The sequence below is a fragment of the Stutzerimonas stutzeri KOS6 genome (genome assembly GCF_000307775.2).
GTDB lineage: Bacteria > Pseudomonadota > Gammaproteobacteria > Pseudomonadales > Pseudomonadaceae > Stutzerimonas > Stutzerimonas stutzeri_B.
Genome location: NZ_KK020676.1, coordinates 1,048,401 through 1,106,071 on the forward strand (window position 1 = coordinate 1,048,401; position 57,671 = coordinate 1,106,071).

Sequence of the window (57,671 nt, forward strand, 5' to 3'; positions counted from 1 at the left end):
TCCGGCAGCATGCCCTGCTGCGCCCAGTGCAGGATCTGCGTCGCCGAATGCCCGATCAGCAGCCAGCCGCTGTCGTTGCTCAGTTGGACGCCGCTGGGTGTTTCCAACTGCGCGGCCTGCAGCGCCCGGCGATTGACCAGCAGCGCCAGCCCGGCGGCGAGCTGATCGCTCAGGTCGGGCAGTGCCGGCAGTACGCTGTAGCCTACCTCCAGGGCGCCGATCACCGAGCCGGCCTGGTTGTCCAGGCTGCGCAGCGGAATGATGGCGCGACTGCTGGCGCCGAGTGCGTCGACCTCCAGCCCGGTTTGCATCGTGCCGTCACGCAGTGCCCGCTGCAGCATCGGCCGTTGCGTCGCCTGCCCGTCGCCGAAGCGTTCGGGCTGCTGCATGCGCAGCAGGGCAACCCCGGCCTCGCCCCAGAACAACTGCAGTTGCATGGCCTGGTGCCGCTGCATGGAGTCCCACGCGGGGGTCAGCGTCGAGCGCAGGCGCTGCCGCAGTCGTTCGACACGTGGATCATCGAGCGTCAGGCCGCGGCGCAGCGCCCTGTCGATCTGGCGCACCTGGCGCAGCACTTCCGCGTTGCCGGCCAGCGCGGTGGCGACCATGTCGGCCTGCCGTCGCTGGCTGAGTTGCGCGCTTTGCAGCGCCAGGCTCTGCAGCTCGCCATGCGTCTCGACTTCGACATGCCAGGCCGTGTCGCGCGCGCGGTAGTCGTTGAATGCCAGGCCGCCGAACAGCACGAGCAGCAACAGGCTGCCCAGAGCGAAGATCCAGCGGGGCGCGGAAATACCCGTGTTCATTGGCAGGCCGGCCGGGGGCATGAGGTGCTGCGCTCGACATACGACGTTTGCATGAGCCGCAACTTTCCAGGGAAAAAAGCCATGATAGCTCTGCGCCAGTAGGGCCGAAACAGCAGTCGTCCTGGCGGACGGCGGATCGACACGGCGCAGCACGTGAAGCGTAGCGCTTGCCGTGCTATTGGGCTAAGCAAAGCAGGTGGATATTAGACAGTCGGTCAGGTTCTTTCCTGTATTCACGGCGGGGTAGTGATAGCCTGCGAACAGGCGTACGCGGACGAAAGTCTCGTCGGCGCGCCGTTCTCCATGAGGCACCCCGTTACCATGTGGCACACCGGTTTACTCGACCTGTCGGTCTGGCAACTCATCGCGACCACGCTGCTGCTGACACACGTCACCATCGTCAGCGTCACGGTCTATCTGCATCGCTATTCGGCGCATCGCGCGCTGGAGCTGCATCCGGCGCTCAAGCACTTCTTCCGTTTCTGGCTGTGGCTGACCACGGCGATGAACACCCGCGAGTGGACGGCGATCCATCGCAAGCACCATGCCAAGTGCGAAACCCCCGACGACCCGCACAGCCCGCGGCACAAGGGCCTGGCCACCGTGCTGCGCAAGGGCGCCGAGCTGTATATGGCCGAAGCGAAGAACGCCGAGACGCTGCGCATCTACGGCAAGAACTGCCCGGACGACTGGATCGAGCGCAACCTCTACTCGCGTTTCCCCAACGCCGGCATCGTATCGATGCTGCTGATCGATCTGGCGCTGTTCGGTGCCCTCGGCCTGAGCGTCTGGGCGCTGCAGATGATCTGGATTCCGTTCTGGGCGGCTGGCGTGGTGAATGGCCTGGGGCACGCCGTCGGCTACCGCAACTTCGAATGCCGCGATGCGGCGACCAACCTGGTGCCCTGGGGCATCGTCATTGGGGGCGAGGAACTGCATAACAACCACCACACTTATCCCAACTCGGCCAAGCTTTCGGTACGTAAATGGGAATTCGACATGGGTTGGGCCTGGATTCGCCTGTTCAGTCTGTTCGGTCTGGCCAAGGTAAACCGCACCGCGCCCATCGCCCATCGTATCGAGGGCAAGCAGCAGCTGGACATGGACAGCGCCATGGCGATCCTCAACAACCGCTTCCAGATCATGGCGCAGTACCGCAAGCTGGTGATCGTGCCGCTGGTGCGCCAGGAGCTGGGCCGCGCCGATGCCTCGCCGCGCCTGGCCAGGCGGTTGCTGGCCCGCGAGCCGAGCTTGCTGCAACAGGAACAGCAGGCGCATATCGACGTCATGCTGGCGCAGAGTCAGGCGCTCAAAGTGATCTACGAGAAGCGTCTGGCCCTGCAGCAGATCTGGACGCGAACCAGCTCCAATGGCCATGACATGCTGGTGGCGATCAAGCAGTGGGTCCAGGAGGCCGAGCTCAGCGGTATCCAGTCCCTGCGCGAATTCGCCGAGCATCTGCGAACCTATTCCCTGCGTCCCTGCGCCGTCCCCGCATGACCTTCGATCGGCTCAAGCACCGGGCGTAGCGCCGCCCGGAACTTTGCTGGCGGCCATCTCTCTGAACTGCATTCTTAATCCATGCACCGCCGCGGTTGGCGGTCGTTTCGGGAACGAGGCCATGCAGCTGGCGAGCAACCAGGGTGATGCGGGGGGAACGGGCATGTTGCCGGGCGGTGATCCCCAGACCGTGCTGGCGCTGATGCACGCGCGGGCGGAGGTGGCCCGCCTGGGCGAACGCGAGCAGCTTTTCAGCACCTTGCTGGGCGGCGTCAATGCGGTGCTCTGGGCTTTCGACTGGCAGGCTCAGCGGATGATTTATGTCAGCCCGGCCTACGAGCGCATCTTCGGCCGCTCGCCCGCGCTGCTGCTGGCCGACTACGGCGAGTGGCGCAACGCGATCTATCCGGACGACCTGGAATACGCACAGAAGAGCATGCTCGCGGTGCTCGACGAGGGCGCCGTGGAAACCCGTGAGTACCGCATCATTCGTGGCGATGGGCAGCTGCGCTGGCTAAGCGACAAATGCTTCCTCGGGCGTCGGGCCGAGCATGGCCACGGGCCGATCATCGTTGGCATTGCCGAGGACATCACCGAGAAGAAGCAGCTCGAAGGTGAACTGCAACGTCTGGCCACCACCGACGTGTTGACCCAGAGCAGCAACCGCCGGCATTTCTTCGAATGCGCTCGCGCCGAATTCGAGCGGGCCAGGCAGTTCGCCTCGCCGCTGGCGTTCCTGTTGCTGGATATCGACGATTTCAAGCGTATCAACGACACCCACGGCCACCAGATGGGCGATCAGGTATTGCAGCGGGTGGCCCGTTGCGGCGCCTCGGTCCTGCGCCAGAGCGACCTCTTCGGGCGTATCGGCGGCGAGGAGTTCGCTGCCGTGCTGCCGGGCTGCCAGCCAGACCTTGCCGAGCAGATCGCCGAGCGCTTGCAACGCGAGATCGAGCGGGTGGTGTTCACAGCGGACAACGCTGAGCGCTTCCGCGTCACCGCCAGCCTGGGCCTGACCTATCTCAAGGCCAGTGACTCAGACCTGAGTACGGTGTTCGCCCGGGCGGATACGGCCATGTATACCGCCAAACGGCTGGGCAAGAATCAGGTGATCGTCGGCTGAAACAGGCCTCCGTCCGGTCGGGCCTGGCCGGCGCCATCTTCGCGTGGCGGCCGTCGTCTGACCCGCAGCGTCGAGCTTCAGGTTTGTCAGCCTTCCGCTGCCTGACGCAGCAGGCACCGGACTCGTCGTGGCCGCGCGCTCAACGTGGCCGCGGCGCTGGCTGCTGCTGCGTGATGCAGTGGATGTTGCCGCCGCCAAGCAGAATCTCGCGACCCGCTACCATGACCACTTCATGCTCGGGGAACAGCTGAACGAGGATGCGCTCGGCCTCGGCGTCCAGCGGGTCGCCGAAGGCCGGTGCGATGATGCCGCCGTTGACGATCAGGAAGTTCACGTAGCTGCCGGCCAGGCGGATCGACGGGTCGCGCGGTTGGCTGCCGTCCAGCGGCAGCACCCCAGCGCATTCCTGTTCGGTGGCATGCAGTGGGCCGGGAATCGGCATCCTGTGTACGGTCAATGCGCGACCCCGGGCATCGCGAGCCGTCTGCAGCACGGCCATGGCCGCCTGGCAGCGCTCGAAGTTGGGATCGTTCGCATCGTCGGTCCAGGCCAGCAGGACTTCGCCCGGGCGCACGAAGCAGCAGAAGTTGTCGACGTGACCGTCGGTCTCGTCGTTGAACAAACCATGGGGTAGCCAGATGATAGTATCGACCGCCAGATGGTCGCGCAGTACCGTTTCGATCTCTTCGCGGGACAGGTGCGGGTTGCGGTTGCGGTTGAGCAGGCATTCCTCGGTGGTGATCAGGGTGCCTTCACCGTCGACGTGGATCGAACCGCCTTCGAGCACGAAACCTTCGGTGCGGTAGCGGTCGCAGTGTTCGACCTCGAGGATCTTGCGTGCCACTTCATCGTCGCGCTGCCAGTCGCTGTAGAGCCCGCCGTCATCGCCGCCCCAGGCGTTGAAGGTCCAGTCCACGCCGCGCAGGCCGCCGTGGTCGTCGATGACGAAGGTCGGCCCGGTATCGCGCACCCAGGCATCGTCGGTGCTCATCTCGACCACGCGGATGCGCGGATCATCGAGTGCCGCGCGGGCGGCCAGGTATTGCTCGGCGCTGGCGCAGACGGTAACCGGCTCGAAACGGGCGATCGCCTTGGCGACGGCGGTGAAGGCTGCCTGCGCCGGTGTCGCGTTGTCCCGCCAGTTGTCAGGCCGTTGCGGCCAGACCATCCAGGTCTGGCTGTGCGGCGCCCATTCGGCGGGCATGTAGTAACCATCTTGGCGGGGCGTGGAGCTGAGGGTGGTCATGGCTGAGGTCCTGGTAGGGTGGAAAACGGCCGCAGACCTTTTCCACCACGTGGTGTCCCTGGTGGAAAACGCTGCGCGGTTTTCCACCCTACGTTCATTCCGACGGCAGCTCACCGTCCAGGGTCCTGATCGGGCCGTACAGGTTCGGTCGGCGATCACGGAATACGCCCCAGGCGCTGCGGACGTGTTCGAGCTGATCCAGATCGAAGCTGTGTACCAGCACGCCCTCGCTGGTTTCGTCCATTTCCTCGACCTTTGCACCGAACTGGTCGGCGATGAACGACGAGCCGTAGAAGGTGATGTCGTAGCCGTCCTGTTCCTCTCGGCCGATGCGGTTGCTGGCGATCAGCGGCATCAGGTTGGCGCCCGCATGGCCCTGCTGCACGCGCTGCCAGTGGTCGCGCGAGGTGATGTTCGGATCGTGCGGCTCGCTGCCGATGGCAGTCGGGTAGAACAGCAGCTCGGCGCCCATCAGCGCCATGCTGCGCGCGGTCTCGGGGAACCACTGGTCCCAGCAGATGGCTACGCCGATCTTCGCGTAGCGGGTGTTCCACACCTTGAAGCCGGTGTCGCCCGGGTTGAAGTAGTACTTCTCGTGATAGCCGGGGCCGTCCGGAATGTGGCTCTTGCGGTAGATGCCGAGCAGCTTGCCGTCGGCATCGATGATGGCGATGGAATTGAAGCGTGCGCGCCCGGCCAGTTCGAAAAAGCTGATCGGCAGCACGACCTGCAGCTCGGCGGCAACCTTCTGGAAGTGCTGGATGGCCGGATTATCCTCGATCGGCGTGGCCAGCTGCAGGTATTCGGCGTTGGGCTTCTGGCAGAAGTAGGGCGTCTCGAACAGCTCCTGGATGAGGATGATCTGCGCGCCCTTGGCGGCGGCCTCACGCACCAGCTTGTCGGCATTGGCGATATTGGCCTGGCGATCCCAGGAACAGGCCATCTGGGTGGCGGCAACGGTAACGACTCGGGACATGGAAACCTCGCAGCGGCGGTTGGATGGGCGACGGCTTTCGAAGGTTGCAAATCTATTCGATATTTATCCGGATTGATAGCGCATATGTCGCATCACTTCGCCGAAGTAAATATCTTTAATCGATAACTATCGATCAATCCCGGCGAGCTCCCGCTTTGGCAGGCAGGGCGGCAGGTACAGGCCGAGGTAGGCATCGAAGACCCGCATGCCTTCTTCGGCCATGCGAGGCGTAAGGCTGCCGAACAGCTGTATGGAACGAGCATAGACGCGGTCGCCCAGTTCGAGGGCCAGTGCGAACACATCGATGTCCTGCGGAAGGGGTGGCAGGGTGAAGTGGCGTTCGAATACCGCCTGCATCGCCTGGCCGAGCTCCAGATCGAGTTGCTGGTCGGTCTGGGTGACCTCGCCGAGGCCGTGTTGCACGAGGATCAGCTGGCGGGCGGCGCTGTCCTGCTGGTAGATCGCCAGCATGCGCTGTTCGATCAACCGCGACAGGTCGCGCCACGAGGCCAGGCTCTGGTGGTCGACGGGCTGCTCGAGGCTGGCTCTGAATGCGGCGTGCACATCCGCCGTCAGCGCGGCCAGCAATGCCGGGACGCCGGAGAAGAAATGATAGACCGACGAGGGCGGAATGCCGGCGCGTTCTGCCACGGCATACACCGACAGCGTCGCGGCGCCCTGCTCGGCGAGCAGTTCGCGGGCGCTGGCGAGAATCTGGCGGATGCGCGTCTGGCTGCTGGCGCGTGGGCGGCGGCTGGGCGTCGCTGGGCTGGGCTTGGTCATCGGCCTATTTGAAGCCAGCACGGCGGCGGATGCAAACCGCCGTGCGTTGCGCTCTTGTGCCGGGCTAGACGGTATGCAGATACCAGTTGTATTCCAGGTCCGAGATGGAATGCTCGAACTCGGCCAGCTCGCTCTCCTTGCAGGCGACGAAGATGTCGATGTAATCGGGGCTGATGTAGCGTGCCATGATCTCGCTGTCGTCCAGCTCGCGCAGGGCATCACGCAGGTTGGTCGGCAGGCTCTGCTCGACCTGCTCGTAGGAGTTGCCTTCGATCGGCTCGTCCGGCTCGATCTTGTTGGTCAGGCCGTGATGCACCCCGGCGAGGATGCCGGCGAGCAGCAGGTAGGGGTTGGCGTCGGCACCGGCGACCCGGTGCTCGATGCGCACGGCATCGGGGCTGTCGGTCGGCACGCGCAGCGCCACGGTGCGGTTGTCCATGCCCCAGCAGGGCGCATTCGGCACATAGAACTGGGCGCCGAAGCGGCGGTAGGAGTTGACGTTGGGGCAGAGGAAGGCCATCGAGGCTGGCATGGTCTGCTGCAGGCCACCGATGGCGTGGCGCAGCGGCTCGCTTTCCAGCGGAGTTTCGGTGGCGAATATGTTGTTGCCATTCTTGTCGAGCAGCGAGATGTGCACGTGCAGCCCGTTCCCGGCCTGGCCCGGGTAGGGCTTGGCCATGAAGGTAGTGTCCATTTCGTGGTCGTAGGCGATGTTCTTGATCAAGCGCTTGAGCAGCACGGCGTAGTCGCATGCCTTGATCGGGTCGGCGACGTGATGCAGGTTGACCTCGAACTGTGCCGGGGCGCTTTCCTTGACGATCGCGTCGGCGGGGATGCCCTGCTCCTTGGCGCCTTCGAGGATGTCCTGCAGGCAGTCGACGTATTCGTCGAGATCGTCGATCAGATACACCTGGGTCGAATGCGGGCGCTTGCCGGAGATTGGCGAGCGCGGTGGCTGCGGCCGGCCGTTGATGTTCTCCTGGTCGATCAGATAGAACTCGAGTTCGAAAGCGGCGCAGATGGTCAGGCCCAGTTCGTCGAACTTGCTCACCACCTGGCGCAGCACCTCGCGCGGGTCGGCGAAGAAGGGGTCGCCATCACGCTCGTGCATGGTCATCAGCAGCTGCGCGGTGGGGCGCTTCTGCCAAGGCTCCTTGCACAGGGTATTGGGAATCGGGAAGCAGGTACGGTCGGAATCGCCGATATCCATACCCAGCCCGGTGCTTTCCACGGTGATGCCATTGATGTCCAGGGCAAACAGCGAGGCGGGAAGGTTGATGCCCTTCTCGTAGACCTTGTGCAGGCTGGCGCGCTCGATCCGCTTGCCGCGCACGACTCCATTCATGTCGGTGATCAGCAGGTCGACGTACTGCACCTCCGGGTGTTCCTTGAGAAATGCGTTAGCTTCGTTGAGCTGAACGGCACGCGGCGGGGCCATGATGAATTACCTTAATTGTTAAAAATTTCAATCATCAGATGCTTGTCGGGGAGTCAATCGAAAAGCCTGTTCACTGTCAATAGTAGCCTGCAAGCGCCCCATCAGCGCCCACCACGGGCCCTTTTTGGGGCATCTCGGCGGCGTTGACGCAATCGCGCATTGGGCTAGGGTTCGAGCTATTGTCTATAAAAATGAACAAGACTACTCTCCGGTATGCCTCTTTCGAACGACGAGTATCCCATGTCGCGCAAGCCCCTGATCGGCGTTTCTGCCTGTACCAAGCAGATCGGACACCACAGTTTCCACATCGCCGGTGACAAATACCTGCGTGCCGCGGCGATTGCCGGGGTGCCGCTGGTGATGCCGGCGCTGGATGAGCTGATCGATCCGGCGACGCTTCTGGAAACCTTTGACGGGTTGCTGTTCACCGGCTCGCCCTCCAACGTCGAGCCACTGCATTATGGTGGTCCGGCAAGCGAGGCGGGCACCCATCACGACCCGTCGCGCGACCGCCTGACCCTGCCGCTCATCCGCGCGGCGGTCGAAGCCGGCATTCCGGTGTTCGGCATTTGCCGGGGTTTCCAGGAAATGAACGTGGCTTTTGGCGGCAGCCTGCATCAGAAGGTGCATGAGGCCGGTCCCTATCAGGACCACCGCGAGCGTCCCGATGATCCGCTGGAGGTGCAGTACGGCCTCAGCCATGCGCTACATGTACAGCCGGGTGGTCTGCTGGAGCGGCTTGGCCTGCCGGCGCGGATCGAGGTCAATTCGGTGCATGGCCAGGGTGTCGAGCGTCTCGGCGACGGCCTGCGCATAGAGGCGCTGGCGCCCGACGGGCTGATCGAGGCGTTTTCCGTCGAGCACGCGCGCAGCTTCGCCTTGGGCGTGCAATGGCATCCGGAATGGCAGGTTCACGAACATCCGTATTATCTGGCGCTGTTCCGCGGCTTCGCCGAAGCCTGCCAGGCGCGCGCCCGACAACGCTGACGGCCGACCCAGGCGGCCCTCCCCAGCAACCCCCGAGGTCAACATGAGTACTCAGCTCGACCAGCTCACCGGCTGGCTCAAAGAACGCAAGATCACCGAAGTGGAATGCCTGATCAGCGACCTGACCGGGATCGCCCGCGGCAAGATTTCACCGACCAACAAATTCCTCGGCGAGAAGGGCATGCGGCTGCCGGAAAGCGTGCTGCTGCAGACCGTGACCGGTGATTACGTCGAGGACGATATCTACTACGAGCTGCTCGATCCGGCCGACATCGACATGTTCTGCCGGCCCGACCCCAATGCCGTGTTCCTCGTTCCCTGGGCCATCGAGCCCACGGCCCAGGTGATCCACGACACCTACGACAAGATGGGCAACCCCATCGAACTGTCGCCGCGCAATATCCTCAAGCGCGTGCTGAAAATGTACGCCGACCGCGGCTGGCAACCCATCGTCGCGCCGGAGATGGAGTTCTACCTGACCAAGCGCTGCGAGGACCCGGATCTGCCGTTCCAGCCTCCGGTCGGCCGCTCCGGTCGCCAGGAGACCGGTCGCCAGTCGTTCTCCATCGATGCGGCCAACGAATTCGACCCGCTGTTCGAGGACATGTACGACTGGTGCGAGGCCCAGGGCCTGGATCTGGACACCCTGATCCACGAAGAAGGCACCGCGCAGATGGAAATCAACTTCCGTCACGGCGAGGCGCTGCACCTGGCCGACCAGATCCTGGTGTTCAAGCGCACCATGCGCGAGGCGGCGCTCAAGCACAACGTCGCCGCCACCTTCATGGCCAAGCCGATGACCGGCGAGCCCGGCAGTGCGATGCATCTGCACCAGAGCGTCGTCGACCTGCAGACCGGGCGCAACATCTTCTCCAACGAAGACGGCTCCATGAGCCAGCTGTTCCTGCATCACGTCGGCGGCCTGCAGAAATACATTCCCGAGCTGCTGCCGATGTTCGCCCCCAACGTCAATTCGTTCCGTCGCTTCCTGCCGGACACCTCGGCACCGGTGAACGTCGAGTGGGGCGAGGAAAACCGCACCGTGGGGTTGCGCGTGCCGGACTCCGATCCGCAGAACCGCCGCGTCGAGAACCGCCTGGCAGGCGCCGACGCCAACCCGTATCTGGCCATCGCCGCCAGCCTGCTGTGCGGCTACATCGGCATGGTCGAGCAGCTGCCGCCGAGTCAGCCGGTCAAGGGCCGCGGCTACGAGCGGCGCAACCTGCGCCTGCCGCTGACCCTGGAAGCGGCGCTGGAGCGGATGGAAACCTGCCGCGAGCTGGCGAAGTACCTGAGCCCCAAGTTCATTACCGGCTATGTCGCGGTCAAGCGCGCCGAGCAGGAGAACTACCACCGCGTGATCAGCTCCTGGGAGCGGGAATTCCTGATGCTGTCGGTGTAGGGCTACGCCGCAGCCGGTCGTAAGGTGGATGGCGCTTTTCTCATTCACCGAACATGCACGAACTTTTATCGAGAGGTGACTGATGAGCGATTCGCAAACCCTGCATTGGCAAGCCCTGAGCCGCGACCATCATCTGCCGCCGTTCACCGACTACAAGGCGCTGAACGCCAAGGGTACGCGCATCATCACCAGGGCTTCGGGCGTCTATCTCTGGGACAGCGAGGGGCACAAGATCCTCGACGCCATGGCCGGGCTATGGTGCGTCAACATCGGCTATGGCCGGGAAGAGCTGGTCGAGGCGGCGGCCAGGCAGATGCGCGAACTGCCGTACTACAACCTGTTCTTCCAGACCGCGCATCCACCGGCCGTGGCCCTGGCCAAGGCCATCGCCGACATCGCGCCGGCCGGCATGAGCCATGTGTTCTTCACCGGCTCCGGTTCCGAAGCCAACGACACCGTGCTGCGCATGGTGCGCCATTATTGGGCAACCAAGGGCAAGCCTGCGAAGAAGGTGGTCATCGGGCGCTGGAACGGCTATCACGGTTCCACCGTCGCCGGTGCCAGCCTGGGCGGCATGAAGGCCATGCACGAGCAGGGTGACGGTCCGATCCCCGGCATCGAGCACATCGACCAGCCCTACTGGTACGGCGAAGGTGGCGACATGGACCCGGAGGAGTTCGGCGTACGCATCGCCGACCAGCTGGAACAGAAGATCCTCGAGGTCGGCGAGGACAGGGTCGCGGCCTTCATCGCCGAGCCGATCCAGGGCGCCGGCGGTGTGATCATCCCGCCAGACAGCTACTGGCCGCGGGTCAAGGAAATCCTCGCGCGCTACGACATCCTCTTCATCGCCGACGAAGTGATCTGCGGCTTTGGTCGCACCGGCGAATGGTTCGGCAGTGACCATTACGGCCTCGAACCGGACCTGATGCCGATTGCCAAGGGCCTGACGTCCGGCTACATCCCCATGGGTGGCGTGGTAGTACGCGACGAAGTGGTGCAGACGCTCAACGAGGGCGGCGAGTTCTATCACGGCTTCACGTATTCGGGGCACCCGGTGGCCGCTGCAGTGGCGCTGGAGAACATCCGAATCCTGCGCGAGGAAGGCATTGTCGAGCGGGTCAAGAACAAGACGGCACCCTATTTGCAGTCCCGCTGGCAGGAGCTGATCGAGCACCCGCTGGTGGGCGAGGCGCGTGGCGTCGGCCTGCTCGGCGCGCTCGAGCTGGTCAGGAACAAGAAGACCCGCGAGCGCTTCGCCGGGACGGGCGTAGGCATGCTCTGTCGTGAGCATTGCTTCCGTAACGGCCTGGTGATGCGTGCGGTTGGCGACACCATGATCATTTCGCCACCGCTGGTGATCAGCGAAGAGCAGATCGACGAGCTGATCGGCAAGGTGCGGCTGTGCCTGGATGCGACGGCCAGGGATGTGCTGACTTGAGCCTGCGGCCGCTGAGCTCGGACGGCCATTTGCACGGCCGTTTGCGTTCGGCTTGTTGAAAAAAAGGTCCTGACCTTGCCAGACTGCGCGCGTGCTGGAGACCAGATCTGCCGAGGGGGCGAGTGTCGGTTCCGGCACACCTCCAGGTCGCCACGCTGTTCATGGCCTGTTCCACTGCCCCGACTTTAATGATGACAACAGGAGCTGCACGGATGAATTCTTTCGCCAAGACCCTACTTGCCATGACGCTGGCCGGCACCGTTGCCGGGGCTGCGCAGGCCCAGGAAAAGGTACTGCACGTCTACAACTGGTCCGACTACATCGCCGAGGACACCCTGGAGAATTTCACCAAGGAAACCGGCATCAAGGTGGTCTACGACGTCTTCGACAGCAACGAGGTGCTGGAAGCCAAGCTGCTGGCCGGTAGCTCCGGTTATGACGTGGTGGTGCCGTCCAACCCGTTCCTGGCCAAGCAGATCAAGGCCGGCGTGTTCCAGAAGCTGGACAAGTCCAAGCTGCCGAACTGGGAAAACCTCGACAAGGACCTGCTCAAGGCGCTGGAGCCGAGCGATCCGGGCAACCAGTACTCGATCCCCTACATGTGGGGCACCATCGGCATCGGCTACAACGTCGAAAAGGTCAAGGCGGTGCTCGGCGACAATGCACCGGTGAGTTCCTGGGACCTGGTGTTCAAGCCGGAGAACATCGAGAAGCTGAAGTCCTGCGGCGTGTCCTTCCTCGACTCGCCGACCGAGATCCTGCCTGCGGCCCTGCATTACCTGGGCTATGCGCCTGACAGCGGCAAGAGCGGCGAGCTGAAGAAGGCCGAAGAGCTGTTCATGCAGATCCGTCCGCACGTGGCCTACTTCCATTCGTCCAAGTACATCTCCGACCTGGCCAACGGCAACATCTGCGTCGCCATCGGTTACTCCGGCGATATCTATCAGGCCAAGGCGCGTGCCGAGGAAGCGGCCAACGGTGTCAACGTCGGCTACAAGATTCCCAAGGAAGGTGCCGGCAGCTTCTTCGACATGCTGGCCGTCCCGGCGGATGCCAAGAACGTTGACAGCGCCCATGCCTTCATCAACTACCTGATGAAGCCGGAAGTCATGGCGTCGATCACCGACTACGTGCAGTTCCCCAACGGTAATGCTGCCGCCACCCCGCTGGTGGACGAGGCGATCCGTACCGACGAGGGTATCTATCCGAGCCAGGCGGTGCTGCAGAAGCTCTACACCTTCCCCGATCTGGATCCGAAGACCCAGCGTGCGATGACCCGCAGCTGGACCAAGATCAAGTCCGGGCGTTGATATAACCGCTCCGGTGCCGGGCCGCATCAAGCGTGCGTGCCCGGCCATGGCGGCCGGTCAGGCGAATGCTGTCCGGGGAGGCGGCTTGCGAGGAACAACGATGCGAACACATCACCCCGCGGCAGCGCCCTCGCCCACTCATCCATTACCTCGCATTGCACCGACAGTTGCACCGAAACTATTGATTTCCAGAGGTTTTTCCAATAAACAGCCGGCCTTTCCCTCCGGGATTCCGCGCGGCCTGTAACAAGAGGACTCATCCCATGCGCTCGACCCTCAAGTCGCTGATCGTCGCCGCCGCCGTTGCCGGTGCGAGCACTGCCCAGGCCGCCTCCGTGCACATCTACAACTGGTCGGATTACATCGGCGAAACGACGCTGGAAGAGTTCGAGAGAGAGACCGGTATCAAGCCTGTCTACGATGTCTTCGACTCCAACGAAACCCTGGAAGGCAAGCTGCTCGCCGGTCGCAGTGGCTACGACGTGGTGGTGCCTTCCAACCATTTTCTTGGTAAGCAGATCCGTGCCGGCGCGTTCCAGGCGCTGGACAAGGGCAAGCTACCGAACTGGGAAAATCTCGATCCTGCCCTGCTCAGGCAACTGCAGAAGAACGATCCAGGCAATGCCCATGCGGCACCCTATCTGTGGGGCACCAACGGCATCGGCTACAACGTCGAGAAGGTCAAGGCGGCGCTTGGCGTCGACAAGATCGATTCCTGGGCGGTGATCTTCGAGCCGGAAAACGCCGCGAAGCTGGCCAGCTGCGGTATCGCCTTCCTCGATTCGGCCGACGAGATGATCCCGGCCATGCTCAACTACCTGGGACTGGATCCCAACAGCGAGAACGCCGCCGACTATCGCAAGGCCGAGGAAAAGCTCCTGGCCGTGCGCCCTCATGTGCGTTATTTCCACTCGTCCAAGTACATTTCCGATCTCGCCAATGGCAATATCTGCGTCGCCGCCGGATTCTCCGGCGATGTGTTCCAGGCCGCTGCCCGCGCCGAGGAAGCCGGCAAGGGCGTCGAGATCGCCTACGCCATTCCCAAGGAGGGTGGCAACCTCTGGTTCGACATGCTCGCCATCCCTGCCGATGCCAGCAACGTCGACGAAGCCCACGCGTTCATCAACTACCTGCTGCGTCCCGAGGTGATTGCCGCGGTGAGTGACTATGTCGGCTATGCCAACCCCAATCTGAAGGCGAGCGAGCTGATGGACCAGGAGGTGCGGCAGGACGCATCGGTGTATCCGCCACAGGAGGTACTCGATCGGCTTTACGTCTCGGCCGAGCTGCCGCCCAAGATTCAGCGGCTGATGACCCGCACCTGGACCAAGGTGAAGTCCGGCATGTAAACCGCGGAGCCGTCTGCGGCTCTGCCTGGGACGAAGGGGGCGTCAGGAGACGCGCCCGCTGCAGCGACCATTAGATTTCCGGCCCAGGCCGGGCCAACCTTTTTCATTTCGGGAGTTCGCGCATGGCCGTTGCATCCAGCGCCTACAAGAAGGCCCTCAGTGGCGAAAGCCAGCACAAGCAGGTGCTGCTGAAGATCGATCGCGTCACCAAGAAGTTCGACGAAACGGTGGCGGTCGATGATGTCTCGCTGAGCATTCACCAGGGCGAGATCTTCGCTCTGCTCGGCGGCTCGGGTTCGGGCAAGTCGACCCTGCTGCGTATGCTGGCCGGCTTCGAGCGGCCTACCGAGGGCCGCATCTTCCTCGATGGCCAGGACATCACCGACATGCCGCCTTACGAGCGGCCGATCAACATGATGTTCCAGTCCTACGCGCTGTTCCCGCACATGACCGTGGAGCAGAACATCGCCTTCGGCCTCAAGCAGGACGGCCTGCCGAAGGAGGAAGTCCAGGCGCGTGTGGACGAAATGCTGGGCCTGGTACAGATGACCCAGTACGCCAAGCGCAAGCCGCATCAACTGTCCGGTGGCCAGCGCCAGCGAGTCGCCCTGGCGCGCTCGCTGGCGAAAAGGCCCAAGCTGCTGCTGCTCGACGAACCCATGGGCGCGCTGGACAAGAAGCTGCGTTCGCAGATGCAGCTGGAGCTGGTGCAGATCATCGAGCGCGTCGGCGTGACCTGCGTGATGGTCACCCACGACCAGGAAGAGGCCATGACCATGGCTGAACGCATCGCCATCATGCACCTGGGCTGGATCGCTCAGGTCGGCAGCCCGATGGATATCTACGAGACGCCGGCGAGCCGCCTGGTCTGCGAGTTCATCGGTAACGTCAACCTGTTCGACGGCGAGTTGATCGAGGACGTAGAAGACCACGCGGTGATCGCTTCGCCCGGCCTGGAGAATCCGATCTACGTCGGTCACGGCATCAGTACCCGGGCCCAGGACAAGCACATCACCTACGCTCTGCGTCCGGAAAAGCTGCTGATCGGAACCGAACTGCCCGAACTGGAGCGGCCTGGCTACAACTGGGCCAAGGGCGTCGTGCACGATATCGCCTACCTCGGCGGGCACTCGGTGTACTACATCAAGCTGCCGTCCGGCGGCGTGCTGCAGGCGTTCATGGCCAACGCCGAACGTCACGTGAAGCTGCCGACCTGGGAGGAAGAGGTGTACGTCTACTGGTGGGATGACAGCGGCGTGGTGTTGCAGGCATGAAGCGCTCACCGCTGAATACCGGGCGCCGACTGGTCATTGGCGTGCCCTTCGTGTGGCTGATGCTGTTCTTCCTGCTGCCGTTCGCCATCGTGCTGAAGATCAGCTTTGCCGAGGCGGACGTGGCGATTCCGCCGTATACCGACATCTTCGCCTACGCCGACCAGCAGTTGCAGGTGCTGGTCAATCTCGGCAACTACATCTTCCTCAGCGAAGACGAGCTGTATCTGGCCGCTTACCTGGGCTCGCTGAAGATCGCCTTCTTCAGCACGCTGTTGTGCCTCGTTATCGGCTATCCGATGGCCTATGCCATCGCTCGGGCGCGCAAGGACCTGCAAACGGTGCTGCTGCTGCTGATCATGATGCCGACCTGGACCGCCATCCTGATTCGCGTCTACGCCTGGATGGGCATCCTCAGCAGCAACGGCATCCTCAACGGACTGTTGCAGGGCCTCGGTCTTATCGACGCGCCGTTGCAGATCCTCAATACCGATACGGCGGTGTACATCGGCGTGGTCTATTCCTACCTGCCGTTCATGATCCTGCCACTCTACGCCAACCTGGTGAAGCACGACCCGAGTCTGCTGGAGGCCGCCTCCGACCTCGGTGCGCGCAACCTCACCAGCTTCTGGAAGATCACCGTGCCGCTGTCGAAGAACGGCATCATCGCCGGCTGCATGCTGGTGTTCATTCCGGTGGTGGGCGAGTTCGTCATCCCCGAACTGCTCGGCGGCCCGGAGACACTGATGATCGGCAAGGTGCTGTGGCAAGAGTTCTTCAACAACCGTGACTGGCCGGTGGCCTCGGCGCTGGCGGTGGTGATGCTGGCGATCCTGCTGGTGCCGATCATCCTGTTCAACAGGAATCAGGCGAAAGAGCTGGAGGGCAAGCTATGAAGCGCTGGAGCTTTTCCAACCTGATCCTGGTGCTCGGGCTGCTGTTCATCTACCTGCCGATGGTGATCCTGGTCATCTACTCGTTCAATGCCTCGCGGCTGGTGACGGTGTGGGGCGGCTGGTCGCTTAAGTGGTATGCCGGCCTGCTGGACAACTCCCAGCTGATGGGCGCGGTGATGCGCTCGCTGGAGGTCGCGACCTACACCGCGATTGCCGCGGTAGCGCTGGGCACCATGGCCGCCTTCGTACTCACCCGCATTCCGGTGTTCCGTGGCCGCACGCTGTTTGGTGGCCTGGTGACCGCGCCGCTGGTGATGCCCGAAGTGATCACCGGTCTGTCGCTGCTGCTGCTGTTCGTCGCCATGGCGCAACTGATCGGCTGGCCGGCCCAGCGCGGCTTGATGACCATCTGGATCGCGCACACCACCTTCTGCTCGGCCTACGTCGCGGTGGTGGTGATGGCGCGCCTGCGCGAGCTGGACCTGTCCATCGAAGAGGCCGCGATGGACCTCGGTGCGCGGCCCTGGAAGGTCTTCTTCCTGATCACCATGCCGATGATCGCCCCCTCGCTGGCGGCCGGTGGGATGCTCTCCTTTGCCTTGTCGCTGGACGATCTGGTGCTCGCCAGCTTCGTTTCCGGTCCCGGATCGACCACGTTGCCGATGGAGATCTTCTCCGCCGTGCGCCTGGGCGTGAAGCCTGAGATCAACGCGGTAGCGAGCCTGATCCTGCTCAGCGTGTCGCTGGCGACCTTCCTTGCATGGTACATGACGCGCCGTGCCGAGAAGCGCCGCATCCGCGCGATGCAGCAGGCGATGGATGAAACCAGCGGCAATCCTACCTGGCGCCAGGTGATCGACAGCCGCAAGCTACCTGCATCGTCTTCGGCACCTGGCTGAGCGTAACGGCAGTCCGCTGGCGGGCAGGAGCCCGCCCCTCGGTCGAAGGCGTTAGCGTTGCCAGTCGCAGAAGCAGGCCACTGCCAGCGAATGGGTGGCGCGCACCTTGCGCCCGGCGAGCAGCGCATCGAGGATCGGTTCGACGAAGCTGTTGTCCGAGCTGCACACCGCGCCTTCGCTGTAAGGCCCGATATAGACCAGCTCGCCGCTCTGGTCCCAGATTCCCACGGCAGGGCTGGCTGGCAGCTGTTCGGCGCCAGGGAGCGCATCCAGCGTTTTCAGCGCTGCCAGCGGCTGTGGCAGGCGACCCCTGCTGCCCGCTTTGCGCACTTCGTAGAACTCGACGGGCTGCCCGTCGAAGCGCTCCAGCAGCTCTTGCAGATGCTGCTGATTGCCGACATTGCAGGGGCATCCCGGGTCCCAGAAGTGCACGAAGCGTACCGGCCCCGGACCCTGCAGCTCGGCGGGCAGGCGCAGCGTGTCGCCGGAGAACAGCTCGGCACGCTCGCCTTCGAAGGTACGCAGGTAGCGCGCCTCGAACCACCAGAACGCGGCCAGCATGGCACCAGCCCAGAGCAGGGCGATCAGCGTGGCGATCAGATACTTGCGGCGGCTAGTCATGGCGGACCTTCCGAATCGGTGCGCAAGCTTGCCATGGAGCGGCACAGAGCTGAATATCCCGGGTCAACCCAATCGAAGAAACTCCATGCCCTCGCGTATCCAGCCAGAGCGCCTGCGCAACAGCCTGCCGACCCTGTCCGAGGCAGTCGCCGCACACGCCGAAGCCCTCCATTACCAGGCCTATTACGGCCTCGACCTGCCCCATCGGCGGCATGTCCAGCGCCGCCTGGGGCGTTTTCGCGTGCATGACTACGACGTGGTCGCCCAGGCCTGGTGGCCCGAGCAACCGCGTGCCAGCCTGCTGATCCTGCATGGCTACTACGACCATATGGGGTTGTATCGGCATGTGGTCGACTGGGGACTGCAGATGGGTTTCGCCGTGCTCGCCTGCGATCTGCCAGGCCATGGGCTGTCGAGCGGCCCGCGCGCCAGCATCAACGAGTTCGATGAATACCAGGCGGTGCTCGGCGGATTGTTCGAGCAGGCGCGCCAGCTCGATCTGCCGCGCCCCTGGCATCTACTCGGCCAGAGCACCGGCGGCGCCATCGCGCTGGATCACCTGCTGCATCAGGCGGACGGCCCGGAGCTGGGGCGTACCATCCTGCTGGCGCCGCTGGTACGCCCGCGGGCCTGGCTGCGCTCGCGCATCAGTTACGAGCTGCTGCGGCGCTTCGTGCAGCAGATTCCGCGGACTTTCAGCGACAACTCCGGCGATCCGGCCTTTCTCGAGTTCATCCGGACCCACGATCCGCTGCAGCCCGACATCCTGCCCACGGCCTGGGTCGGCGCGCTGTCGCGCTGGATTCCGCGTATCGAGGCTGCGCCGGCCAGCGCACATTCGCCATTGGTCGTCCAGGGCGAGGCGGACATGACCGTGGACTGGCGATACAACCTGCCGATTCTCGAAAGCAAGTTCGCCGCGGCGGAGATCCTGCGCCTGACCGATGCACGTCATCATCTGGTGAACGAGCGCGAAGAGGTTCGCCGCGCCTACTTCGACTTCTTGCGCGAGCGCCTCAGGTAGCATCCGCTGTGCGGTCGGTCAGGTACCCTGCTGCGGCTCCAGATCGGTGCCGCTCATGCCCACCGCCAGGCCGGCACGCAGGGCCTGCAGCGCCGCCTGGTAGTAGGCTTGGCCGGCTTGCGAGCGGGCGAACTGCAGGTATTCCTCGAGCTCGGCATCGGACAGCTCGCGGTAGACATAGAGCAGGGTGTTGTCGAGGTTGGCCTCGATCTGCTCCATCATGCGCTGACGCTGGCTGCCTAGCAGGCTCTGGGCCTGGCTGCCACCGAGCAGGCCGGGGATCATCTGGCTGAGGCTGTCGGCGGCGACACCGGCCAGCGCCAGGCTGACTTCGGCGCCCGCTTCGCTGGCCGGTAGTGCCTGGGCCAGGTGACGAATCAGCAGTTGCCGATTGCTGCCGGCTTCGATCTGCGGCAGGCCATTGGCATGCCGTGCCAGCTGTTCGCGGCGGGCGGCGAGCACTTCGGCCGAGACGATCTTGCGGCCCAGCGTCGACTGGAAGAACTCCAGCGCTGGCTGCGGCTCGGGCAGGTGCGTGCGCAGCGCCTGCTGCGCGCGCTGATCGATGGCGTCGGAGGCGAAGCGGCGGTTGCTGTTGGTCACCAGGGCCTGGAACACCGCTGGCGGCAGGGTGTCCTTGTAACGCTGCTGAGCGGCGGTCAGCGCATCGGCGAAATTGGCCCGCTGTTCGGTCCAGCCGGCGGTTTCGTAGAGCTCTTCGTAAGTATCGGCGAGGCTGGTGAGGCTGAAGGTCAGCAGTACACAGGTCAAGAGGGCGCGCATGGAAGCTCCTGTCTGGCGGGCGGTTCATTTTCCGTGCCCCGACGCATGCTTGTCGAGGCGTGGGCTGCTGCCATTTGGCGCAGCGGGGCAGCTTGTGGCGGAGTCTCGGCGACCCTAGACTCGCTCGGTATCCCATCGGAGTCACTTCCTTGCAGTTCTCTTCTATCATCGACGGCCTGGCCGAGCGCGGCTGGTCGCTGCAGAGTTCTTTCCTTCCCAGTGATGTGACCCACAAGCTGGCCGACGAGTGCCGCAGACGCGAGGCCGTGGGGGAGCTGGCGCCGGCCGGAGTCGGCCGCGGCGAGGCGCAGGCGGTGCGCGAAGGCATTCGCAGCGACCATATCCAGTGGCTGGAGCCGGGCCAGTCGGCGGTCTGTGATCAGTATCTGGAGCTGATGGATGCGCTGCGCCAGGCGCTCAACCGCGAGCTTTTCCTGGGCCTGGAGGAGTTCGAATGCCATTTCGCCTTCTACCCGCCCGGCGCCTTCTACCAGACCCATCTGGATCGCTTTCGCGATGACGACAGCCGCTCGGTCACCGCGGTGCTGTACCTGAATCCGGACTGGCAGCCTGCCCATGCCGGTGAGCTGCGCATGTACCTGTCCGACGGCTCGCAGCTGGACGTACCGCCGCTGGCCGGCAACCTGGTGGTGTTTCTCTCCGGCGATTTCCCCCATGAGGTGCTGGTCACCCAGGCCGACCGCCTGTCGCTGACCGGCTGGTTCCGGCGGCGGCCGGCGGATGTGCTGGCGCTCTGACTGCTCTTGCCGAGCTTTCGACAGGCGAAAAAAAGCCCGGCATGAGCCGGGCCAAAGATAAGCAGGCAGTTGGGCTACATGCCCAGCAAGTTCGGCAGTGCCAGGGAAATCGACGGCACGTAGGTGATCACCACCAGGAAGCTCAGCATCAACGCCAGCCATGGCAGGACTGCGCGGATTACCTGGGTCACCGGCATGCCCGTCACCGCCGAGGCGACGAACAGGTTCAACCCCACCGGCGGCGTTATCAATCCGATCTCCATGTTCACCACCATGATGATGCCCAGGTGGATCGGGTCGATGCCCAGCTGGATGGCGATCGGGAACAGGATCGGCGCCAGGATCAGGATGATCGCCGACGGCTCCATGAAGGCACCGGCCACCAGCAGCACGATGTTCACCACCAGCAGGAACATCCACGGCTGCAGGCCCGCTTCGATCACCCAGGCGGTGATGGCCTGTGGGATCTGCTCGGTGGTCAGCACATGAGCGAAGAGCATGGCGTTGGCGATGATGAACATCAGCATGATGCTCAGCTTGCCGGACTCCAGCAGCACCTTCGGGCATTCACGCCAGGTCAGGTCCTTGTAGACGAACAGGGCAACGAAGGCCGAATACACCGCTGCGACGGCTGCCGCTTCGGTTGGGGTGAACATCCCGGAGTAGATGCCGCCGAGGATGATCACCATCAGCAGCAGACCCCAGATCGCCTTGCGTGCGGACGACAGCCATTCGCGGAAGGTGGCGCGCGGCAGTGCCGGCAGGTTCTTTTTCACCGCAATGATGTAGATCGCCACCATCAGCGCCAGGCCCAGCAGGATGCCAGGCACGACACCGGCCATGAACAGCTTGCCCACCGAGGTCTCGGTCGCGGCGGCGTAGACCACCATGACCACCGACGGCGGGATCAGGATGCCCAGGGTACCGGCGTTACAGACGATGCCGGCACCGAACGCCTGCGGGTAGCCGGAGCGCACCATGCCGGCGATGGCGATGGAGCCAACTGCCGCCACGGTAGCCGGCGACGAGCCGGACAGTGCGGCGAACAGCATGCACGCCAGTACCGCGCCAATCGCCAGGCCACCACGGATGTGGCCGACGCAGGCGTTGGCGAAGTCGATCAGACGGCGGGCCACGCCGCCGGTGGTCATGAAGGCACCGGCCAGCAGGAAGAACGGGATCGCCAGCAGGGTGTAATGCTCGGAGGTCTCGAACAGCTTGATCGCCAGCGAGCGCACCGAGTCCTGACTGAACAGCATGATGGTCAGCGAACCGGCCAGGCCGAGGGAGACGGCCACCGGCACGCCGATGAACATCAGCGCGAAGAGGGCAACGAACAGGAACAGAATGGTCATTTACTTGGGCTCCTCTTCGCCGAGCTTGATCGCATCGGCCGCTTCATCGGCGAGGCCGAGTCCGGTCTGCTCGTTACGCAGGATGCGTACGAATATTTCGGCGAAACGGATGAACACCATGGCGAAGCCGAGCGGCACGATCATGCCGATATGCCACTGCTTGATGCCGATGTGGCCCAGGTCCTCGGCACCGATATTGGCGATGAACAGCGTCTGAATCCATTCGAAGCTGGCTACGGTCAACAGGCCGGCATAGCCCAGGCAGAACAGGCAGGCAATGATGCCGATGATGCGCTGGATGTGGCGCGGCGCCAGTTTGACCAGCGCATCGACACCGATGTGGCCGGCGGTACGCACGCCATAGGCGAGGCCGGAGAAGATCAGCCAGGCGAACAGCGCCTTGGTCAGCGCGGTGCTCCAGGTCATGGACTGGGCCAGGCCGATGATGAAATCACCGATGGCGAACCAGAAGTCGGCGCTTCCCTCGAACCGGTCGCCCAGGTCGTAGAACAGCGTGTAGAGGTTGTTGAGGATCACGTAGACGAAGGTCACCAGGGTCATGGCGGCCAGCAGAAAGGCGATGAAGCCTTCCTCGAAGTGGTCCCAGACGCGCCAGAGGGCGTTCATGGATGACATCTCCCGAATGGACTGCAGTTGTGACGAAAGGCAGCACGGAGGTGCGCCGTGAACCAGCCGGGGCAGGCTGGGGGACAGAGCAATGAAAAACTCTTGTTGTCGCCATCGAAGCGGGTCGGCCCGGGATCGCCTCGGCCTTGCCTGTCTGCCCTTGGTGCGGGCTTCGTCTTCGCTAGCTGCTTTGTTTTTTCACTGAGCTGTCGGATATCGCTGGGTGGAACAGCAAAGGGGCGGAGTGTGACCGCCCCTCGGCAAGGGCTTATTGAGCCTGGTTGGCAGCTTCGGCGGCCTTGATCAGGTCAGCACCGATGTCGCTTTCGAACTTCTTCCAGACCGGCTTCATGGCTTCGCGCCACATTTCGCGCTGCTCCGGAGTCAGATCGATGATTTCGGTGGTGCCGGCGTCGAGGATGCGCTGCTTGTCGCCCTGGTTCAGCTCGTCAGCCTGCTTGTTCACCGCGACGGTCACTTCGTTCAGGATGTTTTCCAGCTCGCCGCGTACGTCAGTCGGCAGACCGTTCCAGAACTTGGTGTTGGTGATCACCATGTAGTCCAGCAGACCGTGGTTGGACTCGGTGATGTACTTCTGTACTTCATGCATCTTCTGCGAGTAGATGTTCGAGTAGGGGTTCTCGGCACCGTTGACCACGCCGGTCTGCAGACCCTGGTAAACCTCGGCGAAGCTCATCTTGCGCGGGTTGGCGCGTACGGCCTTGAACTGCTCGTCCAGCACGGCGGAAGCCTGTACGCGGAACTTCAGGCCACGGGCATCCTTAGGCTCGCGCAGCGGCTTGTTGGCCGACAGCTGCTTCATGCCGTTGTGCCAGTAGCCCAGGCCGGTGATGTTCATGTCTTCCATGGAGCGCAGCAGGCTCTGGCCGGCTTCGCCTTTCTGGAAGCGGTCGACCGCGGCGATGTCATCGAACAGGAACGGCAGGTCGAAGACCTGAACGCCCTTGGAGTAGTGTTCGAACTTGGCCAGCGACGGAGCGATCAGCTGAACGTCGCCGAGCAGCAGGGCTTCCATTTCCTTGCCGTCACCGAACAGCGAGGAGTTCGGGTAGACCTGTACCTCGACCTTGCCGGCCAGACGCTCTTCCACCAGCTTCTTGAACATCAGCGCGCCCTGGCCTTTCGGCGTGTTCTCGGCGACCACGTGAGAGAACTTGATGGTGATCGGGTCAGCCGCCTGGGCCAGACCGGCGATGCTCAGCGACAGGGCGCATGCCAGCGCCTTGGCAGTCAGTTTGAACATTGTTGTTTTCCTCTTGTTGTGAATTGAGCTGCCGCATGGAAGCGAAAAGCTCGGCTGTAACCAGCAAGACAAGTCTAGGCGTCATTGGGAGTACGCGCCCTCAACGGCTCGCCTTGCCGGTTCATCGTGTTAGCGAGAGCAAGCCTTGTGCCAATTGCCCAAGGCGACGCGACGCGTAACACGGAAGTTTACTCGCATGATGGCAAAATACTGACGAATGATTCTCAGCCGACCCTTCTGGCTCGCAGGTTTGCGATCTTTTCAGCGTGCCGCCGGCATAGACAGAAAATGGTGAATTGCTGTGCGATCGATCGGTTTGTTCATCGCTCGCGTGATTCATGCTTCGGCTGACTCTACTCGGCGCTCCTGACCGCGGGAAATTCATATTTGAACAAGCCTGGCTTCGTATTTGGCGAACGCATAGGCCTTGGAATGCGGCTTATGAGGGCGAAGGTTCGCGATTGATGAGCGCTGACCCGTGCGATTCTGCTGTGAGGGCGCCGATTGCGACCGGCGCGCAGCTCGGCTTCGTGGGGCGGCCTTGTCATTGTCTGGCGGAAAACCGCCAGCTAGTCGCCCTCATCTGGCGAGGTCCCGCCAGCTTCGTTGAAGACCAGGCCATGTTTGCGCAGCTTGTCGTGCAACGTCTTGCGCGGCAGGCCCAGGGCCTCGGCGACGCTGCGCAACGAGCCATGTGGTCGCGCCAGTTCGGCGGCGATCAGAGCGCGCTCGAAGGCCTCGACTTGTTCATTGAGCGCGCTGCCCGCCGCAGTGCCTTCGGCAATATGGGCCGGGTCCTCCAGGCCAAGCTCGAGCCCCAGAGCGAAGCGCTCCGCGGTGTTCTGCAGCTCGCGAACGTTGCCCGGCCAGGCGTGCCTGAGCAGCTGCGCACGCTGTTCGGCGCGCAAGTCGCGAATCGGCAGGCTGTGGCGGTTGGCAGCGTTTTCGGCGAAATGCTGGAACAGCAGCAGAATGTCCTCGCTGCGTTCGCGCAGTGGCGGGATGCGCAGGGGCGCCACGTTCAGCCGGTAGTAAAGGTCTGCCCGGAAGCGCCCCTGATCGGCCGCCAGGCGCAGGTCTTCCTTGGTCGCCGCGATGATGCGGATATCCAGCGCGATCGACTGATTGCCGCCCAGCCGTTCGACGACCCGCTCCTGCAGCATGCGCAGCAGCTTGACCTGAACGTCAAGGCTCATGCTCTCGATCTCGTCGAGAAACAGGGTGCCGCCATTGGCGAATTCGAACTTGCCGATGCGCCGCTTCTGCGCACCGGTGAAGGCCCCGGGCTCGTGCCCGAACAGCTCGCTCTCGACCACCGATTCGGCCAGGGCCCCGGCATTGATTGCCACGAACGGGCCGCTTCGGCGGTTCGACAGGTCGTGCAGGGCGCGGGCGACCACTTCCTTGCCAGCGCCGGTTTCGCCGAGGATCAGCACGTCGGCCTGGGTTCCGGCCAACGCGCCGATCTGCTCGCGCAGGCGCAGCATCGCCTGGGACTGGCCAAGCAGGCGCGAGGACAGTTGCTGGCGATCGGCCAGGGCCAGGCGCAACGAGCGGTTGTCCAGTACCAGCTGGCGCAGCGCCAGGGCGCGACGCACGCTGTCCAGCAGCGCTTCGCTGGGGAAGGGCTTTTCCAGGAAGTCGTAGGCACCGGCGCGCATGGCCTGCACGGCCAGCTGAACATCGCCGTGACCGGTGATCAGGAGCACCGGCAACTCGCCGTCGCGCGTGCGCAGCTGCTGCAGCAATTCGAGGCCGTCGATGCCGGGCATGCGAATGTCACTGACCACCACGCCCTGCCAGTCCGCCGGCAGGCGCGCAGCCAGGTCGCGCGCATCACCCAGGCTGATCACCTTGAGACCGGCCAGATCGAGGGTCTGGCTCAATGCCTGGCGCAGGTGCGGATCGTCGTCGATCAGCACCACCTGGGCCTGGGCGCTGATCAGGTTGTCGCTGCTCATTGGAAATGGTCCTCGGTGGGAAAGGCGACCCCGGGCTCGGCACTACGCAGGAACAGGCCCAGCTGGGCGCCGCCCTGGGAGTGGTTGCTCATGCGCAGCTCGCCGCCCAGGGCGCGGGTGAGGGTATCGCAGATTGCCAGGCCGAGGCCCAGGCCCTGGGCGCTGGTCTTGGTGGTGAAGAAGGGTTCGCGTGCGCGTTGCAGCGCTTCGGCCGTGAAGCCCGGGCCATTGTCGCGCAGGCTCAGCAGCACGCCATCGCCTTCCTGTTCGGCACGTAGCCAGATACGCCGCGGTTGCGGGCGTTCGCTCAGGGCGTCGAGGGCATTGGCCAGCAGGTTGGCGAGAATCTGCCGCAGCCGCGTCTCGCCTGCCTGCACCCAGAGCGTGGCGTCCGGCAGGTCGCGGACCAGCTCCACGCCCATGGCCTGGCGACGCTTGGCGAGCAGGGCGAGGGCATCGTCCAGTGCCGGCTGCAGCGCGACGCGCTCCGGTGCGTGCTGATCACGGCGGGCGAAGGCGCGAAGATGCGCGATGATCGAGGCCATGCGTGCGGTGAGTTCGCTGATCAGCCGCAGGTTGTCGCGGGCCTCGTCATTGCGCTGCTGGTCGAGCAGCACCCCGGCGTTGTCGGCATAGCTGCGGATGGCGGCCAGCGGCTGGTTGAGCTCGTGACTGATGCTCGCCGACATGGTGCCCAGGGCTGACAGCTTGCCGGCCTGCAGCAGTTCGTCCTGGGCCCGCACCAGTTCCTGCTGGGCCTGTTCGCGCTCCAGCACTTCGACTTTCAGCCGGCTGTTCAGCGCCTCCAGATCGCGCGTGCGCTCCTGCACGCGCTGTTCCAGTCGTTGTCGGGCACTGCTGTCCAGCGCCAGGCGTTCGATGAAGTGACGGCGGCGCTGCATCAGCAGGCCCAGCCAGAGCAGCAGGGCCAGCAGGGTGGCCGCGCCGATGGCGACTACGGTGCGTACCGGGCGCTCGACCAGGCTGATCGGCGCCAGGATGCGCACGGTCCAGCCGGTTTCCTTCAGCTCGCGGCTCTGGATCAGCCAGGCATCGATGTCCAGGGTCAGGTCGCGGGGTTCCAGGGTCGGATAGGGCTGGTCGGAGGCGATTTGCTCGCGTTCGTCGACGCCTAGCCCGCGGGTCGCGCGGAAGCGCCAATCCGGACGCGAAGTGAGGATCACCACGCCGAAGTTGTCGGTCACCAGCAACTGTTCGGGCGTGTTGCCCCAGAGTGTCTCGGTGTGGTCCAGGTCGACCTTGACTACCAGTACGCCGATCAGCCTTTCACCGTCGCGTACCGCCGCGCCGAAGTAGTAGCCGCGCTTGCCTGAGGTAGTACCCAGCCCGAAGAAGCGCCCGAGACGACCCTCCATCGCCTGCCGGAAGTAGGGGCGGAAGGCAAAGTTGCGGTCGACGAAGCTGTCTTCCTCGTCCCAGTTGGAGGCTGCGAGGGTATTGCCGTTGGTATCCATGAGATAGATCACGTCGGCACCGGTCTGATTGCGCAGGCGCTTGAGCAGGCGGTTGGCGTTGTCGCGCACGGCGGGCGCTTCAGCCTGTTGCAGTACGGCGCGCAGCCCCGGCAGGTCGCCAAGGATCCGCGGCAGGACCTCGTAGCGGCTCAGCGTGCCGAGCAGGTTGGCAACGTACAGGTCGAGGGTCTGGCGGTTCTGTTCGGTCAGCTCATTGCGGTAGTAACGCTCGGCGAGCTGTTGCAGCGGCCAGAGCAATGGCGCGAGCAGCAAGGCCAGCAGGGCGAGGTTGCGCCAGCGAGGGCGGCGGGGAGAAAGCAGTGCGGTCATGCGTGGGCGCCTGAGTGTCGGGCGCATTATGCACGCAGAGCGTGCCGGCGTTCAGCGTCTGTGATCGAGTCGGGCGTGGCCGATGCAATACGCGCTGGGCGCTTGTGGCCTTGTGTCACAACCAGCCACGGGTCGGCTCAGCGGCCGACTGCGACGGGCTCGGGAGCATTCTCGGCATCGAAGGCGCGGGAGCGCGCGAGGCACTCGTGCAGCGCCGTCTCCCAATCGGGCAGGCTGATGCCCCAGTCATGCTGCAGTCGGGAACAGTTCAGGCGAGAGTTGAGCGGGCGTTGCGCGGCGGTCGGATAGTCCCTGGACAGGATCGGCTTGATCTCGGCACGCAAGCGACCCAGTTGCTGCAGCCGCTCGGCGATGCTGCAGGCGAAGCCGTACCAGGAGGTCTCGCCGCTGGCAGTGAGGTGGTACAGGCCGCTCGGGCCGCCCTGGCCGGCGCTGCGCTTGCGGATCAGCTCTGCTGTGGTCCGGGCGATGGTGGCGGCCCAGGTCGGCGCGCCGACCTCGTCGCTCACCACCGACAGCGCATCACGCTCCTGCAGCAGGCGCTGCATGGTGAGCAGGAAGTTCTTGCCGTACTCGGAGTAGACCCAGCTGGTGCGCAGGATCAGGTATTCGCCACCGACCGCCTGAATCGCCCGTTCGCCGGCCAGCTTGCTGGCGCCATAGACACTCAGCGGTTGTGGCAGGTCATCTTCGCTGTACGGCTCCGCCTTGCGCCCGTCGAACACGTAGTCGGTGGAGTAGTGGATCAGCGGCACGCCCAGGCGTGCCGCTTCTTCGGCAAGCACCTGCGGCCCGCGCGCATTCACCGCAAAGGCCTGCTCGCGGTGGGTTTCCGCCGGGTCGACGGCGGTGTAGGCCGCCGCGTTGATGATCAGGTCCGGCCGCAACAGGCCTACCTGTTCCCGAATCCGCTCCGGTACGGCGAGATCCAGCGCGTTGTGCCCGAGGGCGAGCAACGTGCCTGTACCAGCCAGTTCCAGCTGCAGTTCGCGGGCGAGCTGGCCCGTGCTGCCAGTGATCAGAATCTTCATGGAAACAGCTCCGCTTCGCTGAGGCGCTTGCCGGCCTGGTCCTTCGCGGACAGCTGGGGTGGCTCGTCGATCGGCCATTGGATGCCGAGTTGCGGGTCATTCCAGAGCAGGCTGCGCTCGTGCTCCGGCGCGTAGTAGTCGGTGGTCTTGTAGAGAAATTCGGCGCTCTCGCTGAGTACCAAGAAGCCATGCGCAAAGCCTTCTGGTATCCACAGCTGGCGCTGGTTCTGCGCATTCAGGCGAGTGCCGACCCAGCGGCCGAAGCTCGGCGAGCTCTTGCGCAGGTCAACGGCGACGTCGAACACCTCGCCGGCCACGACCCGCACCAGCTTTCCTTGCGGTTGCCGGATCTGGTAGTGCATCCCGCGCAGCACGCCGCGCTGGGACTTGGAATGATTGTCCTGAACGAACTGGCGCTTGAGCCCCGTGGCCGCTTCGAAGGCGGCCGCGTTGAAGCTCTCGTAGAAGAAACCGCGTTCGTCGCCGAAGACCTTGGGTTCGATGATCAGTACGTCGGGAATGTCGGTTTCGATGATCTTCATGCGTCTTCACCCGCAAGCTTGAACAGGTACTGGCCATAGCCGGTCTTGCCCAGGGCGTCGGCGCGGCGCAGCAACTGCTGGCGATCGATCCACTTGTTCTGGTAGGCGATTTCTTCCAGGCAGGCGACTTTCAGGCCCTGGCGGTGCTCGATGGTCTGCACGTACTGCGAGGCCTCGAGCAGGCTGTCGTGGGTGCCGGTATCGAGCCAGGCGAAGCCGCGGCCGAAGCGTTCGACGTTGAGGTCGCCGCGCTTGAGGTAGGCCATGTTGACGTCGGTGATCTCCAGCTCGCCGCGCGGCGACGGCTTGATCGATTTGGCGATCTCGATCACGTCGTTGTCGTAGAAATACAGCCCGGTCACCGCGTAGCTGGACTTCGGCTTCGCCGGCTTTTCCTCGATGGACAGTGCCTTGCCGTTCTCGTCGAAGTCGATCACGCCGAAACGTTCCGGGTCCTTGACCCAGTAGCCGAACACGGTGGCACCGCTTGGCTGGGCCGCGGCGCGCTGCAGCTTCTCGGTGAAGTGCTGGCCGTGGAAGATGTTGTCGCCGAGGATCAGGCACACTGAATCGTCGCCGATGAATTCCTCACCGATCAGGAAGGCCTGGGCCAGACCGTCCGGCGACGGCTGTTCGGCATAGCTGAAAGTCACCCCGATCTGGCTGCCATCACCCAGCAGATTCTTGTACTGGGGCAGATCCTGTGGGGTGGAAATGACCAGAATGTCGCGGATGCCGGCGAGCATCAGCACCGATATCGGGTAGTAGGCCATCGGCTTGTCGTAGATCGGCAGCAACTGCTTGGATACGCCAAGGGTGATGGGGTGCAGACGTGTGCCGGAGCCTCCGGCGAGGATGATTCCTTTCATGCGTTCTCCAGTGCGCCCAGGCGCTCGCGTTGATAGCTGCCATTCTGGACGCGACGGCACCATTCGAGGTTGTTCAGATACCACTGCACGGTCTTGCGCAGGCCGGTTTCGAAGGTTTCCTGCGGCACCCAGCCGAGTTCGCGCTCGATCTTGCTGGCGTCGATGGCGTAGCGCAGGTCGTGGCCGGGGCGGTCCTTGACGAAGGTGATCAGGTCTTCATAGCGCGCCAGGCCGGCGGGCTTGCTCGGTGCCAGCTCTTGCAGCAGCGCGCAGATACCGCGCACCACCTCGATGTTCTTCTGCTCGTTGTGGCCGCCGATGTTGTAGGTCTCGCCGACCTCACCTTCGCTGACCACCTTGAACAGCGCGCGGGCGTGATCCTCGACGAACAGCCAATCGCGGATTTGCGAGCCGTCGCCGTACACCGGCAGCGGCTTGCCATCCAGGGCATTGAGGATCACCAGCGGGATCAGCTTCTCGGGGAAGTGATACGGGCCGTAGTTGTTCGAGCAGTTGGTGATGAGTACCGGCAGGCCGTAGGTACGCTGCCAGGCGCGAACCAGATGATCCGAGGAGGCCTTGCTCGCCGAATAGGGCGAGCTGGGCGCGTAGGGCGTGGTTTCGGTGAACAGATCGTCGACGCCATGCAGGTCGCCATACACCTCGTCGGTGGAGATGTGATGGAAGCGGAACGCCTCGCGGCGCTCGGCCGGCAGGCTCTGCCAGTACGCGCGCGTCGCTTCCAGCAGCTGGTAGGTGCCGACGATGTTGGTCTGGATGAATTCGGCCGGGCCGTCGATCGAGCGGTCCACGTGGGATTCGGCCGCCAGATGCATGATGGCGTCCGGCTGGAAGTCGAGCAGCGCCTCGCTGACCCGCTCACGATCGGCGATGTCGGCCTGGAGGAACTGATAGCGTGGGTTGTCTTCCACGGCTGCCAGCGACTCCAGGTTGCCGGCATAGGTCAGCTTGTCCAGGTTGAGCACGCTGTGCTCGGTATCGAGAATGAGGTGGCGGATCAGTGCGGAGCCGATGAATCCGGCACCGCCGGTAACGAGAATGCGCATAGTGATTGGGCTTCCTTGGCGCGCTGTCGAGCATCAGGCTCTTAGCATGTCGGCACGATAGACCGGGCAGTGATACAAAAATTCCCGCGCGGTGGTGGATGAGCGACTGGCTTGGCGGGCAAGCATAGGTCATCGGTTTAATACCAGGGAGCCGGCGTTGCGGCCAGTTTCTAGCGCAGGGACGTGCGCAGTCGCGACAGCGCGCCGAGAAAGAACACGGTTCCGATCACCGCCAGCGCCAGCAGTTGCGGCCAGACGATCGCCGGGCCGGCGCTGCGGAACAGGATCGCCTGGGCCAGTTCGACGAAGTGCGTGGTAGGCGCCACCAGCATGATGTTCTGCACCAGCACGGGCATGCTTTCGCGCGGGGTCACGCCGCCGGAAAGAATTTGTAACGGAATCAGTGTGAGAATCACCAGCAGGCCCAGCTGTGGCATGGAGCGCGCCACCGTACCGAAGAAAATGCCCATTGAGGTGGCGGCGAACAGGTGCAGCGCGGCTCCGCCGGCGAACAGCCACAGCGAGCCCTGGATCGGGATGTCGAGCCAGCCCTCGACGACGAAGCGCAGGGCGAAGGCCGCCGCGGCCAGCACCACCAGGCCCATGGCCCAGACCTTGCCGACCATGATCTCAAATGGCGTCACCGGCATCACCAGGAGGTGCTCGATGGTGCCGTGCTCGCGTTCGCGGATCAGCGCCGCGCCGGTGAGGATGATCGCCAGCATGGTGATCTGGTTGATCACCTCGTTCACCGCGCCGAACCAGGCGCGGCTCAGGTTGGGGTTGAACGCCGTGCGGACTACCGCCTCGACGGGCAAGGCGTCTTCGGCGCGGTAGCGGCGGACGAACTCGGCGGTCTCGCTGGCGATGATCTGCTGGATATGGCCGGCGCCGGTGAAGGCCTGGCTGACCTGGGTGGCATCGACATTGAGCTGGATGCTCGGCTGGCGGTCGGCGAGCAGGTTTTCCTGGAAGCGCGGCGGGATGTTCAGGGTGAAGGTGTAGAGCCCATCGTCCATGCCGCTGTCCATCTCTTCGTGCGTGATGGCTTTCGGCTCGATGAAGTAGGGCAGCTGGAAGGCGTTGATGATGCGCAGCGAGGCCTGCGAGCGATCCTCGTCGACCACCGCGATGCTGGCGCGGTGCGGTGCCTCGGGCACGGCCGTGGCGCCTTCGTAGATCGCCACGGTGAAGGAATAGACGATCAGCACCAGCATCGCCGGATCACGATAGAGGCTGCGCAACTCCTTGAGGCCGAGCTGGAAGATGTTGCCGAGCTTGCGCCGCGCGTTGCCCATGTCACTTCTCCTGCTTGCGCAGGCCGGCGATGCTGAGCAGGGTCAGCAGCGGAATCGCCAGCAGCATGGGGATGAAATATGGGTACAGCTCCGCCAGTCCCAGGGCCTTGGAAAACACCCCGCGGCTGATGATCAGGAAGTGGCTGGTCGGGTAGAGCTTGCCGATGAACGCGCCGGCGCCCTCCATCGCCGTGACCGGGTGGATCAGCCCGGAAAACTGGATGGCCGGTAGCAGGGTGACGATGGTGGTGCCGAAGATTGCCGCGATCTGGCTGTTGAGAATCGACGACATCAACAGGCCCAGGCCGGTGGCGCAGGCCACGTAGAGCAACGCGCCGAGGCAGAGGGTAAGGATGCTGCCCTTGATCGGGATGCCGAAGACGAACACCGCCAGCAGCGCCAGGGTGGCGAAGTTGAACATGCCCAGCGCGATGTAGGGCAGTTGCTTGCCGAGGAGGAATTCCAGGCGGGTGGTCGGGGTGACGTAGAAGTTGATGATCGAGCCCAGCTCCTTCTCACGCACCACGCCGAGGGCGGTGAGCATCGCCGGGATCATCATCAACAGTAGCGGGATCATCGCCGGCGCCATCGCCGGCAGGCTCTGTACGTCGGGGTTGTAGCGGTAGCGGATGGCCACGTCGGCGGGGGACACCTGCCCGTCGACGCCGGCCTCGCGGGCCAGCTGCTGCAGGTAACTCAGGTGGATGCCCTGCACGTAGCCCTTGATGGTGTCGGCGCGCATCGGCATGGCGCCATCGATCCAGAATGCTACCTGGGGCACCGCACCGCGCTTGAGATCGCGGCCGAAGTTCGGCGGAATCTCCACTGCCAGACTGATGTCGTTGCTGCGCATGCGCTGGTCCAGCTCGGCATGGTTGGCCAGCGGCGCCTTCTCGATGAAGTAGCGCGAGCCGGCCATGTTCAGCAGGTAGTGCTGGCTGGTGGTGGTCTGGTCGCGGTCGAGTACGGCGTAGGTCAGGTTTTCCACATCGAAGCTGACCCCGTAACCCATGATGAACATGAGGATGACGCTGCCGAGCATGGCCAGCGTCGCGCGGATCGGATCGCGACGCAGCTCCATGGCCTCGCGGCGCGTGTAGCTGAGCAGGCGGCGCAGGCTGAAGCGCGCCTGACGGGGGCTGTCGCCGGACCCTACGCCTGGGCCGCGCGCGGCGGTCGGTGTCGCCGCTGCCGGCTGCTCGGCGGTATTCGCCGCGGCGGCCTCCTCCAGATAGGCGATGAAGGTCGCTTCCAGCGTCGGCAGCCCGCGCTTGGCCATCAGCGCCTGCGGCGTGTCGCTGTCGAGCACCCGTCCGGCATGCATCAGCGAGATGCGGTCGCAGCGCAGTGCCTCGTTCATGAAGTGGGTGGAGATGAAGATGGTCACGCCGTCTTTGCGCGACAGCTGCACCAGTAACTGCCAGAAGCCGTCGCGGGCCACCGGATCGACGCCGGAAGTGGGCTCGTCGAGGATCAGAATTTCCGGGTTGTGGATCACCGCGACCGCCAGCGACAGGCGCTGGCGCACGCCCAGCGGCAGGTTGCCGGGCAGGCTCCCGGCCTCGCCGGCAAGGCCGAAGCGTTCGAGCATTTCGCGCACACGCGGCTCGCGGCGTTCGGCTGGCAGGTGGAACAGCCGCGCATGCAGCTCCAGGTTCTGCCGCACGCTCAGCTCGCTGTACAGCGAGAAGGCCTGGGACATGTAGCCGACCCGCTGGCGGGTCTGCATGTCGTGCGGGTCCACCGGCTTGCCGAACAGCAGCGCCTCGCCCTCGCTGGCTGGCAGCAGGCCGGTGAGCATCTTCATGGTGGTGGTCTTGCCGCAGCCGTTGGAGCCGAGAAAGCCGAAGATCTCGCCGCGGGCGATGCGAAAGTTCACCCGGTCCACCGCGACGAAATCGCCGAAGCGCATGGTCAGGCCGTGGGCCTCGATGGCGATGCTGTCGCTCGGCGGTTGCGGCGGGATGACCAGTTCGTGATGCTGGCTGCGCCTGGCTTCCGGCAACAGGCGGATGAAGGCCTGCTCCAGCGAATCACTGCCGGTACGCGCCAGCAGCTCGGCCGGCGTGCCGGTGGCCAGCACGCGGCCGGCATCCATCGCCACCAGATGCTCGAAGCGCTGTGCCTCGTCCATGTAGGCGGTGGCCACCAACACGCTCATCTGCGGCCGCTCGGCACGGATGCGCTCGATCAGCTCCCAGAACTGCGCGCGTGACAGCGGATCGACGCCGGTGGTCGGCTCGTCGAGGATCAGCAGGTCGGGGTCGTGAATCAGTGCACAGCACAGGCCGAGTTTCTGTTTCATGCCGCCGGAAAGCTTGCCTGCCGGGCGCTCGACGAAGGGCGCCAGCCCTGTGCTGCGGGTGAGTTCGGCAATGCGCCGGTGACGCTCTGCGGCAGCCTGGCCGAACAGCCGGCCGAAGAATTCCAGGTTCTCGAATACCGTCAGTGTGGGATACAGGTTCTTGCCCAGGCCCTGCGGCATGTAGGCGATGCGGGGGCAGACCGCGCGGCGGTGGCCGGCGTCGCCCATGTCACCGCCGAGTACCTGCACGCGGCCCTGCTGCAGCTTGCGGGCGCCGGCGATCAACGCCAGCAGGCTGGACTTGCCGACGCCGTCCGGACCGATCAGGCCGACCATGCAGCGCGCCGGCAGGCTCAGGTTGAGCTCGTCCAGCGCACGGCTCTCGCCGTACTGCAGGCTGACCCCGTCCACCTGCGCCACCGGCACCAGCGACTGACTCATGAGCCAACGTTGATCTGCAGGTGCGCCGGCCATTCAGCGTCGGCGTCCAGCTTGAGGTAGGCGACGCCCGGCAGGCCGGTCTTGACCTGTTCCATGTGCTTTCTCAGCAGCTCGGGATCGATCCGCGCCTTGACCCGGAACATCAGCTTCTCGCGCTCGCTCTCGGTTTCCACCGTCTTTGGCGTGAATTGCGCGACGCTGGCGACATAGGTGACCTTGGCGGGAATCACGTACTGCGGTGCGGCGTCGATCACCAGGCGCGCCTCCGAACCCATGGCGACACGGCCGGCCTGGCGCTCGGGCAGGAAGAAGGTCATGTAGACGTCGGCCAGGTCGACCAGATTGAGCAGCTTGCCACCGGCGCCGAGCACCTCACCCGGCTGCGCCACACGGTATTGCACGCGGGCCACGCGATCGGTCTTCAGCTCGCTATCAGTGATGTCCGCCTGAAGTCGCACGACGCTGGCCTGTGCCGCCTCCAGCGCCGACTGCGCCTCGATCACCTGGGACCTGGCCGCCGCGATACCGGCACCGGCGGACAACACCTGGGCGCGCGAGGCGGCCAGCGCGGCCTGGGCGCTCTGCATGGCGGCGAGATCGTCGTCCAGCTGCTGGCGCGGCATGGCGTTGCGGCCGACCAGTGTCGCGGTGCGCTGATGGCGCTTCTGCGCGGCGGTCAGTTCGGCGCGGCGCTGAAGCACCACGGCCTCGGCGGTGGCCTTCTCGCTCTCGCGCTGGGTAACCAGGGCCTGGGCGGTGAGGATGGCGTTCTCCGCCTGGCGTACCTGGGCGCGGGCCTGGTTGAGCTGGGCCTCCAGCACTTCGGTGTCCATGCGCGCGATGACCTGGCCGGGCTGGACGAAGTCGCCTTCGTCGACGCTGATCTCGCGGATGCGCCCGCCTAGCTTGGTCGCCACGTCGATCTCGGTAGCCTCGATTCGGCCGTTGCCGCTGGCGAAGCCCTCGCCCAGCCCGTCCGTGCGCAGTTCCGACCAGACCAGCAGGCCAATGACCGCCAGCGCGACGAGCGCTATCAGGACCCGGCGAAGCGTTTTCTGGGCTGGCGCTTTCATGAACGTTCCTTGGCTGACACGGTGGTACGCATGCTAGGCGATAGCCGTGAAGGTTGCGTTTAGCCTGAATCAATAAAACCGGCTTTTAAGCTTTTATCCAGCCATTTCGGCGCGATTCACTGCCTGGACTGGCGTTTTGCCACATCCAGCATCCAGCGCTGCAGCTGTCGACTCAGCGCATCGCCGGCCAGGCCGAAGGCATCGATCACCTTCTCCAGCTGCGGGCTGTCACTCGGCTGAAGGATCTCGAAGCGACGACTGGCGAGGATGTGCTGATCGGTGGCCGAGACCAGCTGTGCGTCCAGGCGAATCCGTACCTGCGGTTTGCCGTCGACATACTCGCTCTGGAACGCGCGCAGCTCGCTGAACAGCTCCAGTTCGGCGAACAGGTTGCTGTCCTCGTTGCTCACCGCAACCGGTCCGCTCTGGCGGAACTGCTCGACCAGCCGGTCGCGCAGCAGGGTCGGTGCCGCATCGCTCCAGCGTGCACCCTGGTAGCTGCTGATCTGGTTGCCGTCCGGCACCACGGCGATACGCGGCCCGGCAAGGATGCGGCTGGCATGCGGGGTGTGGATGCGCAGCGCCTGCTGCAGCCGCTCTCCCTGCTGATCGGCCGGCGCCTCGGCGGTCGGCAGCAGATAGACCCGGATCGGCTCGGCTTCGGGCAGCAGGGTACAGGCGCAGAGCGTGCCGAGCAGCGCCGCGAGGACCAGGGGACGGATCAGTGCAAGGCGGCTCATGGGGTGAACTCCTGGATCTTCTCGCGACCGAGCAGGAAGCCGCTCGGGTTGTCTTCGAGGCGCTGAGTGACGCGGCGCAGGGCCCCGAGGGTGCCGCGCAACTCGTTGATCGCCGGGCCCAGATCGCTGAAACCCTGCAGGCCATTGTTCAGCGCGCCCTGGTTGCTCGCGAGCAGGTCGTCCAGCCGCGCGGTGGTGCGCTCCAGCGCGGCCATTGACTCGCCAGCACTGCCCAGCAGCTGGCGGCCTTCGTCGTCGATCAGGCCGTTGGCATTGCGTGTCAGTCGGGTGATTTCCTCCAGAGCGGTATTGGTCTGCTGACCCAGCTGCGCGAGCTGGGTCAGCGCTTCGCTGAGATCGCCGCGCTGCTCGGCCAGCACGCTGGTGGCTTGCTCGAGATTGGCCAGGGTGCGGCCGATGCGTCCGGCGTTGTCCTCGGAGAGCATCAGGTTGGCGCTGCGCAGCAGGTTGTTGATATTGGTCATCAGATCCTCGCCGTTCTCCAGCAGCGCGCTCAGCGGCGACGGATCGGCGATGATCAGCGGCGGCTCGCCGCGCTTGCCCTCCAGCGGCGGGCTCTGCGGTGTGCCGCTGTGCAGCTGGATGATCATGCTGCCGGTGATGTTGGCCAGCGCCAGGCGCGCGCGGGTGTCCTGCTTGATCGGCGTGCCGGCATACACGCGGATGCGCGCCCGCACCTTGCGCGGATCGTCCGGCTCCAGCCAGAGCTGCTCGACGTCGCCGACCTTGATGCCGCTGTACTCCACCGAGCTGCCATTGGACAGCCCGCTGACCGCGCGGTTGAAGCTGATTTCGTAGTAGCTGTACTCGCGATCCATGCTCGACTTGCCCAGCCAGAGGGCGAACAGCAGGGCGCCGCCGACGGCGAGCACGGTGAACAGGCCGATCAGTATGTGGTGGGCGCGGGTTTCCATGTCAGTTCTCCTGCAAGTCGGCAGCCTGTTGCGCCGCCCGGCCGCGTGGGCCGTGGAAGTAGTCGCGGATCCAGGCGTCGTCGGTGGCCTGCACCACCGCCAGGCGATCGGCCACCAGCACGCGCTTGCGCGACAGCACGGCGACCCGGTCGCAGATGGTGTAGAGCGTATCCAGATCGTGGGTCACCAGGAACACGCTGAGCCCCAGCGCATCGCGCAGGGTCAGGATCAACTGGTCGAAGGCCGCCGCGCCGATGGGATCGAGGCCGGCGGTGGGCTCGTCGAGGAACAGCACTTCCGGGTCGAGCGCCAGCGCGCGGGCCAGGGCGGCGCGCTTGACCATGCCGCCGGACAGCTCGTCGGGGTACTTGCAGGCGGCGTCCGCCGGCAGGCCGGCGAGCGCCAGCTTGAGCCGCGCCAGGTGCTCGGCGTCGCGGCGCTCGAGCCCGGCGTGTTCGATCAGCGGCAACGCGACGTTCTCCTGCAGGTTCAGCGAAGTGAACAACGCGCCCCGCTGGAACAGCACGCCGAAGCGGCGCTCCACCTGCGAGCGGCGCTCGGCTGACAGTTCCAGCAGGTTCTCGCCGAACACGCTGATGCTGCCGGCGTTGGGCCGGCGCAGGCCGACGATGCTGCGCAGCAGCACCGATTTGCCGGTCCCCGAGCCGCCCACCACGCCGAGGATCTCGCCGCGGCGGATATCCAGATCGAGGCCGTCGTGCACGGTCTGGCTGCCGAAGCGGTTGACCAGCCCGCGGACCTGGATCAGTGCCTCTTCGCTCATCACCAGCCCATCTCCATGAAGAACAGCGCGGCGATGGCGTCCAGCAGGATCACCATGAAGATCGCCTGTACCACGCTGGAGGTGGTGTGCTCGCCCACCGACTGTGCGCTGCCGCTGACCTTGAAGCCTTCCAGGCAGCCGATCACCGCGATGACGAAGGCGAACACCGGGGCCTTGCCCAGCCCGACGAGGAAATGGCTGACGGCGATGTCACGCGCCATGATGGTGAAGAACATGGTCGGTGAGATGTCCAGCGCCAGCACGCACACCACCAGCCCGCCGGCGATGCCGCTGAGCATGCCGACGAAGGTCAGGATCGGCAGCGTGATCAGCATCGCCAGCACCCGCGGCAGCACCAGCAGTTCGACCGGGCTCAGGCCAAGGGTGCGGATCGCGTCGATCTCCTCGTTGGACTTCATCGAGCCGATCTGCGCGGCGAAGGCGCTGGCGCTGCGTCCGGCGAGCAGGATCGCCGCCAGCAGCACGCCGAATTCGCGCAGGAAGGAAAAGCCCACCAGGTTGACGGTGTAGATGGTCGCGCCGAAGTCGGCGAGCACCGTGGCGCCAAGGAAGGCCACCACCGCACCGACCAGAAAGGTCAGCAGCGCGACGATCGGCACCGCGTTCAGCCCGGTCTGCTCGATATGCACTGCCAGCGAGGTCAGCCGCCAGCGCCGCGGCCGGGGCAAGGTCAGCAGCAGCGTCTGCAGGGTCAGGCCGATAAAGCCGAGCAGCGCGCGCTGCTGCTGCCACAGTGCCGCGACGGTGCGGCCGATATGCGCCAGCACATCGCCGAAGGCATAGCCGCGCGGCGGCTCGGCGGCATCCTGTTGATCCAGGGCGGTGGCGACGGTGCGCAGCAGGGCCAGGCGTTCGGCCGGCAACTGTGGCGCCCAGCCTTCGATGGCGGCGATTCGCTCGGCTCCCAGCAGCTCCACCAGCAGGCCGGCGCCTGCCGTATCCAGCGCACCCAGCCCGCTCAGCTCGATCTGGCTGCGTTCGTCGATCCGCTCCCGGAGCCGCTGAACTTCACGCCGCAGTGCCGCGTAATGGGCGAGGGTCCAGTCACCGACGATGCGCGCCCGCAGCGGCGAAGCGCCCGGTTCGATTGTCATCGAACCGGGAGACGAGGACGTGGTGGCGCTCATCTTCTGCAAACGGGTGCCTATGTCGGGCGATGGAGTCTGGATTGATGCTAGCAGGGCTGTGCCCGGCTAGACAGGACCGCGCGCCCGAGGTCGGCAACCGGCGGGCAGGCGCCTGCTGCTTATCCATGGACCACGGCGGTCGCGTCATAGTGCGCCGTTGCGCTCGAGCCGATAGCTGCTTATCGCCTCGTAGACCGCCTTGCGCAGCCGATTGATGCCGCCGATGGGGCGATGTTCCGGCAGCGCATGCCAGGGGTTGAAGCTGAGGTTGTCGCAGGCCAGGTTCTGCTCACGGCTGTCGAAGTCCTGCGCTGGCAGGCGGATATCGGCGACCGTCTCGAACGGTGAAACGGTCTCGCTCCATTCGATGCTGGTGTCCTCGATGGGCATGTAGTGTTCGGCGTTTTGCCGCTGCACCTGCAGGGCGAAGCAGGCGGGCGTGCGGTCGAGGGACAGCTGCTGGTAGAGCGCGCTGCGCAGGAAGTTCGGCAGGTCGCGGTTCTGCTCGGGCAACTGGTAGGTCGGGCAGTTCTCCGGCGTCGGGATGACCCGGTACTTGATGTTGTGCGGGCCGAGCTTGTACGGCGCCACGGAGCTGTAGATGGTGGCTACCGGGCTTTCCGGCGCGGGCGCCAGGGTCTGCAGTGCGATGAACAGATGGCGCAGTTCCCAGCTGCGCGGGTCGACGCTCGGAAAGAACGCCAGCGCCTTCTTGCCCTGCGCCTGGGCGGCGAAATTGCTGCGGTACTCGGCGACGTCGCGGACGAAGAACACCGGGTGATTGAACATCACGAAGTCCTGCTCGCCGGCATGGCGCGGATCGCTCGTCAGCTTTTCGCCCGGCACGCCAAGCAGCTTGATCGCCATGCCGCGGGCATCGCGGATGCGGTCGAACTGCGGGTAGGCGTTGCCGTTGGACAGCCGCACCCAGGCCTGCCAGGTCTTGCCGGGTTCGCTGAATACGCCGTGGCGCAGCTCGTTGTTCAGGTCGGCGCGCACGCTGACTTCGGCATGCACGCAGCCGTGGGCCTTGGCATGAGCGTCGCGCAGCACGCGGGTGTTCTCGCTGTGCTGTTCGACCACGGCGATGGCGTCGGCAATGATCGCCTGGGTGTCGGCCGCTTCGCTCGGCGCGATGACCTCTTCGGTGGAAACCGGCCCACGATGGGTGAAGTGGTCATGCAGCGCGAAGGCGGCCCAACTGCTGAGGCCGATGGCCGTGACGCCGAGCGACAGGCGGCCCAGCAGGCGACCGAGCCAGAGCCAGAATCTTGTAAGCATGTGCGGTTCCTTGTGCGATGGTCGGTCAGTAGCAGGTCGGGCCGGGAGCGTGCGGCTGTGCCGCAATGGCGTGCAGGCGCGGTTCGAAGCGGGGATCGCCGAGCACCTTGAGGTACTCGACCAGCGCCCAGCGTTCGTGCGGTGCCAGTGCCCGTCCGATCACGCCGTTGCCGCGGCAGCCGGCGCGGAATTCGTGGCCGCGGTTGCTGTTGCCGGTAATCGCGGTGTCCAGCAGGAAGCCGCCGTCGAAGCGCTCGGTGCGAATACCGGCATAGCGGGGGTCGTACTCGCGGCTGCCCACCCAGAACTGCGCCTGCCGTTCCGCCACTGGCGACAGCAGCTGGAACAGCGTCGGCACCGAGCCATTGTGCAAAAAGGGCGGCGTCGCCCAGATGCCGTCCAGCGGGCGTGCCTTGTAGCCGCGCAGTTCCTGCACGCCGATCGGCCGGCCGAAACCGTCGAACGCTGCGCGTTCGTTCTCGCCGATGCCGGCGTCACGGTAGGCGCGCTCTTCGACATAGGCGGTGATATAGGCCAGCCCCTTGGCGCTGGACAGGCTGGCGAGATCGAGCGGGCCGGATGGCGCGCCGTACAGCTGCACGTCCAGACGATCCAGCTGGTGCTGAGTCCAGCCCAGGCGGGTCAGGTCGAAACGGTGGTCGGCGATATTGTCGGCCGTGGTCGGGTCGGTGCCAACGAAGGCGGTTGGGACCACCTTCATGCGCCATTCGGGGTTGCGCTCGGCGGCGAAGCGCTTGTCGACCGGCTTGGGCCTGGCGTCGTGGCAATGCGCGCAGTTTTCCCGATACAGCGCGCGGCCGAGGCTGGCCTGTTCGAGATCGATCGCGCCCAGGATATGTTCCGGCCAACGGGGCGGCGCCAGATGCATGAGGGTGGTTTCCAGCGTATGCAGATCGCGTACGCGAACGCCCGATGCATAGCGCTCGGCCTCGGCGACGGGCTGGCCGTTCTCGTGCAGCAGCCGCAGCGTGGCGCCGACACCCAGCGCTTCGCCGATATTGCGCGCCATCGGCTGCATGGCCGAGCCGTTCCACTGCACCCAGTCGAACTTCCAGATGTCCCACAGATGCGGGTAGCTCACCGGTGCGTTGGCCACGCGGTAGTTCGCCGGATCGATGGCGTCGCCGAATACGCTGTTGGCGATGCGGCCGAACGCATCGGTACGGCCGAAGCCTTCTTCGGTGGGGTAGAGCCCGCGGTGCCAATCGTTGTAGGCAGTACCAAGCAGCCGGTCGAGCACCTGCTTGAAGTCGTGGCGCAGCTGGTCATGACCCTGTTCGTAGTCGACGCCCAGTACCTCGTGGGCGAAGCGGCGGAACTTGAGCGGGTTGTAATAGGTGAAGGCCATGCTCATGCCGAGCGCCTGGCCAAAGGCGCCACCGCGCAGAGTCGGCACGGTGGAAGCCAGCGAATGCATCGCCGCACCGCCGTCGATACGGATGGTCTGGCCCTGGTAGCGCAGCTCGCCGGTATGGCAGGCCGCGCAGGTCACATCCAGATAGGTGCGACCGGTCTCGTCATCCTCGTGGCGGGCAAAACCCACCGGCAGGTTGCCTGGGTTTAGCGCGGTTCCCTGTTGCTTGGGATCGACCAGAAAGCCGAAGCGGGCCAGGTATTCGGGGGCAGCAAATTTGTCACTGCTGAAAGGCCGCTCCAGAGCGCCGAACCAGTCGTACTCCAGCCCCTTAACCTGGGTGCCCTGTGGCGTGTAGTAGTAGGTCTGCCGCTGCGTGGCGTCCCACTGCTCCAGATAATGCAGCGCCTCGGGCGCCTCGTACTCGGGCAGGTTTGGATAGGCCACGAAATACAGCCCGATCCCTACAGCCAGCACGGCCAACAGCAAGACACCCCGCAGGGCTCGGCGCAGCAATCGCATTGGTACATCCTTGTAGCGTTATGGCGGATGCGCGTTTATGGCAGGGTTGTGCAGTGATGGCAATATGCCCGCTCGCTAATGCTTACGATCGTGGATTCGTTGGACGCAAAGAGAATTTGCATCTTCTAACTACTATGAGCCCTTCCGCGTCAAAGCGACCTAACGGATCAATAGCAGCTATATCAAGCGAAGAGGCTGTGACCCCGAGCCAGGTAAAAAATGTTAGTGATTTGCAAAGGCAAAAGCATGAAGGCAATGCGGCGACAAACAATAATTTTCTACTATGGATAAAAGCCCTGAGTCAGGATCCTCCAGCACATCAGAATCAGCACTCTGATTGTATTTTTTTGCTAAAGACGAGAGCCTTAACATGGAAGTAGAATTGACTTCTTAAGTTTTCGTCGTGCGAATTTTTTTAAAGCCTTTCTATTGAGCCTGCAGCTGCTAAGCTTAACTCAAGTCAATGAGCACTTTGAGGATCCGTGCATTTCATTTCTGAAAACGCCCTGCCCTTGGCCTCGACAGTACACCTTTGAACATGCTCTCCTGGTTCTTCATTCAGAAGATAGTTAAAATCAAAGCTGACGGCGCTGCCATGAAACTCTATGTTTGAAAAGCCTGCATATGAAAAACCATTCGCCAGAGACAGGCCATCCATTTCACAAATATCCTTTCGTTCGACAACAGCCCAGTCGTCCTTAGGGTTTATCAATTCAAGCCTAAGACATGGATATGGCGACTCCGAATTGAACCGCGTATATTTGAATAAAAGACCTTCAGCTCTCTTGGCATTAACTTCTACCGCATACCGATACACATCCGTATCAGCAGCGGAATAAGCCGGCGCAACGTCTAATGCCAATGCAGCAAGCAACATATTCCAGCGCATACTATTCATATATGTACCTTAATCTTCTTAAGAAACGATCATTGGGTAGGTTTTGTGGCCAATTTGATCGGTTTTTTATCACGCTGCTAAATTGTGCAAGATCGTTATTCGCCACATATTCCTGAAGTAGGGAGCGAATATTCGGCGTGTAATCTCCTCGGTAACGCAGGTCCACCAACATGTCCTTTATTTTTGGATGAAGCGCATCCCAATCAGTAGCTCCGTACGCTTCAATAACATCTCTCTTTTCACATATCCTTCTGACATCCTTCTCCATAAACTCATATACAAAGACAAACAAGTCATGCTGTTGCTTTCTTGTGATAGGTGCAGATCTAATTGCTGCGCTTGCGGAATTTAAATAATCTCTCGCCATGTTTTTAGTAAGCCCCTTGCTGCCAGACAGCCAAGATAGCAGCGGTTCTGAAATACCGGCGCACTCTAAATCATCTCTCACATTTGGCTGATGACCGGTGTCATACCCCCGACCTATGGTTACCCCGGAAGCGCCAACCGGAGGCCAGTGGGGAACCCTACTGAAAAAATGAGAGCCTTCAATATCGTTCCCTTCAGCATCAAATGTTAACTGCCCGCGCGGAACTTTTAGCCACTTAAGGTCATTTTCATCGTCTATGAGACTAAAGTTCGCCATTAATCCAGTTATCTGAATATGCCACGCTTCCCTGTCATCACTAATATCATGCTGCCCAACCAGTTCACCCCACCAGCTCAACTTCTCGATTCGCTGCTTTTCTGCTTCCCAAACAAGGTTCGGTTTTCCGGGGTCCTCCGCTAACAAGGGATCAAGCTCATCCCACTTGCCCTTGTTCCAGAACCACTCACTTTCGTACTTAGTGATCAATTGCCCGAGCACTTGAGCGTGCCAAGGCCTGGTCAGCGCTGCTTGGATTTCAGCGCTGGTCAATACGCCATCCTTGTCGGTATCGGCGATATCGTAGAGTCGAGCGAGCGTTACGATTGGGCCGCCATCGGCCTTGCTGATCTGGGCCCGGTAGTTGTGCTGCTCGTCTGTGCTCAGCAAGCCTCTGGCATTGAAGGCGTAGGCGAGCTTTTCGACGGGCGCTCCGGTTTCCCCGATGCATTGGAAGCCTTCCCACTCCCACGGGCTGTGGCGAGTAGTGATCAGCTCCTGTTCGGCGAGCCAGCCGTCGATGGGATTGCCGTTAGCGTCGGCGAACAGGCCGTCCAACCGCCACCAGTGCATAGTGTTGTGAGCGCCATCCTTGACCTGGATTTTTCTCGAAGCGGGGAGCCCATCCAACAGTGACTGCGGAATGATCAGGTCGACGCCGATCTGCGTGCCATCGTCGTCCAATTTGGGCGGGTTCTCGGCATTGATATCGTCCCGGTGCGGAATCAGTTTGCTCGCACCTTTGTAGACCTTGAGCAGGGTTTTCTGGCCGTCCGGCAAGCGGCTCGCCCAGACGCGACTCCGGGCGATGAACGCGGGCACATCGTCGCAGCTGAACAGTTCGACATGGACCATGTACTGAGCGGCACTGTCGTGATTCTGGTACAGACCGGGATGGCCAATAAGTTCACCCGCCTTGATCGGCACTGCGCTGTCGAGAACGACGACCTTGCCGCACTCCGCTGGCTCGCTGTGCGGTTTGAGCCAGCTGGTGGATACATAGCCGGGTAGGTCCTCGTCGTCAGCTGATAAGGCGGGTTGTGCCGTCCCGCTGACCAGGCTGACCAGCTTGCTGAATTCGCCCTCCGCTCTACCAATGGTGATCTCGGTACCCTTGGACAGCGTCGACAGCAGGGTGGCGTGCTTGTTCGGGCCGGCGCGGACATTCAAACCCTGGTTCTGCGTATTAACGGTATAGCGCCTGGTCTCCCAGAAAGCGGGGCGCGGAAGGTCCGCTTGTGCCTGGTAGCCTGCCCAGTCCAGCAAATGCATGTACAGGCTATACAGGGAAAGACTTGGAGGCGTTTGCCCTTCGGCGATGCTGCCGTCAGCGTTCTTCAGTGGCGGCGGCTGCAGGCTGTGCTTGACCAGAACGAACCCCGTGGAAAAGGGCGCTCGTTTGACCAGGGGAATGTCGTCGGTGAATTCGCTGACCGGGTAGCGCTCGTCGATGCGGTAGGCAATTACTTCTCCGTCGGCGATACAGCGCACGCTCGACTGGTCGAATGCAGCGGCCGTGCCTTCGTCGAAGTGGACGCCCCCATGCCATAAGCCGTTCTCGCCGGTGGGGTAGAACCCGCCCTTGGCCTGGGCCATATGCGTAAGCAGCTGCAGCGGATTGTGGCTGCTGTCCTTGCTGGGAAACGGGTATGCCCAGCTGATCGGTTTGGATTCGTTCATGTTCGATGCATCCTTGCGTTCGAGCCGGCGGGGCAGCTGGCTCTGTCCTTTTCTCAGCCTGAAAAATTGAGCGAGCGCTTGCGTTTGCTGAGCAGGCTGTCCGCCTCACCCGGCATTGCCTGCTCCAGTAGGCTTCCGGCCTTGTCGCTATCTGCCACTCCCGGCAGCACCGGTGAGTTGATCTTGATCCCCGAGCCCTTGCCCGGTGCGCCGCCGGCGTTGATTCGCGCCAGCGGTCCGGAGACGGTGATGCCGCCCGGGTCGAGCTTGATGAAGCTGCCGCCGGCCTTGAGGGTCAGCTCGATGCCGGCTTCGATGACCATTTTCTGCCCGGCCTTGAGGTGGATCTCGCGGCCGGCCTTGGTCAGATGGGCAGTGCCGAGCTTGATGTGCTGGGCCTGGGCGACGGTGAGGTGGTCGTCGGGTTTGACTTCGACCTTGCGGTCGCCGGCAACGGCCAGGTGCTCCTCGCCGCGGAACTCGCTGTAGCTGTTGGCCTCCACCGTGTCGTGGCGCTCGTTGCCGACGCGGATCTTCTGGTCGTGCTCGATGTTTTCGTCCCAGTCGCGCTGGGCGTGGAGGTAGATCTGTTCGGCACCCTTGCGGTCTTCGATGCGCAGCTCGTTGTAGCCGCCACCGCCCGGGCTGCTCAGGGTCTTGAACACCGTGCGGGTCTTGTTGGCCGGCAGGTCGTAGGGAACCTGATGTTCCTTGTGGTACAGGCAGCCGGTCAGCAGCGGTTGGTCGGGGTCGCCTTCGAGAAAGGTCACCAGCACTTCCATGCCGACCCGCGGGATGGCGATACCGCCATAGCGGTCGCCGGCCCAGCTGGAGCTGACGCGCAGCCAGCAGCTGGTCTTGGCGTCGGCCTGGCCGTGGCGATCCCAGTGGAACTGGACCTTCACCCGTCCGTACTCGTCGCAGTGGATCTCTTCGCCGGCAGGGCCGGTGACCACGGCGGTCTGGCTGCCGAGCACCTTGGGCTTCGGATGGCGAAGGGCGGGGCGGAAAGGGATGTCCCAGGGCGTGGCGCTGAAGCGGTTGCGGTAGCCCTGGACGAAGCCGTCGCTGCTATCGACATGGCTGGTGACCGACTCCTCCAACACTTGCGGCTGCTTGCCTTCATGCAGCACTTCGGTGAGCAGCCAGAGGGCGTTCCATTCCCGGCGCGGGTGTTCGCCGAGCGGGAGGAAATGCCCGCTCGCCAGCTGCGGCTGGTCGCTGTCGCCCTCGGCCAGACGGTAGTCGTGGCGGTGGCGTTCCAGGGCGCGCTGCGACAGGTGCTTGCCGCGGGCGCGTTCGGTGAAGCGGCCGGGGTAGTCGTAGTCCTCGAGATCCGGCTGGAAATCGCTGTGGAACGCACCCTCCATGGTCAGGCGCGGCTTCTCGAAATCGTAATCGCGGCGCGTGACGCGGCTGGTACGGGTTTCCAGGCGCAGCCCAAAACGCTTGATCACCGGCTGGTCGGCGACCAGGCCGCTGTCCTGCTGATAGGCGGTGGCGGTGAGCTTCGGGAAGACGGTCTGGTCATCGCCGAAGACCAGTACATGACCGGCCGCGCTGTGCTGGAAGTGGTAGTGAATGCCTTCCTCCTCGCACAGGCGCTGGATGAAGTGCAGGTCGGATTCGTCGTATTGCACGCAGTACTCGCGCGGCGGGTAGACCACCGGGTCAAGCCCGAAGCGGTAGGCATCGGCCTGAATGCCGTGTTCCTCGAGTACCTGGGCGATGATCTGCGGCACGCTCAGGTGCTGGAAGATGCGCTGGTTGCTGCGATGGGCGAGATAGGCCAGTTGCGGCACGAGCGTGAGCCGATAGCGAGTCAGACGTTGGCCCGATTCACCCTGGGCAGCCTGATGTACTAGCCCGTGGATGCCGCTGCCGTCGGGACCGAAGGCCAGGAAGGCCGGGCGGTGCAGCAGGCTTTCCAGATCCAGGTCGGGGCGCTCGCTGAGCAGTTCCAGGTCGAAGCGATAGGGTTGGCTGATGGCTTCCCGACCACTGAAGGCGAGAACCTGCAGATCGTGCTCCACGCCTTCGAGCGTCAGGCTGAAATGGGTTTCGTTGGCCGCGTTGAACATGGGGCTTTCCTTGTCCTGATGTCATTCATGGGAGTGCCTGAACCAGCGCTGCCAGCGGCTCGGTACGGGGCGGCTGAAGGCGTGCAACAGACCCGCCGCATCGATGCTGCGCTGCGCTGCGTCGAATGCCAGCGCCAGACGCAGTGCCGGCCAGCAGTGCGCGGGCAGTTGAGGCGGCCGTTGCAGCGCGCGGTCCAGTTCCATGGCTTTGGCCTGGCGGGCGCTGAGCCGGCGAAACGGATGGCTGCCGCTGGCCAGTTCGTAGAGCACGCAGGCCAGCGCGTAGATATCGGCGCTGGTAGTCAGCTCGCCGCCGTCGAGCAGCTCCAGTGCCGCATAGCGCGGCGTCCAGGCCGCAAAGCGCGTGCGGCACAGGCGCGGCAGACCGGGTAGCAGGCCTTCCAGCGGCTGGCCGAGGCCGTAGTCGAACAGGCGCAGGCCGTCCTCGGCGAGCATCACGTTGCTCGGCTTCAGGTCGCCATGCAGCACGCCCAGGCTGTGGGAATAGCTCAGCGCTTCCAGCAGTGGCAGCGCGATGCCCTGCAGTTCGCTCCAGGCCATGCCCAGCGGGCGTTCGCACAGCAGCTGGTCGAGGGTTGGCCCCTTCAGCAGTTCCAGGGTGATGAAGGCGCGCTGGCTGGCCGGGTCGATATCGAAGTTGTACAGGCGCACCACATGCCGATGGCTGAGGCGGGTGGTCAGTGCGTACTCGCTGTAGAGCAGCGCGCTGGCGTCGGGGTATTCGGCGAAATCCTCGCTGAGGGTCTTCAGCGCCACGTAGGGGTCCGGATCGCCGAACTGTTCACGCAGCAGATCGCGGGCGCGATAGACCGCACCCATGCCGCCGACGCCGAGCAGACGTTCGATCCGGTAGCGGCCACCGAGCACGTCCGGCAGTTCGCCGGGAACCGCCTTCGGCTCGACCGCTGCTGGCGTGGCCGCGGTGGACGCCAAGGCAAAGTAGGTGAGGTCGCAGGCCTGCAGTCGCGGTGCGTTCATCGGCGGATCACCACGGCACTGATGTTGTCCCGCGCCGGCCCCTTCAATGCCTGGCGGAACAGGCGTTCCAGTGCCAGCCGGGTGGATGGCAGGCTGAGTGCCGCACCGAGGGCATCGGCGGACATGCTTTGATGAAGCCCGTCGCTGCACAGCAGCAGCGTGTCTCCAGGGAACACGGCGAACTCGAGGATATCCAGCTCCAGCTCTTCACTGGCCCCGATGGCGCGGGTCAGCGCGTGGGCCGCAGGATGCCTGGCTGCTTGTTCGGGGCTCAGTTGTCGCTCGTCGAGAAACTGCTGCAACAGCGAATGATCCCGCGATAGCTGATAGAGCCGCCCGCTGCGCCACAGATAACAGCGGCTGTCGCCGGCCCAGACGCACGCCGCACGGTCATCCTCCACGAGCAGGGCGACCACGGTGCTGCCGATCACCGGTTCGGGACGTTCGGCGGTGACCGTCAGTTCCTGGCTGAGCCGGCGATTCAGCTCGTGCAGGCAACGCCGCAGCGCCAGCACCCGCTCCGGCAAGTCGCCGGTTGCGGAAAGGTCAGCCAGCTGCTCGACGATCAGGCGACTGGCCAGCGCGCCGTTCTGGTGCCCGCCCATGCCGTCGGCCACGGCCCACAGCCCGGCCTGCGGCAGGTCGAGGAAGGCATCCTCGTTGTGCGCCCGCACCTTGCCGGTGTCGGTGCGCGCCGTGCTGCGCCAGCGGCACGCCGTTGCGCTCATCACAGCGTCGCCGGCAGCTTGAAGCCGCGCAGCAGCGCGAGGTCGAACGGATTCGGCGAGCGCTGCGCATGCAGCAGGTAGTTGGCGCGCAGGCCGCCGAGATCGGCCTTGAGCATCAACACATCGCGGCCGCTGTGGTAGTCGACCTGCATCAGGTCGATCAGGCGGAACAGCGACCAGGGTCCGGTGTTCTTCTCGATACCGACGCGACGCCCGCCCAGTTCTTCCACCACCAGGCTGGTGCGCCCGTCGTCGGCTTCGGCCGGCCAGCGGAACGCGGTCTGCACGATCGGACCGTGGCGGTATTCCATCTGCTGGTTGCCGAAGCGGAAGTCGGCGCGACCGAGGCTCGAATCCAGCGAATAGGGCTCGAGCTTGAACAGAATCTGCGGCTCGTTGGGGTTCTCGGCGAAGAAGCTGCGGCGAATGGTCTGCGCCCGGCTCATCTGCGCGAGGAACGGCTCGGACAGTGGCAGGCCGCGCCCATCGACTCGGCGTAACTGGTACTGACCGGCGCTGCCACTGACGAAGGGCTTGAGGTAGCGCTCGAAGAAGCTGTCCGCCAGGCCCTGGGCCTTGAAGAATTCGCGGAAGTCGGCGAGGGCGACGTCGCTGGCGCTGTGGGCGCTGAACGGATAACGCTCGCGCAGCGCACCGCGGTAGCTGGCATAGAGCTCGTTGCGATAGCGCTGGTTGAGATAATGATAGGCATCGCTGAGCACCAGCGACCAGCTGTCCTCGGCCAGCAGGCCAAGCCACTGGCCGACCGGCTGCGGCAGGCGGGCAGCGCTGTTGCGCAGTTGGTTGATGGCGTCGCGCTGACCCCCCATGCGTGCCTTGGCCATCTCGAATGCGGCCTGTTCCGGTGCGCTGGCGTGGACCAGCGAGACCAGCTGCAATTGCAGGGCGTCGAGTGCCTGCAGGCTTGCCGTCAGCTCGGGACCAGCCGCGCCGTTTTCGTCGAGCAGCTGGTGCAGCGGCGCAAAACGGCGTTCGAGGGTCTTGCGTGCGGTGTCCGGTACGTTTTTCAGCAGCGCGGCCTGGGCCTGCTCCGCTGCCGCGGTGGCCAGCTTGGCAGCCTTGGCAAGCTTGCCGCCGTCGTTCTGGGCGGCATCGGCCAGTTCGCCGGCCTCCAAAGTCGCGTCGGCGAGGCCGGCGAAGCGGGTGTTTTCGCGCACCGCCAGCAGCAGTTGCAGCAGCGGCGAGCTGGCAGCGGTGAGCCCGGCGAGCTGCACGGCACCCTGAGCCACACTACCGGCCGGGAGGACGTTCAACTGGGCGATCGCCTCGCTCCAGTGTGCGGCGTAGTCGCGGAAGTACAGCTGTTCCATTTCCGCCAGCAGGCGGCTCAGGTCCTTGGCGCTAAGGCTGTCGCCTTCGCCCAGCACCCAGTTGTCGCGCAGGATCTCGCTGACCAGCTCGGCGCCCTGGGCGACGAACAGCTTCTGATAGCCGCGCTGGGTGTAGAAGCCGGGAATTGCATAGTCGCCACCGACGAACAGGGATGCCTGCGGGCCGAGCTGCATGTTCAGTCGATAGCCGGGAAGGTTGCGCGCCTGATCGCGCAGCATGCGGTACACCACGGCCGCCAGCGATTCGCTGCGCAACTGGGCACGGGCCTTGGCCACCAGGTTGTCGTTCAGCTGATACGGCGCGAACGACTCCTCCAGCAGGCGGGCAAAATGGGTGTTCAGGCCTTGCTGGGCAACCACGTTGCCGCTATGACGCAGCGACCAGTCGGCGGCCAGCCAGTCCTTGAGGAAGGCTGCATCACGGCGCTCGGCAAGGTTCAGCATGAGGTACGCGCGCAGGCTGCCGAGCAGCTGTTCGCGGTCATTCAGGTTGGCGCGAATCTGCGCTTCCAACTGACGACCGACCCGTGGCAGCAGCAGCGTTTCCAGATCGCGGCGGTAGGCGTCGTGCAATGTCGGGTCGACCGCCTCACCCTGATACAGGCCACCACGGCGTAGCCAGGACACATCATCCCTGGGCGGAAATACCTGAGTTGCCGCGTAGCTGCCATCGAGCACCTCGAGGGTGCGCAGTGCTTCGTCTTCTGCCTCGATGGCCTTGCGTTCACCGCCCAGCGTCTGGGCGATGCCGCGCAGCTGTTCGAGGCGCTCGTGGTTGCTGGAGAAGTTCAGTGCCCAGGCGCCGCCGAACAGCACCAGGCAACCGAAGGCGCCCGCATAAAGCGCGCGCTGGCCCCAGCCGATGCGGCGGACTTCGCGCTGATCGAGGCCCGCCAGCTCGGCTTCGGGGAAGATCACCCGGCTGAGCAACTGATTGATGAAACGCGCGCGGCCGCTGCGGTAGGTCGGCAGTGCGCTGCTGGCCAGGCCGAGCTGGCGGCCGATGCCGGCGGTGAGTGGGTCGAGACCTTCGCGCAGCTGCGGCGCGCTGGTCAGGTAGAAACCACGCAACTGGCTGGCACGCTGGTAGCGGTTGCCGGCGAAGGCCAGTTCGATGAACAGGCTCAGGCGCTCGCCGATCTGCCCCAGCTGATGCGGGAAGTCGAGGATACGACCGCGGCGCTGCGTATCCCGCTCCTGGTGCATGCGCATGATCACCTGGCTGTTCAGCCGGCGCAGCAGTTCCTCGAATTCCTGGCGCACCACCTGCGCGTCGCTGCCGTCCTGCTCCTTGCGGAAGCTGGCGCCGAGCACCTGATCGCTTTCCTCGCGGGACAGCTGATCGAAGAACTCGTCGAAACCGAGAATCCGATCGGCCTTGCTCAGCACCAGGTAGACCGGCACGTCCACGTTCAGACGCTGATGGATCTCGTGCAGGCGCTGACGAGCCTGACGGGCAAGACTCTCCAGCTCCAGTTCATTGCCGCCTAGCAGCTGATCCACCGGCAGGTTGACCAGTACGCCGTTGAGCGGTCGGGCACGGCGCCTGCGCAGCAGGCCGAGCAGGGTGTCCCAGGCGCTACCGTCGACGGTGGCGTCGGGCTGCGTCAGATAGCGGCCGGTGGTGTCGATCAGCACGGCGTGATCGGCGAAGTACCAGTCGGCGTAGCGGGTACCGGAAACATCCTTGGTCAGGCGCTGCTGCTCGCTGCGGTTGAGCGGGAAATCCAGGCCCGAGAAATCCAGCAGGCTGGTCTTGCCGCTGCCCTGCGGGCCGATCAGCAGGTACCAGGGCAGCTCGCTGCGCCATTTCTCGCTGCGCCCGCGATAGAGGCTGGAGGTTTTCAGGGTGCGCAGCGCCTGCCTGAAGCGATGGCGCAGCTCCTGTTGCTCCTCGCCGATCAGGCCGTCGCGGCGCAGTTGTTCCTGAACGTCCTGGTCTTCGGCGTCGCGCTTCTTGCGCGCGCTGGCGCGCCAGCTGGCGAAGACCATGGCCAGGCCCCAGCCGAGAAACAGCACGCTGATGCTCAGCAGGCGACTGCTGGATGACTCCCAGAAGCGCTGGTCATTCACCGCCAACAGCGGCCCGACGAACCACACCAGAACCGCCAGCAGCAGGACCAGCAGCAGGCTCCAGACCCAGGTTCGGCGCAGCACGGCGCCGAGTTTGCCGAAGAACGTCTTCATCTCATTTCATCCCTGACAAGGTGGAGTCGCCGGCATCCATGTCCAGCGAGCGATAGGGTTGCAGCACGCTCTCGCGTTGTTCGCCCAGCACCCAGGCGAAACCGCCGTAGATCACCCCGAGGCACATCAGGGTAAACAGCGCGACCATCCACCAGGGCACGATGCGCACCAGGCGCCGGCGGGTGTCCTTCAGGCCCTCCCAGTGCGGCGACAGCTCGCGCGGTATGTCGCCGCGCATCTGGCGGATCTGCCGGTAGAGGCTGTCGCGTACCGCTTCCAGTTCGAGCATGCCGCGCGGCAGCACGCGGTACTTGCCCTCGAAACCGAGCGACAGGCAGAGGTACATCAGCTCCAGCATCGGCAGGTGCTTGACCGGGTTGCGCGACAACCGCTCGAGCAGCTGGAAGAACTTCTCACCACCGAAGGTCTCGTTGTGGAAGGAGGACAGCAGGCTCATCTGCGACCACTCGCTCTCGTTGCCCCAGGGCGTGGTCACCACGGCTTCATCGAGCACGGTGCAGAGCACGTAGCGCGCCGCCATCACCTGGCTGCTCTCGGCGCCGTCATGCAGCGAGCGGTGCTCGAACAGCTTGATCGCGCTGCTCAAGTGATCATGCAGGACCTGCAAGTCTTCGCTTTCCAGGCGGTGCTTGAAGCGCACTACTTCCGAGAGCAGCGGCGAAGCGGCCGCCACCAGCGGGTTGAGGCTGATGTTGAAAGTCTCCGCCGGGCGCAGGCGCGCGGCGTAGATCATCCGCTCCTCCAACTGCTCGAAACGCGGTGGGGTGTCGAAGTTGGTCAGCGGGCTCTGTGCGGGCGCCTCGCCAGCGCGGTTGACGATGACCGTGCGGTCGTCCTGTCCGTAATCCATTTCCTTGATCATGTCGTTCAGTCCCTGACCGCCCAGAATTTCAGTTCGAGCCCGGCGAAGTCACCGGACACATGGAAGGCAAAGCCGCCGGAGCGCTCCAGCTGCGCCTGGTCCTCGGCGCTGAGCTCCAGGGCGAAATAGGTCTTGCCGGCATGGAAGGGGATCTGCCGCGGCGCCACCGGCAGCGGCTTGAGGCGGATGCCCGGCAGATGCAGGTTGACCAACTGGCGAATGCGCTCCACCGGACCTATCTTCAGGTGCGCCGGCAGGCGGGTACGCAGGGTCTCCGAATCGCATTGGGCGCTGGCAGCGAGCACGAAGGAGGCCGTGCCGAGCAACTTGTGATCGTGCAGCGGCGATACCTGGATGCCGTACTGGCGCTGCTGCAGCAGCAGTTCGATGGCGTGCTGCTCGAGTACCATCGACAGCACCTGGCGGATCGCGTCCATCAGCTTGCGGAAGCTCGCGCCCTGATCGCTGTGCTGGTAACGACCGTCCAGGCGTGGACGCTTGCTCTCGCTGGAGAAGGTCGCCAGCTCGCCGAGCAGGCCAAGCAGGTCGCGGTAGATCTGCTCCGGATGCACCTGCTCCACGCCCAGATAGTGGCGCAGCACCGGTTCGTGACGGTTGATCAGCTGCAGCATCATGAAGTCGCCGACCTCGGCACCACCGACCTTGCCGGTGGCGCTGATGCGCTCGGCGAGGGTGTCGCCACGGTGGGCGAGCATGCTGATCACTTCCTTCAGGCAGGACAGCAGATAGCCGGAAGCCTGGAAGTTGACGTAGCTGGGAATGAACTCGGGGTCGAGGCTGATGACCCCGTCCGGCGTGGTGTCGAGCACCTCGCACAGCTGCAGTTTCACATAGGCCTGGTCGCTCTGCTGCTCGCCCAAGAGCAGGCGGAAATCCGGCAGCCCGGTGCTGACCTGGCTGGTGCTGCTGTCGCCGGCATTGGAGTCGGTGACGTCCAGTTCATGGGCGGTGTAGCGCGCCAGCACGTCCTTCTGCTCGGGACGGCGGGTTTCGATGTGGTTGCCGGTGACCAGTGGCAGCGCGAGGTATATCGGCGTGCTGCCGGTGTTCGGCGGGATGTCCAGAGCCAGTGGCTCGCGCTCGCTGCCCAGCTCGAACAGCGTACCGTCCGGCAGGATGCCGCTGGCCTGGCTGAGCACCAGCTTGCCCATGTTGAGGAACTGGCGGTCGATCTCCAGGCTGAAGAAGCCCCAGGCGTAGCTGCCCAGCTTCTGGGTGCGCGCCTTGAGCTGGTGATCGTAGTAGCGATCGCTCTGCTGGAAGTGCTGCGGGCGCAGCAGCATGCCTTCCTGCCAGACAACCTTGTGCAGGCTCATGCTTACTTCCCTCCTTCGGCGAGCGGATCGAACAGCGCGATGCCGCGCTCATCCAGGCTCAGGGCGACGTGGGTGCGCCCCTGCGGCGGCAGTGCGATGACATAGCGCCAGCGAGCTTCCGGCAGGTCACGGTAGGCGGCCAGCACGCCGACATAGCGGCTGCCCTCCTGCACCGAGAGCTTCAGCTCGCGGCTCTCGCCCGGGCGCAGTTCCAGTTCCTCGGAGGTCACCAGGTCCGGCGCCAGGGCTTCCCTGGGGCGCTGGTAGAGGGCGAAGAAGTCGCCGTTCTCGAACGCCACCGGGTGCTTGAGCTCCAGCAGGCGCAGCACGATCGGCGACGGCCGGCCGTTGAGATCGGGGTTGAGGCGGTCGCTGCCGTACAGTTCGAGGTCGAGCTTGGTCAGCTTGGAGTACGGCGACAGTGCCGAGCAGCCGCCCAGCACGAGCAGCGAGGCCAGCATGGCCAGGGTGATGCGACGAGGCATGGGATCATCCTTGATGGGTTGAATCGAGCGTGGCGATCAGGCGCACCTGCTCCTCATAGGTCTTGGCGAAGTCGCGGGCGAACAGTCGCTCGCTCCAGTCGGCGTCCTGGCCGAGGCTGTGATGCAGACGGCGATAGGCGCGCCAGCGACTGCCGGCAGTAGCGATCAGCGGCTTGCGGCCTTCGCGCTCGAAACGCAGCGCCAGCTGTTCTGGTGCCAGCTGCTCGAACATCGCGTGGATGGCCGCGCGACTGGCCGCCAGCAGTGCCACCTGATGCGCCTGCAGATCGCGGAAAGCGCGGCCGAGGGCCTGTTCGGCCGATAGCTGGCCGGGCTTGCTGCCGCGCAGCAGGGCGTTCAGCGCCTCGCTGCTGTCGGCGCTGTGCTTGAGCGGGTTGTTGCCGGCGCTCTGCACGGTGGTCAGCGCCAGGCGCAGCTCGTTCTTCAGCTCGCTGCGGGTGCGCAGGCTCTGCTGCAGGCCGCCGACACTCTGCTTGAGCAGGCGGGCGGCATTCAGCGCCAAGGCCTGGCGCTGTTCCTCGTCGAGATCGTCGAGATCGATGCCCAATGCCTCGCCGAAACGTGCCCAGAATCCCTGCGGCAATCGTTCGGGCTCGGCTTCGCGCTTGGCTTCCGGTGCTGCCTGCGGCATGACCAGCTCCGGCAACGGCAGGCTTTCCATGTCGATGCGTGCGTAGTCGCGCTGCTGGGCCTGGCGTTGTGGCGCGACCAGCGCCAGGTCGAGGTCGTCGACTTCGGCATAGATGCGCTCCTGCTGATCCATGGCGACCAGCGGATCGAGGTCGAGAAAAGCGTCGTCGGGGATGATGCTGCCGGCCGGTTGCGGGCGGCCGGTGTCGCCTTCGAACAGCGCCGGGTCCTGGATCAACCGGGCGCGGATCTCGAAGTCGCCCAGGCAATAGACGCTGCCGTGCTCGATACGTTGCGGCTGGCCCTTGGCCAGGCTGGCACCGCTGTCCTTGAGCTGGATGCCGTTGCTGCTGGTATCGGTGAGGAAGAAGGCCCCGTCGCGATAGCTGATCACCGCGTGGCGGCCGGAGAGAACACGCTTGCGATCCGGGATTACCCAGTCGCAGCCCTCTGCGCGGCCAATCACGCCGCCGGCCTGCTTGAAGGTTTTGCTGGTCAGCAGCCCCGGCACGAATTGCTGGGCGCCCACCATATCGAGGACCAGTTCCATGGTCGTGTCGCTCCTTGCGGTCACTGGCCGCGATTCAAGGCTTGCGGATCGCCCAGCGGGCGATAGTGGTCGTCGTCGAATGTGTAGTTGCCGGTGCAGCCCGCGAGCAGGGCGGCGGCGATGAGCGAAACGAGGGCGTAATA

48 protein-coding genes (1 of these 48 only partly in view) are annotated in these 57,671 nt (G+C 64.3%); 12 read left to right on the forward strand and 36 right to left on the reverse strand.

Translation table 11 applies throughout. From position 1 onward, the window contains the following. On the reverse strand, positions 1–824 hold the start of the coding sequence (locus B597_RS33055; protein WP_003291893.1) for a PAS domain S-box protein. It extends 2,158 nt beyond the left edge of the window; only the first 824 of its 2,982 coding nucleotides appear in the window; its start codon is at positions 822–824; its stop codon lies off the left edge, out of view. Positions 825–1,124: 300 nt separating this feature from the next. On the opposite strand from B597_RS33055, the gene desA reads away from it, so the two are divergent. Both desA and B597_RS33065 read left to right on the forward strand, forming a co-directional pair. Beyond that, positions 1,125–2,303 (forward strand): delta-9 fatty acid desaturase DesA, encoded by a 1,179-nt coding sequence (desA, locus tag B597_RS33060; protein ID WP_003291894.1) that lies wholly within the window; start codon positions 1,125–1,127, stop codon positions 2,301–2,303. 121 nt (positions 2,304–2,424) lie between these two features. After that, positions 2,425–3,426: a GGDEF domain-containing protein gene (locus B597_RS33065; protein ID WP_003291895.1), complete on the forward strand. Its 1,002-nt coding sequence runs from the start codon at positions 2,425–2,427 to the stop codon at positions 3,424–3,426. A gap of 139 nt (positions 3,427–3,565) precedes the next feature. Here B597_RS33065 and aguA read toward each other — a convergent pair whose 3' ends face one another. The 4 genes from aguA to B597_RS33085 all read right to left on the reverse strand — a co-directional run bounded on the left by aguA (position 3,566) and on the right by B597_RS33085 (position 7,869). Beyond that, entirely contained in the window at positions 3,566–4,672 is a 1,107-nt protein-coding gene (gene aguA / locus B597_RS33070; protein ID WP_003291896.1) for an agmatine deiminase, read from the reverse strand. A 94-nt stretch (positions 4,673–4,766) separates the two neighbouring features. Continuing rightward, on the reverse strand, positions 4,767–5,648 hold the full coding sequence (aguB, locus tag B597_RS33075) for an N-carbamoylputrescine amidase (protein ID WP_003291897.1): 882 nt from the start codon (positions 5,646–5,648) through the stop codon (positions 4,767–4,769). A gap of 126 nt (positions 5,649–5,774) precedes the next feature. Continuing rightward, positions 5,775–6,431: a TetR/AcrR family transcriptional regulator gene (locus B597_RS33080; protein WP_003291898.1), complete on the reverse strand. Its 657-nt coding sequence runs from the start codon at positions 6,429–6,431 to the stop codon at positions 5,775–5,777. Between the two features lie 64 nt (positions 6,432–6,495). After that, a complete protein-coding gene (locus tag B597_RS33085) occupies positions 6,496–7,869 on the reverse strand; it encodes a glutamine synthetase family protein (RefSeq protein ID WP_003291899.1) in 1,374 nt (457 codons plus the stop codon). A gap of 240 nt (positions 7,870–8,109) precedes the next feature. On the opposite strand from B597_RS33085, the gene B597_RS33090 reads away from it, so the two are divergent. The 8 genes from B597_RS33090 to B597_RS33125 all read left to right on the forward strand — a co-directional run bounded on the left by B597_RS33090 (position 8,110) and on the right by B597_RS33125 (position 17,424). Beyond that, entirely contained in the window at positions 8,110–8,856 is a 747-nt protein-coding gene (locus tag B597_RS33090; RefSeq protein ID WP_003291900.1) for a gamma-glutamyl-gamma-aminobutyrate hydrolase family protein, read from the forward strand. Positions 8,857–8,899: 43 nt separating this feature from the next. Then, positions 8,900–10,258: a glutamine synthetase family protein gene (locus B597_RS33095; protein WP_003291901.1), complete on the forward strand. Its 1,359-nt coding sequence runs from the start codon at positions 8,900–8,902 to the stop codon at positions 10,256–10,258. A gap of 82 nt (positions 10,259–10,340) precedes the next feature. Further along, on the forward strand, positions 10,341–11,699 hold the full coding sequence (locus B597_RS33100) for an aspartate aminotransferase family protein (protein WP_003291902.1): 1,359 nt from the start codon (positions 10,341–10,343) through the stop codon (positions 11,697–11,699). A 212-nt stretch (positions 11,700–11,911) separates the two neighbouring features. Next, positions 11,912–13,009: a polyamine ABC transporter substrate-binding protein gene (locus tag B597_RS33105; protein ID WP_003291903.1), complete on the forward strand. Its 1,098-nt coding sequence runs from the start codon at positions 11,912–11,914 to the stop codon at positions 13,007–13,009. Positions 13,010–13,272: 263 nt separating this feature from the next. After that, complete coding sequence (locus B597_RS33110) at positions 13,273–14,358, forward strand: polyamine ABC transporter substrate-binding protein (RefSeq protein WP_003291904.1); 1,086 nt, start codon at positions 13,273–13,275, stop codon at positions 14,356–14,358. 122 nt (positions 14,359–14,480) lie between these two features. After that, complete coding sequence (gene potA, locus B597_RS33115) at positions 14,481–15,632, forward strand: polyamine ABC transporter ATP-binding protein (RefSeq protein WP_003291905.1); 1,152 nt, start codon at positions 14,481–14,483, stop codon at positions 15,630–15,632. Next, a complete protein-coding gene (locus tag B597_RS33120; protein ID WP_003291906.1) occupies positions 15,629–16,525 on the forward strand; it encodes an ABC transporter permease subunit in 897 nt (298 codons plus the stop codon). The genes potA and B597_RS33120 overlap by 4 nt, the downstream gene beginning before the upstream one ends. After that, positions 16,522–17,424: an ABC transporter permease subunit gene (locus B597_RS33125; RefSeq protein ID WP_003291907.1), complete on the forward strand. Its 903-nt coding sequence runs from the start codon at positions 16,522–16,524 to the stop codon at positions 17,422–17,424. The genes B597_RS33120 and B597_RS33125 overlap by 4 nt, the downstream gene beginning before the upstream one ends. A 51-nt stretch (positions 17,425–17,475) precedes the next feature. Here the strand turns inward: B597_RS33125 and B597_RS33130 are convergent, their stop codons facing one another. Next, positions 17,476–18,045: a DUF6436 domain-containing protein gene (locus B597_RS33130; protein ID WP_003291908.1), complete on the reverse strand. Its 570-nt coding sequence runs from the start codon at positions 18,043–18,045 to the stop codon at positions 17,476–17,478. Positions 18,046–18,130: 85 nt separating this feature from the next. Between B597_RS33130 and B597_RS33135 the strand changes: the two genes are divergently transcribed. Beyond that, entirely contained in the window at positions 18,131–19,069 is a 939-nt protein-coding gene (locus B597_RS33135; RefSeq protein WP_003291909.1) for a phospholipase BipL, read from the forward strand. Between the two features lie 18 nt (positions 19,070–19,087). Here the strand turns inward: B597_RS33135 and B597_RS33140 are convergent, their stop codons facing one another. After that, positions 19,088–19,852 carry a hypothetical protein gene (locus B597_RS33140; RefSeq protein ID WP_003291910.1) on the reverse strand — a complete coding sequence of 255 codons (765 nt, stop codon included), beginning with the start codon at positions 19,850–19,852 and terminating at the stop codon, positions 19,088–19,090. Between the two features lie 149 nt (positions 19,853–20,001). Between B597_RS33140 and B597_RS33145 the strand changes: the two genes are divergently transcribed. Then, complete coding sequence (locus B597_RS33145) at positions 20,002–20,610, forward strand: 2OG-Fe(II) oxygenase (protein ID WP_003291911.1); 609 nt, start codon at positions 20,002–20,004, stop codon at positions 20,608–20,610. Positions 20,611–20,684: 74 nt separating this feature from the next. Here the strand turns inward: B597_RS33145 and dctM are convergent, their stop codons facing one another. The 29 genes from dctM to B597_RS33285 all read right to left on the reverse strand — a co-directional run bounded on the left by dctM (position 20,685) and on the right by B597_RS33285 (position 57,650). Further along, a complete protein-coding gene (dctM, locus tag B597_RS33150; protein WP_003291912.1) occupies positions 20,685–21,965 on the reverse strand; it encodes a C4-dicarboxylate TRAP transporter large permease protein DctM in 1,281 nt (426 codons plus the stop codon). Then, entirely contained in the window at positions 21,966–22,592 is a 627-nt protein-coding gene (locus B597_RS33155; protein WP_003291913.1) for a TRAP transporter small permease, read from the reverse strand. Between the two features lie 268 nt (positions 22,593–22,860). Further along, positions 22,861–23,856, reverse strand: coding sequence for a C4-dicarboxylate TRAP substrate-binding protein DctP (gene dctP, locus B597_RS33160; RefSeq protein WP_003291914.1), 996 nt, complete (start codon positions 23,854–23,856; stop codon positions 22,861–22,863). Positions 23,857–24,425: 569 nt separating this feature from the next. Continuing rightward, complete coding sequence (locus tag B597_RS33165; RefSeq protein ID WP_003291915.1) at positions 24,426–25,817, reverse strand: sigma-54-dependent transcriptional regulator; 1,392 nt, start codon at positions 25,815–25,817, stop codon at positions 24,426–24,428. Beyond that, entirely contained in the window at positions 25,814–27,622 is a 1,809-nt protein-coding gene (locus B597_RS33170) for a sensor histidine kinase (RefSeq protein ID WP_003291916.1), read from the reverse strand. Before B597_RS33170 ends, B597_RS33165 begins: the two co-directional genes overlap by 4 nt. A gap of 137 nt (positions 27,623–27,759) precedes the next feature. Continuing rightward, a complete protein-coding gene (rfbD, locus tag B597_RS33175) occupies positions 27,760–28,674 on the reverse strand; it encodes a dTDP-4-dehydrorhamnose reductase (protein WP_003291917.1) in 915 nt (304 codons plus the stop codon). Then, positions 28,671–29,216, reverse strand: coding sequence for a dTDP-4-dehydrorhamnose 3,5-epimerase (gene rfbC, locus B597_RS33180; RefSeq protein ID WP_003291918.1), 546 nt, complete (start codon positions 29,214–29,216; stop codon positions 28,671–28,673). Before rfbC ends, rfbD begins: the two co-directional genes overlap by 4 nt. Continuing rightward, on the reverse strand, positions 29,213–30,085 hold the full coding sequence (gene rfbA, locus B597_RS33185) for a glucose-1-phosphate thymidylyltransferase RfbA (protein ID WP_003291919.1): 873 nt from the start codon (positions 30,083–30,085) through the stop codon (positions 29,213–29,215). Before rfbA ends, rfbC begins: the two co-directional genes overlap by 4 nt. After that, positions 30,082–31,152 (reverse strand): dTDP-glucose 4,6-dehydratase, encoded by a 1,071-nt coding sequence (rfbB, locus tag B597_RS33190; RefSeq protein ID WP_003291920.1) that lies wholly within the window; start codon positions 31,150–31,152, stop codon positions 30,082–30,084. Before rfbB ends, rfbA begins: the two co-directional genes overlap by 4 nt. Positions 31,153–31,322: 170 nt before the next feature. Next, a complete protein-coding gene (locus B597_RS33195; protein ID WP_003291921.1) occupies positions 31,323–32,450 on the reverse strand; it encodes an ABC transporter permease in 1,128 nt (375 codons plus the stop codon). Between the two features lies 1 nt (position 32,451). Beyond that, entirely contained in the window at positions 32,452–35,196 is a 2,745-nt protein-coding gene (rbbA, locus tag B597_RS33200; protein ID WP_003291922.1) for a ribosome-associated ATPase/putative transporter RbbA, read from the reverse strand. Then, a complete protein-coding gene (locus B597_RS33205) occupies positions 35,193–36,269 on the reverse strand; it encodes an HlyD family secretion protein (protein WP_003291923.1) in 1,077 nt (358 codons plus the stop codon). Before B597_RS33205 ends, rbbA begins: the two co-directional genes overlap by 4 nt. 116 nt (positions 36,270–36,385) lie before the next feature. Next, the gene (locus B597_RS33210) at positions 36,386–37,009 is read right to left on the reverse strand and encodes an ABC-type transport auxiliary lipoprotein family protein (protein WP_003291924.1); all 624 of its coding nucleotides are present in this window, start codon (positions 37,007–37,009) and stop codon (positions 36,386–36,388) included. Then, on the reverse strand, positions 37,006–37,944 hold the full coding sequence (locus B597_RS33215; protein ID WP_003291925.1) for an MlaD family protein: 939 nt from the start codon (positions 37,942–37,944) through the stop codon (positions 37,006–37,008). The genes B597_RS33210 and B597_RS33215 overlap by 4 nt, the downstream gene beginning before the upstream one ends. Before the next feature lies 1 nt (position 37,945). Beyond that, positions 37,946–38,728 carry an ABC transporter ATP-binding protein gene (locus tag B597_RS33220; protein ID WP_024161913.1) on the reverse strand — a complete coding sequence of 261 codons (783 nt, stop codon included), beginning with the start codon at positions 38,726–38,728 and terminating at the stop codon, positions 37,946–37,948. Further along, positions 38,728–39,876, reverse strand: coding sequence for an MlaE family ABC transporter permease (locus B597_RS33225; RefSeq protein WP_043289884.1), 1,149 nt, complete (start codon positions 39,874–39,876; stop codon positions 38,728–38,730). The genes B597_RS33220 and B597_RS33225 overlap by 1 nt, the downstream gene beginning before the upstream one ends. A 144-nt stretch (positions 39,877–40,020) precedes the next feature. Beyond that, complete coding sequence (locus B597_RS33230) at positions 40,021–41,157, reverse strand: catalase family protein (protein WP_024161914.1); 1,137 nt, start codon at positions 41,155–41,157, stop codon at positions 40,021–40,023. Positions 41,158–41,182: 25 nt separating this feature from the next. Then, complete coding sequence (locus B597_RS33235) at positions 41,183–43,054, reverse strand: di-heme-cytochrome C peroxidase (protein WP_024161915.1); 1,872 nt, start codon at positions 43,052–43,054, stop codon at positions 41,183–41,185. Positions 43,055–43,514: 460 nt separating this feature from the next. Beyond that, the gene (locus B597_RS46955) at positions 43,515–43,952 is read right to left on the reverse strand and encodes a hypothetical protein (RefSeq protein ID WP_152028151.1); all 438 of its coding nucleotides are present in this window, start codon (positions 43,950–43,952) and stop codon (positions 43,515–43,517) included. Further along, positions 43,945–46,275, reverse strand: a complete 2,331-nt coding sequence (locus B597_RS33240; RefSeq protein WP_024161916.1) for a hypothetical protein — start codon at positions 46,273–46,275, stop codon at positions 43,945–43,947. Before B597_RS33240 ends, B597_RS46955 begins: the two co-directional genes overlap by 8 nt. A gap of 53 nt (positions 46,276–46,328) precedes the next feature. After that, positions 46,329–48,356 (reverse strand): type VI secretion system Vgr family protein, encoded by a 2,028-nt coding sequence (gene tssI, locus B597_RS33245; RefSeq protein ID WP_024161917.1) that lies wholly within the window; start codon positions 48,354–48,356, stop codon positions 46,329–46,331. Between the two features lie 21 nt (positions 48,357–48,377). After that, a complete protein-coding gene (locus B597_RS33250; RefSeq protein ID WP_003291929.1) occupies positions 48,378–49,355 on the reverse strand; it encodes a serine/threonine-protein kinase in 978 nt (325 codons plus the stop codon). Beyond that, entirely contained in the window at positions 49,352–50,083 is a 732-nt protein-coding gene (locus B597_RS33255; RefSeq protein WP_003291930.1) for a PP2C family protein-serine/threonine phosphatase, read from the reverse strand. The genes B597_RS33250 and B597_RS33255 overlap by 4 nt, the downstream gene beginning before the upstream one ends. Next, a complete protein-coding gene (tssM, locus tag B597_RS33260; RefSeq protein WP_003292939.1) occupies positions 50,083–53,622 on the reverse strand; it encodes a type VI secretion system membrane subunit TssM in 3,540 nt (1,179 codons plus the stop codon). Before tssM ends, B597_RS33255 begins: the two co-directional genes overlap by 1 nt. A gap of 1 nt (position 53,623) precedes the next feature. Next, positions 53,624–54,505, reverse strand: a complete 882-nt coding sequence (gene icmH / locus B597_RS33265) for a type IVB secretion system protein IcmH/DotU (RefSeq protein ID WP_003291931.1) — start codon at positions 54,503–54,505, stop codon at positions 53,624–53,626. A gap of 5 nt (positions 54,506–54,510) precedes the next feature. Then, positions 54,511–55,842: a type VI secretion system baseplate subunit TssK gene (gene tssK, locus B597_RS33270; protein ID WP_003291932.1), complete on the reverse strand. Its 1,332-nt coding sequence runs from the start codon at positions 55,840–55,842 to the stop codon at positions 54,511–54,513. 2 nt (positions 55,843–55,844) lie between these two features. Then, positions 55,845–56,327: a type VI secretion system lipoprotein TssJ gene (tssJ, locus tag B597_RS33275; RefSeq protein WP_024161918.1), complete on the reverse strand. Its 483-nt coding sequence runs from the start codon at positions 56,325–56,327 to the stop codon at positions 55,845–55,847. Positions 56,328–56,331: 4 nt separating this feature from the next. Beyond that, on the reverse strand, positions 56,332–57,528 hold the full coding sequence (gene tagH / locus B597_RS33280; protein ID WP_003291933.1) for a type VI secretion system-associated FHA domain protein TagH: 1,197 nt from the start codon (positions 57,526–57,528) through the stop codon (positions 56,332–56,334). Positions 57,529–57,548: 20 nt separating this feature from the next. Further along, entirely contained in the window at positions 57,549–57,650 is a 102-nt protein-coding gene (locus B597_RS33285) for a type VI secretion protein (protein WP_419184907.1), read from the reverse strand. Positions 57,651–57,671: the final 21 nt, after the last annotated feature.

What these genes read in the sequence shown, in the direction of transcription:
- desA (WP_003291894.1), top strand. Translation starts at nt 1,125, where the DNA reads ATGTGGCACACCGGTTTACTCGACCTGTCGGTCTGGCAACTCATCGCG.
- B597_RS33065 (WP_003291895.1), top strand. Translation starts at nt 2,425, where the DNA reads ATGCAGCTGGCGAGCAACCAGGGTGATGCGGGGGGAACGGGCATGTTG.
- aguA (WP_003291896.1), bottom strand. Translation starts at nt 4,672, where the DNA reads ATGACCACCCTCAGCTCCACGCCCCGCCAAGATGGTTACTACATGCCC.
- aguB (WP_003291897.1), bottom strand. Translation starts at nt 5,648, where the DNA reads ATGTCCCGAGTCGTTACCGTTGCCGCCACCCAGATGGCCTGTTCCTGG.
- B597_RS33080 (WP_003291898.1), bottom strand. Translation starts at nt 6,431, where the DNA reads ATGACCAAGCCCAGCCCAGCGACGCCCAGCCGCCGCCCACGCGCCAGC.
- B597_RS33085 (WP_003291899.1), bottom strand. Translation starts at nt 7,869, where the DNA reads ATGGCCCCGCCGCGTGCCGTTCAGCTCAACGAAGCTAACGCATTTCTC.
- B597_RS33090 (WP_003291900.1), top strand. Translation starts at nt 8,110, where the DNA reads ATGTCGCGCAAGCCCCTGATCGGCGTTTCTGCCTGTACCAAGCAGATC.
- B597_RS33095 (WP_003291901.1), top strand. Translation starts at nt 8,900, where the DNA reads ATGAGTACTCAGCTCGACCAGCTCACCGGCTGGCTCAAAGAACGCAAG.
- B597_RS33100 (WP_003291902.1), top strand. Translation starts at nt 10,341, where the DNA reads ATGAGCGATTCGCAAACCCTGCATTGGCAAGCCCTGAGCCGCGACCAT.
- B597_RS33105 (WP_003291903.1), top strand. Translation starts at nt 11,912, where the DNA reads ATGAATTCTTTCGCCAAGACCCTACTTGCCATGACGCTGGCCGGCACC.
- B597_RS33110 (WP_003291904.1), top strand. Translation starts at nt 13,273, where the DNA reads ATGCGCTCGACCCTCAAGTCGCTGATCGTCGCCGCCGCCGTTGCCGGT.
- potA (WP_003291905.1), top strand. Translation starts at nt 14,481, where the DNA reads ATGGCCGTTGCATCCAGCGCCTACAAGAAGGCCCTCAGTGGCGAAAGC.
- B597_RS33120 (WP_003291906.1), top strand. Translation starts at nt 15,629, where the DNA reads ATGAAGCGCTCACCGCTGAATACCGGGCGCCGACTGGTCATTGGCGTG.
- B597_RS33125 (WP_003291907.1), top strand. Translation starts at nt 16,522, where the DNA reads ATGAAGCGCTGGAGCTTTTCCAACCTGATCCTGGTGCTCGGGCTGCTG.
- B597_RS33130 (WP_003291908.1), bottom strand. Translation starts at nt 18,045, where the DNA reads ATGACTAGCCGCCGCAAGTATCTGATCGCCACGCTGATCGCCCTGCTC.
- B597_RS33135 (WP_003291909.1), top strand. Translation starts at nt 18,131, where the DNA reads ATGCCCTCGCGTATCCAGCCAGAGCGCCTGCGCAACAGCCTGCCGACC.
- B597_RS33140 (WP_003291910.1), bottom strand. Translation starts at nt 19,852, where the DNA reads ATGCGCGCCCTCTTGACCTGTGTACTGCTGACCTTCAGCCTCACCAGC.
- dctM (WP_003291912.1), bottom strand. Translation starts at nt 21,965, where the DNA reads ATGACCATTCTGTTCCTGTTCGTTGCCCTCTTCGCGCTGATGTTCATC.
- B597_RS33155 (WP_003291913.1), bottom strand. Translation starts at nt 22,592, where the DNA reads ATGAACGCCCTCTGGCGCGTCTGGGACCACTTCGAGGAAGGCTTCATC.
- dctP (WP_003291914.1), bottom strand. Translation starts at nt 23,856, where the DNA reads ATGTTCAAACTGACTGCCAAGGCGCTGGCATGCGCCCTGTCGCTGAGC.
- B597_RS33165 (WP_003291915.1), bottom strand. Translation starts at nt 25,817, where the DNA reads ATGAGCAGCGACAACCTGATCAGCGCCCAGGCCCAGGTGGTGCTGATC.
- B597_RS33170 (WP_003291916.1), bottom strand. Translation starts at nt 27,622, where the DNA reads ATGACCGCACTGCTTTCTCCCCGCCGCCCTCGCTGGCGCAACCTCGCC.
- rfbD (WP_003291917.1), bottom strand. Translation starts at nt 28,674, where the DNA reads ATGAAGATTCTGATCACTGGCAGCACGGGCCAGCTCGCCCGCGAACTG.
- rfbC (WP_003291918.1), bottom strand. Translation starts at nt 29,216, where the DNA reads ATGAAGATCATCGAAACCGACATTCCCGACGTACTGATCATCGAACCC.
- rfbA (WP_003291919.1), bottom strand. Translation starts at nt 30,085, where the DNA reads ATGAAAGGAATCATCCTCGCCGGAGGCTCCGGCACACGTCTGCACCCC.
- rfbB (WP_003291920.1), bottom strand. Translation starts at nt 31,152, where the DNA reads ATGCGCATTCTCGTTACCGGCGGTGCCGGATTCATCGGCTCCGCACTG.
- B597_RS33195 (WP_003291921.1), bottom strand. Translation starts at nt 32,450, where the DNA reads ATGGGCAACGCGCGGCGCAAGCTCGGCAACATCTTCCAGCTCGGCCTC.
- rbbA (WP_003291922.1), bottom strand. Translation starts at nt 35,196, where the DNA reads ATGAGTCAGTCGCTGGTGCCGGTGGCGCAGGTGGACGGGGTCAGCCTG.
- B597_RS33205 (WP_003291923.1), bottom strand. Translation starts at nt 36,269, where the DNA reads ATGAAAGCGCCAGCCCAGAAAACGCTTCGCCGGGTCCTGATAGCGCTC.
- B597_RS33210 (WP_003291924.1), bottom strand. Translation starts at nt 37,009, where the DNA reads ATGAGCCGCCTTGCACTGATCCGTCCCCTGGTCCTCGCGGCGCTGCTC.
- B597_RS33215 (WP_003291925.1), bottom strand. Translation starts at nt 37,944, where the DNA reads ATGGAAACCCGCGCCCACCACATACTGATCGGCCTGTTCACCGTGCTC.
- B597_RS33220 (WP_024161913.1), bottom strand. Translation starts at nt 38,728, where the DNA reads ATGAGCGAAGAGGCACTGATCCAGGTCCGCGGGCTGGTCAACCGCTTC.
- B597_RS33225 (WP_043289884.1), bottom strand. Translation starts at nt 39,876, where the DNA reads ATGAGCGCCACCACGTCCTCGTCTCCCGGTTCGATGACAATCGAACCG.
- B597_RS33230 (WP_024161914.1), bottom strand. Translation starts at nt 41,157, where the DNA reads ATGCTTACAAGATTCTGGCTCTGGCTCGGTCGCCTGCTGGGCCGCCTG.
- B597_RS33235 (WP_024161915.1), bottom strand. Translation starts at nt 43,054, where the DNA reads ATGCGATTGCTGCGCCGAGCCCTGCGGGGTGTCTTGCTGTTGGCCGTG.
- B597_RS46955 (WP_152028151.1), bottom strand. Translation starts at nt 43,952, where the DNA reads ATGAATAGTATGCGCTGGAATATGTTGCTTGCTGCATTGGCATTAGAC.
- B597_RS33240 (WP_024161916.1), bottom strand. Translation starts at nt 46,275, where the DNA reads ATGAACGAATCCAAACCGATCAGCTGGGCATACCCGTTTCCCAGCAAG.
- tssI (WP_024161917.1), bottom strand. Translation starts at nt 48,356, where the DNA reads ATGTTCAACGCGGCCAACGAAACCCATTTCAGCCTGACGCTCGAAGGC.
- B597_RS33250 (WP_003291929.1), bottom strand. Translation starts at nt 49,355, where the DNA reads ATGAACGCACCGCGACTGCAGGCCTGCGACCTCACCTACTTTGCCTTG.
- B597_RS33255 (WP_003291930.1), bottom strand. Translation starts at nt 50,083, where the DNA reads ATGAGCGCAACGGCGTGCCGCTGGCGCAGCACGGCGCGCACCGACACC.
- tssM (WP_003292939.1), bottom strand. Translation starts at nt 53,622, where the DNA reads ATGAAGACGTTCTTCGGCAAACTCGGCGCCGTGCTGCGCCGAACCTGG.
- icmH (WP_003291931.1), bottom strand. Translation starts at nt 54,505, where the DNA reads ATGATCAAGGAAATGGATTACGGACAGGACGACCGCACGGTCATCGTC.
- tssK (WP_003291932.1), bottom strand. Translation starts at nt 55,842, where the DNA reads ATGAGCCTGCACAAGGTTGTCTGGCAGGAAGGCATGCTGCTGCGCCCG.
- tssJ (WP_024161918.1), bottom strand. Translation starts at nt 56,327, where the DNA reads ATGCCTCGTCGCATCACCCTGGCCATGCTGGCCTCGCTGCTCGTGCTG.
- tagH (WP_003291933.1), bottom strand. Translation starts at nt 57,528, where the DNA reads ATGGAACTGGTCCTCGATATGGTGGGCGCCCAGCAATTCGTGCCGGGG.